45 protein-coding genes, 2 tRNA genes and 2 pseudogenes (1 of these 49 running past the window's edge) are annotated in these 57671 nt (G+C 38.4%); 27 read left to right on the plus strand and 22 right to left on the minus strand.

The genetic code is table 11. The features are described from left to right. The 3 genes from dnaA (at position 1) to E4O01_RS00015 (ending at position 4492) form a co-directional block, all read left to right on the plus strand. Complete coding sequence (dnaA, locus tag E4O01_RS00005; protein ID WP_253693033.1) at positions 1-1407, plus strand: chromosomal replication initiator protein DnaA; 1407 nt, start codon at positions 1-3, stop codon at positions 1405-1407. Positions 1408-1572: 165 nt separating this feature from the next. Beyond that, positions 1573-1944, plus strand: coding sequence for a hypothetical protein (locus E4O01_RS00010; protein ID WP_253693034.1), 372 nt, complete (start codon positions 1573-1575; stop codon positions 1942-1944). A 406-nt stretch (positions 1945-2350) separates the two neighbouring features. Beyond that, positions 2351-4492: a right-handed parallel beta-helix repeat-containing protein gene (locus E4O01_RS00015; protein ID WP_253693035.1), complete on the plus strand. Its 2142-nt coding sequence runs from the start codon at positions 2351-2353 to the stop codon at positions 4490-4492. Here E4O01_RS00015 and E4O01_RS00020 read toward each other — a convergent pair. After that, a complete protein-coding gene (locus E4O01_RS00020; protein WP_253693036.1) occupies positions 4489-5760 on the minus strand; it encodes a Fic family protein in 1272 nt (423 codons plus the stop codon). The two genes, E4O01_RS00015 and E4O01_RS00020, sit on opposite strands and share 4 nt — an antisense overlap. A 170-nt stretch (positions 5761-5930) precedes the next feature. On the opposite strand from E4O01_RS00020, the gene dnaE reads away from it, so the two are divergent. Continuing rightward, positions 5931-9380: a DNA polymerase III subunit alpha gene (gene dnaE, locus E4O01_RS00025; protein ID WP_253693037.1), complete on the plus strand. Its 3450-nt coding sequence runs from the start codon at positions 5931-5933 to the stop codon at positions 9378-9380. Positions 9381-9418: 38 nt separating this feature from the next. Continuing rightward, on the plus strand, positions 9419-10000 hold the full coding sequence (locus tag E4O01_RS00030) for a YggT family protein (protein WP_253693038.1): 582 nt from the start codon (positions 9419-9421) through the stop codon (positions 9998-10000). Position 10001: 1 nt separating this feature from the next. On the opposite strand, the gene E4O01_RS00035 is transcribed toward E4O01_RS00030, so the two are convergent. The 3 genes from E4O01_RS00035 to E4O01_RS00045 form a co-directional block, all read right to left on the minus strand. Next, a complete protein-coding gene (locus tag E4O01_RS00035) occupies positions 10002-11711 on the minus strand; it encodes a DUF5312 domain-containing protein (protein ID WP_253693039.1) in 1710 nt (569 codons plus the stop codon). A gap of 91 nt (positions 11712-11802) precedes the next feature. Then, positions 11803-11874, minus strand: a tRNA-Glu gene (locus tag E4O01_RS00040). Between the two features lie 15 nt (positions 11875-11889). Beyond that, a tRNA-Gln gene (locus E4O01_RS00045) sits at positions 11890-11960 on the minus strand. Between the two features lie 133 nt (positions 11961-12093). On the opposite strand from E4O01_RS00045, the gene E4O01_RS00050 reads away from it, so the two are divergent. The 6 genes from E4O01_RS00050 to E4O01_RS00075 all read left to right on the plus strand — a co-directional run bounded on the left by E4O01_RS00050 (position 12094) and on the right by E4O01_RS00075 (position 17686). After that, positions 12094-13884, plus strand: a complete 1791-nt coding sequence (locus E4O01_RS00050) for an ABC transporter ATP-binding protein (RefSeq protein ID WP_253693040.1) — start codon at positions 12094-12096, stop codon at positions 13882-13884. Positions 13885-13969: 85 nt separating this feature from the next. Beyond that, positions 13970-14182 carry a DUF2281 domain-containing protein gene (locus E4O01_RS00055; protein ID WP_253693041.1) on the plus strand — a complete coding sequence of 71 codons (213 nt, stop codon included), beginning with the start codon at positions 13970-13972 and terminating at the stop codon, positions 14180-14182. Continuing rightward, positions 14182-14571 (plus strand): type II toxin-antitoxin system VapC family toxin, encoded by a 390-nt coding sequence (locus E4O01_RS00060; RefSeq protein WP_253695227.1) that lies wholly within the window; start codon positions 14182-14184, stop codon positions 14569-14571. Before E4O01_RS00055 ends, E4O01_RS00060 begins: the two co-directional genes overlap by 1 nt. A gap of 23 nt (positions 14572-14594) precedes the next feature. Further along, positions 14595-16424 (plus strand): ABC transporter ATP-binding protein, encoded by a 1830-nt coding sequence (locus tag E4O01_RS00065; RefSeq protein ID WP_253693042.1) that lies wholly within the window; start codon positions 14595-14597, stop codon positions 16422-16424. A 67-nt stretch (positions 16425-16491) separates the two neighbouring features. After that, positions 16492-17436, plus strand: a complete 945-nt coding sequence (locus tag E4O01_RS00070) for a hypothetical protein (RefSeq protein WP_253693043.1) — start codon at positions 16492-16494, stop codon at positions 17434-17436. A 19-nt stretch (positions 17437-17455) separates the two neighbouring features. Further along, positions 17456-17686 (plus strand): PspC domain-containing protein, encoded by a 231-nt coding sequence (locus E4O01_RS00075; protein WP_253693044.1) that lies wholly within the window; start codon positions 17456-17458, stop codon positions 17684-17686. A 57-nt stretch (positions 17687-17743) separates the two neighbouring features. On the opposite strand, the gene E4O01_RS00080 is transcribed toward E4O01_RS00075, so the two are convergent. From E4O01_RS00080 to E4O01_RS00095, 4 genes are all read right to left on the minus strand, one after another. Then, positions 17744-18751: an alpha/beta hydrolase family protein gene (locus E4O01_RS00080; protein WP_253693045.1), complete on the minus strand. Its 1008-nt coding sequence runs from the start codon at positions 18749-18751 to the stop codon at positions 17744-17746. Positions 18752-18760: 9 nt separating this feature from the next. Further along, positions 18761-19702 (minus strand): prolyl aminopeptidase, encoded by a 942-nt coding sequence (pip, locus tag E4O01_RS00085; protein ID WP_253693046.1) that lies wholly within the window; start codon positions 19700-19702, stop codon positions 18761-18763. A gap of 70 nt (positions 19703-19772) precedes the next feature. Beyond that, complete coding sequence (locus E4O01_RS00090) at positions 19773-20198, minus strand: PIN domain-containing protein (protein WP_253693047.1); 426 nt, start codon at positions 20196-20198, stop codon at positions 19773-19775. Beyond that, a complete protein-coding gene (locus tag E4O01_RS00095) occupies positions 20191-20415 on the minus strand; it encodes a DUF6364 family protein (RefSeq protein ID WP_253693048.1) in 225 nt (74 codons plus the stop codon). Before E4O01_RS00095 ends, E4O01_RS00090 begins: the two co-directional genes overlap by 8 nt. 144 nt (positions 20416-20559) lie before the next feature. Between E4O01_RS00095 and E4O01_RS00100 the strand changes: the two genes are divergently transcribed. Then, entirely contained in the window at positions 20560-21189 is a 630-nt protein-coding gene (locus tag E4O01_RS00100) for a TetR/AcrR family transcriptional regulator (protein WP_253693049.1), read from the plus strand. A gap of 4 nt (positions 21190-21193) precedes the next feature. On the opposite strand, the gene E4O01_RS00105 is transcribed toward E4O01_RS00100, so the two are convergent. Beyond that, a complete protein-coding gene (locus tag E4O01_RS00105) occupies positions 21194-22006 on the minus strand; it encodes a DUF4300 family protein (protein WP_253693050.1) in 813 nt (270 codons plus the stop codon). Between the two features lie 260 nt (positions 22007-22266). Between E4O01_RS00105 and E4O01_RS00110 the strand changes: the two genes are divergently transcribed. The 7 genes from E4O01_RS00110 to E4O01_RS00140 all read left to right on the plus strand — a co-directional run bounded on the left by E4O01_RS00110 (position 22267) and on the right by E4O01_RS00140 (position 29861). Further along, positions 22267-23001 carry a DUF5058 family protein gene (locus tag E4O01_RS00110; protein ID WP_253693051.1) on the plus strand — a complete coding sequence of 245 codons (735 nt, stop codon included), beginning with the start codon at positions 22267-22269 and terminating at the stop codon, positions 22999-23001. A gap of 11 nt (positions 23002-23012) precedes the next feature. Continuing rightward, positions 23013-23684 (plus strand): hypothetical protein, encoded by a 672-nt coding sequence (locus tag E4O01_RS00115; protein ID WP_253693052.1) that lies wholly within the window; start codon positions 23013-23015, stop codon positions 23682-23684. Positions 23685-23704: 20 nt separating this feature from the next. Continuing rightward, entirely contained in the window at positions 23705-24877 is a 1173-nt protein-coding gene (locus E4O01_RS00120; RefSeq protein WP_253693053.1) for a M20 metallopeptidase family protein, read from the plus strand. Between the two features lie 128 nt (positions 24878-25005). Next, a complete protein-coding gene (locus tag E4O01_RS00125) occupies positions 25006-25704 on the plus strand; it encodes a response regulator transcription factor (protein ID WP_253693054.1) in 699 nt (232 codons plus the stop codon). After that, the gene (locus E4O01_RS00130; RefSeq protein ID WP_253693055.1) at positions 25682-26755 is read left to right on the plus strand and encodes a sensor histidine kinase; all 1074 of its coding nucleotides are present in this window, start codon (positions 25682-25684) and stop codon (positions 26753-26755) included. The genes E4O01_RS00125 and E4O01_RS00130 overlap by 23 nt, the downstream gene beginning before the upstream one ends. A 280-nt stretch (positions 26756-27035) precedes the next feature. Further along, positions 27036-27797, plus strand: coding sequence for an ABC transporter ATP-binding protein (locus E4O01_RS00135; RefSeq protein WP_253693056.1), 762 nt, complete (start codon positions 27036-27038; stop codon positions 27795-27797). Positions 27798-27815: 18 nt separating this feature from the next. Beyond that, complete coding sequence (locus tag E4O01_RS00140; protein ID WP_253693057.1) at positions 27816-29861, plus strand: FtsX-like permease family protein; 2046 nt, start codon at positions 27816-27818, stop codon at positions 29859-29861. A gap of 121 nt (positions 29862-29982) precedes the next feature. On the opposite strand, the gene E4O01_RS00145 is transcribed toward E4O01_RS00140, so the two are convergent. From E4O01_RS00145 to E4O01_RS00165, 6 genes and pseudogenes are all read right to left on the minus strand, one after another. Continuing rightward, positions 29983-30231 (minus strand): DUF2442 domain-containing protein, encoded by a 249-nt coding sequence (locus tag E4O01_RS00145; protein WP_253693058.1) that lies wholly within the window; start codon positions 30229-30231, stop codon positions 29983-29985. Between the two features lie 29 nt (positions 30232-30260). Then, positions 30261-30404, minus strand: coding sequence for a hypothetical protein (locus E4O01_RS14735; protein ID WP_371819596.1), 144 nt, complete (start codon positions 30402-30404; stop codon positions 30261-30263). Positions 30405-30797: 393 nt separating this feature from the next. After that, positions 30798-32231 carry a leucine-rich repeat domain-containing protein gene (locus E4O01_RS00150; protein ID WP_253693059.1) on the minus strand — a complete coding sequence of 478 codons (1434 nt, stop codon included), beginning with the start codon at positions 32229-32231 and terminating at the stop codon, positions 30798-30800. A gap of 172 nt (positions 32232-32403) precedes the next feature. Next, positions 32404-32829 carry a type II toxin-antitoxin system death-on-curing family toxin gene (locus tag E4O01_RS00155; protein ID WP_253693060.1) on the minus strand — a complete coding sequence of 142 codons (426 nt, stop codon included), beginning with the start codon at positions 32827-32829 and terminating at the stop codon, positions 32404-32406. Next, entirely contained in the window at positions 32826-33029 is a 204-nt protein-coding gene (locus tag E4O01_RS00160; RefSeq protein ID WP_253693061.1) for a hypothetical protein, read from the minus strand. The genes E4O01_RS00155 and E4O01_RS00160 overlap by 4 nt, the downstream gene beginning before the upstream one ends. A 62-nt stretch (positions 33030-33091) precedes the next feature. Then, positions 33092-33565: pseudogene (locus E4O01_RS00165) on the minus strand (ClbS/DfsB family four-helix bundle protein); the annotation flags it as partial. A gap of 423 nt (positions 33566-33988) precedes the next feature. Between E4O01_RS00165 and E4O01_RS00170 the strand changes: the two are divergent. Next, positions 33989-34531: a hypothetical protein gene (locus tag E4O01_RS00170; RefSeq protein WP_253693063.1), complete on the plus strand. Its 543-nt coding sequence runs from the start codon at positions 33989-33991 to the stop codon at positions 34529-34531. Positions 34532-34598: 67 nt separating this feature from the next. Here E4O01_RS00170 and E4O01_RS00175 read toward each other — a convergent pair whose 3' ends face one another. Genes E4O01_RS00175 through E4O01_RS00185 form a run of 3 tightly spaced genes read right to left on the minus strand, consistent with a single transcriptional unit; the run spans position 34599 to position 36118 of the window. Continuing rightward, entirely contained in the window at positions 34599-35525 is a 927-nt protein-coding gene (locus tag E4O01_RS00175; protein ID WP_256484170.1) for a helix-turn-helix transcriptional regulator, read from the minus strand. 15 nt (positions 35526-35540) lie between these two features. After that, complete coding sequence (locus E4O01_RS00180; RefSeq protein ID WP_253677419.1) at positions 35541-35918, minus strand: type II toxin-antitoxin system death-on-curing family toxin; 378 nt, start codon at positions 35916-35918, stop codon at positions 35541-35543. Continuing rightward, a complete protein-coding gene (locus E4O01_RS00185; protein WP_253677418.1) occupies positions 35915-36118 on the minus strand; it encodes a hypothetical protein in 204 nt (67 codons plus the stop codon). Before E4O01_RS00185 ends, E4O01_RS00180 begins: the two co-directional genes overlap by 4 nt. Before the next feature lie 404 nt (positions 36119-36522). Here E4O01_RS00185 and E4O01_RS00190 point away from each other — a divergent pair, with 404 nt between their 5' ends. Beyond that, positions 36523-37791, plus strand: a complete 1269-nt coding sequence (locus E4O01_RS00190) for an OmpA family protein (protein ID WP_253693065.1) — start codon at positions 36523-36525, stop codon at positions 37789-37791. Positions 37792-37859: 68 nt separating this feature from the next. Here the strand turns inward: E4O01_RS00190 and nifJ are convergent, their stop codons facing one another. Then, entirely contained in the window at positions 37860-41420 is a 3561-nt protein-coding gene (gene nifJ, locus E4O01_RS00195) for a pyruvate:ferredoxin (flavodoxin) oxidoreductase (RefSeq protein ID WP_253693066.1), read from the minus strand. Positions 41421-41647: 227 nt separating this feature from the next. On the opposite strand from nifJ, the gene E4O01_RS00200 reads away from it, so the two are divergent. From E4O01_RS00200 to E4O01_RS00210, 3 genes are all read left to right on the plus strand, one after another. Continuing rightward, entirely contained in the window at positions 41648-42586 is a 939-nt protein-coding gene (locus E4O01_RS00200) for a tetratricopeptide repeat protein (RefSeq protein WP_253693067.1), read from the plus strand. An 18-nt stretch (positions 42587-42604) separates the two neighbouring features. After that, positions 42605-45310 carry a transcription elongation factor GreA gene (gene greA / locus E4O01_RS00205; RefSeq protein WP_253693068.1) on the plus strand — a complete coding sequence of 902 codons (2706 nt, stop codon included), beginning with the start codon at positions 42605-42607 and terminating at the stop codon, positions 45308-45310. A 78-nt stretch (positions 45311-45388) separates the two neighbouring features. Continuing rightward, the gene (locus E4O01_RS00210) at positions 45389-47431 is read left to right on the plus strand and encodes a vWA domain-containing protein (RefSeq protein WP_253693069.1); all 2043 of its coding nucleotides are present in this window, start codon (positions 45389-45391) and stop codon (positions 47429-47431) included. A 57-nt stretch (positions 47432-47488) separates the two neighbouring features. On the opposite strand, the gene E4O01_RS00215 is transcribed toward E4O01_RS00210, so the two are convergent. From E4O01_RS00215 to E4O01_RS00225, 3 genes and pseudogenes are all read right to left on the minus strand, one after another. Continuing rightward, the gene (locus E4O01_RS00215; protein WP_253693070.1) at positions 47489-50293 is read right to left on the minus strand and encodes an ankyrin repeat domain-containing protein; all 2805 of its coding nucleotides are present in this window, start codon (positions 50291-50293) and stop codon (positions 47489-47491) included. 77 nt (positions 50294-50370) lie between these two features. Next, positions 50371-51973: pseudogene (locus E4O01_RS00220) on the minus strand (CTP synthase). Between the two features lie 108 nt (positions 51974-52081). Next, positions 52082-54490, minus strand: a complete 2409-nt coding sequence (locus E4O01_RS00225; protein WP_253693072.1) for a hypothetical protein — start codon at positions 54488-54490, stop codon at positions 52082-52084. A gap of 202 nt (positions 54491-54692) precedes the next feature. Here E4O01_RS00225 and E4O01_RS00230 point away from each other — a divergent pair, with 202 nt between their 5' ends. The 3 genes in view from E4O01_RS00230 to E4O01_RS00240 are tightly spaced (at most 43 nt apart) and all read left to right on the plus strand, a layout consistent with a single transcriptional unit that may run on beyond the window. Then, positions 54693-55751: a pyridoxal phosphate-dependent aminotransferase gene (locus E4O01_RS00230; RefSeq protein ID WP_253693073.1), complete on the plus strand. Its 1059-nt coding sequence runs from the start codon at positions 54693-54695 to the stop codon at positions 55749-55751. 43 nt (positions 55752-55794) lie between these two features. Then, positions 55795-57162: a flagellar biosynthesis GTPase FlhF gene (gene flhF, locus E4O01_RS00235; protein ID WP_371819598.1), complete on the plus strand. Its 1368-nt coding sequence runs from the start codon at positions 55795-55797 to the stop codon at positions 57160-57162. A gap of 1 nt (position 57163) precedes the next feature. Beyond that, positions 57164-57671, plus strand: the 5' portion of a protein-coding gene (locus tag E4O01_RS00240; RefSeq protein ID WP_253693075.1) for a MinD/ParA family protein. 389 nt of this gene lie beyond the right edge of the window; the window shows 508 of its 897 coding nt (coding positions 1-508); it begins with the start codon at positions 57164-57166; the stop codon falls past the right edge of the window.

Raw genomic sequence — 57671 nt, forward strand, 5'->3', positions numbered from 1 at the left:
ATGAGCGAATGGGATTATAAAATTTTTTGGGATGAGGCTGTTAATCAATTTAAAGAAGAGCTCTCCTTGCCTGTATTTTCGATGTGGTTTGTACCTGCAAAATATGAAAAATCGACAGAAAATTCCGTCTTTTTGACTGTGCCGTCTCAATTTTTTAGGGATCAGTTGATTACGAAGCATAAAAAAGCTATAGAAAAAAAATTGTTTGAGCTTTCAGGTAAAAAACTGTCAATAGAATTCACCGTAAATAAGGATACTTCTACAGATTCTGAGGAAACTGAAGCTGAGGAAGCCGTATCTAAGCCGGTATCAGCCGATAAAGATACAAAAAAAAGGCAAAAATCGGTTAAAAGTGTAGATAATGCGCGAGGCCAGCATCCTGATTTAAAAAGTGAATATAATTTTGATGACTTTGTGGTAGGGCCTAACAGTTCTTTTGCCGTAAATGCGGCTCTTGCCGTCTCAACGAATCCGGGAACGGCTTATAATCCTATGCTGATCTATGGAGGAGTCGGATTGGGGAAAACTCACCTCATGCAGGCTATAGGCAATAAAATATGGAATACAACAGACTTAAAGGTTATTTATGTAACAGCGGAAAATTTTACAAACGAATTTGTTGAATGTATTCAAAAAAGAAAAATGCCGGCATTTAAAAGCAAATATAGGAATGCCGACGTTCTTCTCATAGACGATATTCACTTTTTTCAAGGGAAGGAAGAAACTCAGGAAGAATTTTTTCATACCTTTAACGAGCTGTATGAAAAAGATAAGCAGATTGTCTTTACCTGCGACCGTCCGCCCGCAGAACTTAAAAGGCTGGAGCCTCGTTTAAAATCAAGGTTTGAGAGAGGTTTAAATGTTGATCTCCAAACTCCGTCTTACGAAGTCCGATATGCTATTCTTTTAAAGAAAATGGAAAAGCACAATATAAATATTCCTAATGAAGTCATTGATATGGTTGCAAAAAATATTTCTTCAAATGTCCGTGATTTGGAAGCAGCCTTAACAAAACTCATCGCCTATACCGAGCTTACAAAGAAAACTATGGACGAGGCTACGGCAAAGAATCTTTTAAGGGATATTTTCGGTTCAACCCGTCAAAGAAATGTTACCATAGACCTCATTCAAAAAACCGTAGCAGACTATTTCAGCATTTCGATTTCTGATATTAAAAGCAAAAAACGCACGAAGAGCTTTTCATTCCCGCGTCAAATTGCGATGTTCCTTTGTAGGGAAATGACCGAGTGTTCTACAACCGAACTAGGCAACGAATTCGGAGGCCGGGATCATACAACCATCTTGCACGGCTGTAACAAGATTGAAGAACAAATTGCAGCCGATCCGAGCTTAGAAAAAATCATCCATGATCTTAGAAACACGATAAAAGAAAATACGAATAAATAGCCGGAAACCCAAAATAATTATATTTTTTTGTATTTATACCATGTTTTTTATATACTTTTGCAGTATTATGCTTTATAATTATAGTAGAGTATCATATTTAATTGGGATCCGGCGATAGGGCATAAAAATTTGACATTCGGTTTCTGAAAATGGAGAGGTAACAAAATGCGGAAAAAGTTATTTTTACTTGTAGGAATTTTATTTGTTATATTGGCCGGCTGTGATCAGTTTTTGAGAGATATTGAAAAAGATTTTGAATATTGGGCATCTACAATTATCGTTACGGATACGGCAATCCCCTATGCGGGAATAGATAGCGAAGGCTATCCCTGCCTTTCGAGCGAAAACGATAAACTCATAACAATAAAAATAGTAAATGCGTTAAAATATGAATTTAAAATGCCTACGGATCCGGGAGCTCCTGCCGACATAATAACTTTTGGAAGCGGAGTAATCGGCTCAGGTGCCGGTACCCCCCCCCCCCCCCTAGTACAACACGGATTATACCCTTATTCAAAATGGTGCCGGCCAACTTAATCTGACATTAAAAAAAGCTTTTTTACAAAAAAACGAATGGGGTAAGGCAGACCTAAACCCTTCAATTACCATTTACAGCAAAGAAGGCAGAAAATTTTTAACTCACAGCTTTAAGCTGAGGGTAAACACTCCTCCTCCCAATCTCGAGAAAATAGACTTAGTAAAAACAACCGGAAGTCCGTCATACTATGTTTTATGCTTTAAGGCTGAAGGCATTGGTACAAAAGTAAACGGCTTATTTTTACACGGCGACGGTTATGAAGGTTCCAACAATAAATTAAAACTATTAATACGCAAAGGGAATGAGTCCGAGCAACCGCATGAGCTCGCCTTAACTTCTTCGGGCGTTGGTACTAATAGTACTTTTATAGGGAACGGTGGTTTATCAACGCTGGACGGCAATGCTATGCCTTCTGACGTATCCAACCTTTGGACAATCCGGTATAAAACCGATGTTGTAGTAGATACAGGTGCCGCAGTAAACTATACAATCCGATTAAAGGATAAAAAAGGTCTTGAATCCAATACGGTAACATCAGGGACACAGCTGCCCCATCCTATAATTAAGTTTACCTATGTACATGATCCTGACAAATATATAACCTCAGGTATTTACTCGACCGGAAACGATATAATTGCAAAGATAAATGAGACAAATTCCACCATGTCAAACCCGATAAAAATTTATACTGCATACGAAGATAAGGTAACATTGGAGGCTTTCGGCGCTTATGGCCCCGGAGTTGTAATAAGGGCCGAGCTGGACGGCATTCCGGTGCAATATGCTTCGAAAATAGAGCTTTCTGCAAATGAGTCCGGAGCGGATTATGAACTTAAACTTTGGGTAGAAGGCGGCGGCTTTACCCCAAGTAAAAAAATAACCTACTATTACAAGGTTTTTAATACAATAAAAGCAACACATTCCGATATACCTGTATGGGGAATTCTTAAAAAAGCTGTAAACAAACGGAATTTAATAACCATCGATGGTACAATAAAGGCTTCAGATAGTCCCGATAATAACAAGGGAGAAATTATCATACAGTTTGGATCTGCATCTAGAACGGTAAGCATAAAAGGCATAAATAATGCAGCTATTGATGCAGACAATAAAAACCGCATTTTTCATATGTCAAGCAAGCAGCTGACTCTTAACCTAAAAGATATAACACTTACAAACGGAAAAGCTGACAGAGGAGGAGCTATAAACTGCGGCCAAGGTCCTATAAATTTTAAAGGAGGATGTATAATCAGCAATAATACGGCCAACGAAGAAGGCGGTGCTATATATGGCAGCTCTAGTATCATAAATTTTGAAGGAGGATGTAAGATAAGCAATAATACATCACCTAAAGGCAAAGACATATATTTATACGGCAACAGTAAATTGTACATAAAAGACAGAATGACAGTTGATTCCGGTAATCAAATATATATAAATCCGAGTTCTGTCGATTCCTATTCAAAGTTTTATATAACCGGAGAACAGGATATCACTAATCCTATAAACATAAAAATAGATGCTGCTGATATAGACGATGTTAAAAATAAGCCGATTATTGTAGGCGGTGGCTATACCCTTACAGAGAATGATATAGGAAAATTCAAGCTTGATAGCAGCCATTCCGGTTTTATCATCAACCTTGACCATGAGGCTGATGCTGCCTTGTTGAGTGAGATACATAATCCAGGATCAATTACTAATTGGGGTCAGCTTCAAAGCGCTATCACGAGTGCTCCGTCAGGTGCTGTAATTAAATTAGGCCCCGGCACTATAACAGCCGGATCAGATAGTAGTGAACTGACTGTTTCTGGTCCTAATAAAACCCTAACAATAATCGGCAGCAGCAGCGGTACTACTATAGACGCCGATAATAAGCATCGTGTTTTCCTAATGAAATACCCCCATATTAAGCTCAAATTGAAAAACTTAACCGTCAAAAATGGTATAGTTACGAATAAGACTGGAGCAGGTATAAAAGTTGACAGTTATGCTACAGGCAGCTTGACATTGGTAGATACAAAAGTAGAATATAACACAGTTAAAGCTACTTCCGGGCCTGTACAACACACTGGAGCCGGTATTATGATAGAAAATGCATCTGTAAAGGTTTTTATAATCGGAGGCTCAATAAGCAATAATAAAATAGATTGCAGCACAACAACATACACATCCGGGACTGAGCCTCAGGGCTGCGGTTTATGGCTTGGCAATAGCTCGACTACGGTTATAAAAGGAAATACTACGATTCAATCTAACTCTTATACAAAAAGAAATACCGGGTCTGTAACTTGCTACGGTGCAGGTATATATCTTAACGGCAGCTCAAAACTCACCATAGGGGAAAGCGGTGCAGACGATAGCGTTAGTCCTATAATATCGGGGCATAGTCGAGTTTCCGGTACTACCTGTCATGGAACGGCCATAGCTATTGCCGGTGGACGAGTAGACTGGCTAAGCGGCCGAATAATAAATAACGGCGGAAGTGCTCAAGCAGTGTACAACAGTGGAGGTATATTTAATGCTAACAGTCACACAGCATATTAGTTTGGGAATTCGATCCGCAGATTTGATTTTACATAGGCTCTTTTGACCTTATTGAGATGTATTTCGGATAGAAATTCGAGCCTTACCAGGCCTTCCAAATCGCTTCGGGCTGTAAAATTGGATACTGCAAAGCGGCTTTCGATTTCGCGGACAGTCAGCATAATATCGGGGTTTTCTTGCACGATTTGAATAATTTGACTCTGCCTTTCATTGATTCCCTTGATATGGCTGAGCAAAAAAGCTGTTTTATTTTCTTCTATTTTGCGGGTTATGTAGAGCTTCATATCCTCAAAAGCCTTTTTTATCGTGATCAGATTATACATAATAAAATAAGTGAGGTCATTTTCGTCATATTCGGTATAGAGAAAAGCTTTTTCATACATTCTTTTTGTTTTGTAAATAATGCGTGAAATCGGCATATATTCAATAAGCTGATACCCGTTTTTTATCATGTACCAGTAAAATAAAGAGCGGGCGGTACGTCCGTTTCCGTCGGAAAAAGGATGTATATAGGACAACATAAAATGAATGATAACCGCCCTTATGATGGGATGGATAAATGTTTTGTCTTTTCCATTAAAAAATTTTTCCAAATCTGAAATCAGATTTTTTAATTCTTGATAATCGGGAGGATAATGAGCTGTCTCTCCTGTAAGTCCATCCATTATGATGATGTTGTTATGTTTACGAAAATGACCGGAATCGTTTTCGTTATCTAAAGTGTTTTTTGTCATCGAGTAATGAATATCTTTTAAAATTTTGATCGAAAAATTTTCTTGTACATTTTCTTTTATATAATTTATTGTTTGATAGTTATTTACAATCATCTGTTGGTCTTTATTTTTAGGTTTTTCTTTTTTGCGCAGCATATTTTTTGCAACTTTTCTTGTGGTTGCCGCTCCTTCCATTTGGCTTGAAGCAATAGCCTCTTCCATTATGGAGGATGTTAAAAAGGCATTTTTGTTTTCATAAGGAAGAATGCCGGCTGCTTGAGGACCGCCTCCGATGTTCATATCAAAATAGTGAAGTAATTCCATTATTTCGTCATTTACCGTAAAACCGAATTTGTATTTACCGAATTTTAAAAAAGTACGATTGATACGGCGCAGGTTCTTAATGGCAAACCACGCTTCTTCGGGATTTGTATCGGTCAGCCTGAAATACTTTACCTTATCCCAATAAGGATATCCTCTATTCAGCTTTTCTATTTCCGGATTAAAAGCTATTTGTGAGACTTTTTTTGTGCTTACGGGAGGCCGTTCTAACATAACTATATAATAGCACTATTTTAAAATAATTTCAATATTCTTCTTGATTTTTAAAGAATCAAGAAGTTTAAAGAAGTTTTAAATTCTCCGATTTTGATTGACAGCTTGGCCTGTTTTTCTTTTCTCCAAGCCTTGCAAAAAAGAGCCTTTTGTGGTAGTCTTAAAGCCTTATGGCTGTCGATTTTGTTCATCTTCATGTTCATTCCGATTTTTCTCTTTTGGACGGAGCCGCTTCGGTTAAAGGGCTTGCGGCAAAGGCCGAGCAGCTGGGGCAGACTGCCCTTGCTTTGACCGATCACGGCAATATGTTCGGCGTTATAAATTTTTATAATGCCTGTAAAGAAAAAAATATAAAGCCCATAATCGGCTGCGAGTTCTATGTTGCTCCCGAAAGCCGATTTGAAAAAAAAGAAACTCCGGGCGGAAAAAAATACTATCACCTGATTCTATTGGCAAAGAACGAAACAGGATACCGCAACTTAATGGTGCTTTGTTCTAAGGGATATACTGAGGGGATTTATTATAAGCCCCGCATAGACGATGAACTTTTAGTACAGCACTCCGAAGGGCTTATATGCTTGTCGGCCTGTCTTGCAGGAGAGCTTCCTGTTCTCTTATTAAACGGCGAAAAAGAAAAGGCCGAGGCTCATGTACGCAAATACCGTGAAATTTTCGGTGCCGAAAACTATTTTATAGAACTTCAAGATCACGGAATAGCTGAAGAAAAACGAGTATCCAAGCTCTTAATCGAAATGGCCCGCAAGGTCGGTGTTCCCTTAGTTCTTACAAACGACATTCACTATGTAGAACAAAAAGATTATATAGCTCAAGATATCTTGATGTGTATCGGAATGAAAAAACTCAGAACCGATACCAACCGCATGCAGTTTGAGGGAAGCGAATTTTATTTTAAGTCGGGAGAAGAAATGGCTAAACTCTTCCCCGAATATCCTGAAGCTGTTTTGAACACTGTCCGCATTGCCGAAATGTGCAATCTGGAAATTCCCCAGCCCGGTCCCATTCTTCCGATATACAAAATCCCTGAAGACTTCAGCTCAAAAGAAGACTATATCCGGCACTTGGCTGAAGAAGGCTTAAAAAAGCGTTATCCGGTTATTACCGATGAAATCAAGGAAAGGCTTAACTACGAGCTCGATATAGTTATAAAGATGGACTTTGTCGGCTATTTTTTAATTGTTTGGGATTTTATAAATTGGGCAAAAAATAACGGCGTCCCTGTAGGTCCGGGGCGCGGCTCCGGAGCGGGCTCAATCCTTGCATACTCTTTGAGGATTACAGATATAGATCCCCTAAAGTACAATCTACTTTTTGAGCGCTTTTTAAATCCCGAAAGAGTTTCGATGCCCGACTTCGACGTAGACTTTTGCTTCGAAAGACGGCAGGAGGTAATAGAGTATGTGCGCCAAAAATACGGAGATGAAAACGTAGGTCAAATCATTACCTTCGGAACCTTAAAGCCTAAGGCTGTAGTAAAAGATGTGGGGCGGGTTTTAAATATTCCGCTTGCCGATGTAAACGCCATTACAAAGCTCATACCGCCCAAGCCCCTAACTGACGGCGTAAAAGAAGTTACCTTAAAATACGCCGTTGATGTAGTTCCCGAATTAAAAGAAATGGCCGAAGACCCGCAATACAAGGAGCTGTTTGAAATAAGTATAGCTCTTGAAGGTAGAAACCGCAACTCAAGCCTTCATGCTGCGGGTATAGTTATAGGTAAGACGGTCTTAACCGACTATGTTCCTCTTTACAAAGATTCAAAAACCGGAAAGATTGCCACTCAGTTTACTATGGATTTAATCGAAAACTGTGGGCTTGTAAAGATGGACTTTTTGGGTTTAAAGACTCTAACTTTAATCAAGCACACTGAAGACCTCATTCATAAACGAGGCGGAGACTGGACAAAATTTTCGATAGCCGATATAGATTATTCCGACGCAAAAACTTTTAAAATGTTGAGTGAAGGAAAGGCCGGTGCCGTATTTCAGTTTGAAAGCCAGGGTATGCAAAATATTTTAAAGCGGGCAAAGCCCTCAAAAATGGAAGACCTAATAGCCTTAAACGCCTTGTACCGTCCGGGACCGATGGATTATATCAATCAATTTATCGAATCGAAATTCGATAATTCAAAAATAAAATATCCCGACCCCTGCCTTGAAGATATCTTGTCAGAAACATACGGTGTCATTGTTTACCAAGAACAGGTTATGCAGGTTGCCCAAAGGATAGCCGGTTACTCCCTCGGTCAAGCCGATATTCTCCGCCGTGCCATGGGAAAGAAAAAAATCGAGGTTATGAAAACCGAAAAAGAAAAATTTATAAAAGGTGCACAAGTTAAAGGCTTCAGCAGGGAAGATGCCGATAGAATTTTTGAAATCCTTATTCCTTTTGCAGGATACGGTTTTAACAAGAGTCATGCAGCAGCCTATTCGGTTTTAGCATTTCAGACTGCTTATTTAAAGGCTCACTTCCCGGCAGAATTTATGGCTGCTAACCTAACCAACGAAATTACCTCGACCGATAAACTTCCCGAATACATTACCGAAGCCGAAAAAATGGGGCTTAAAATTCTTCCGCCCGATGTAAATTTATCGGATCCTTATTTCAGTGTTTCCCCTGATGGAAACATTATTTTCGGCCTTTTGGGTATAAAGGGAGTCGGAATGCAGGCTGCCCATGAACTTGCAGAAGAACGCGAAAAAAACGGCAAGTATAAATCTTTTATGGATTTTTTGGAACGCAACGATCTTCATACTCAAAACAAGCGGAACCTTGAAGTTATGATTAAGACCGGCTGTTTTGACAGCTTGGGACAGGAGCGTTCTACCTTGATGGTTAATTTGGATGGAGCGGTTGCTTATGCTTCTCAAAAAAGAGAAAATGAAAGCACGGGGCAGGGAAGTTTGTTTGAAGGTTCGGGAATAAAAGAGTTTTCGGATTTTGTTTTTGAAAAAATCGAAGAGTTCCCCAAAAAGGAAAAACTCCGGCTCGAAAAAGAATTGATGGGCTTTTATATTTCAGGGCACCCCTTGGATGAGTACCGCAAGGTGATAGATAATTCGGCTACTTTGGATATTTCGCATCTTGCCCGCGCTACTTCAAAAAAAAGCTATGTTCTTGTCGGTATGCTTACCGGAGTCAGACAGCATCAAACAAAAAAAGGCGCAATGATGGGCTTCGGGACTTTTGAAGACTTAAACGGAACATTGGATTTGGTATTTTTCCCGAAAACATGGGAAAAACATAGGGCTGCTCTTTTGCCTGAAACCGTCTGCGGTTTTGTCGGTTCGATAGATAGCAGCGACGGAGAATCCCATTCCTTCTTGGTAGATGATGTTTTGGAAATAGGCAAGTTACAGCAAAAAGCTCTAAGTGAAGTTCATATCGAGCTTGATCAAAATATAACTTCTGCAAAAGAATTGAGCGGCTTAAAAGACTTTTTATATGAGCGCTCAGGGAACTGCGATGTTTATATTCATGCAAAGGATGAAGACAAGGCTTATATAATTAAGGCATCTCCCCAAATTCGTATTCCTTCAACTCCCGAATTTATTGAAGAGCTGAGAATGCAGTTTGGGGTTGAGCAAATTTGGCTTGAATAAAAATTAATTAAATTTAAAATATAGGTAGAGAGGTTTATATGATATCATCACTTTTTAACACATTAGGTTTTGCAGTAAAGTTGTATTCTTATCTTTGTATTATTTATATTTTTCTTTCATGGATTGGTTCGCGCTCACGCGGCGGTTTTCTCTATGAAATTTGTAATCCTTATCTAGGTTGGTTTAGGAGATTTAAATTTACCCAAGTCGGAATGGTGGATTTTTCTCCCATTTTGGCTATTGGAGTTTTATCTCTTTTTTCCAATATTCTTTTTCAAATTGCGGATACAAGAACTTTTTCAGTCTTAGGTATTGTGTTAAACCTTATAGCTATAATTTGGTCCTTCTTTTCGTTTTTACTCAATTTTTTTATTATCATATTGATAATCAGGCTGGTTCTTGATTTTTCCGAAAACTACCGAAGAGGTAATTTTGCTGATATGCTCGACAGATTTTTATCTCCTGTTTTTGTGAGAGTTCACAAACTTTCGGGCGGAAAATTTATGAGCCTTCGAAAACAGATAATTGTATGCTTGATAGTATTGATTCTTATGCGCTTTTTATTGGGTGCACTTATAGGATCGCTGGGAGTCATGTTTAAGTATTTCAGGCTTGTGTAAATTATCTGGCTTCTGCTTCAAGTTTTTCTGCCAACGATAGGAGGTTTATACCGGTATGTATTTGCTCCTTTACGGAGGCGACTTCTTCGCGGAAAATCCCGTTGTTGGCTCCGGCTATAACCGCCCAGTTGGTGATGGTTGCGTAGAGACTGGTTTTTCCGCCGCCTAAGATTCCCGTCAAGATTTGTTCAACAGATTTAAGCGCATCTATACTGGAATTTATAAGCTGTTTTGCTTCGGATTCTATTGTGTGCATGAGACCTTCAATTTGATTTTTATTTTTTAAAGTGGCCGTTTTTTCTGCACGTATCTTTGCAAAGGCCGTTCCTATATCTCCGGTAGGGGATAAGCGGTTTTCGAATTTTTCAAACTCGCCTTTACGGTGCTCAAGAACATTATATGAAGTTGTGTACTCGTTTAAGTTTTCATGCCTGTAGAAATTGCCTTCTACCAAAATGGTTTTTAAAGTGTCCGACTGTTTTTCGTTATAAAAGGAATAGAAGAACGTTTTTAAAAACAAAAACGGGAGCTCTTTTTTGAATTTGCATTCCACCCATAAGTTCCGCCATGGGCAAAATTTCATGGATTCTAAATCTCCAACCTTTAAAAGGTTAATCATTTGAACTTTAATATTAAATTTCTTTTGTTCGTATGACCATGTAGACCATTTTTGATTAAATCTTTCATACCAAGCTTGTTTAAAATAGATAAACCAATCTTCTCCGCCTGTGAGTCTGTAAGGCATCCAGTTTATGTCTTTTTTTATGTAGCGGGTAATATCAAGCAAGGGTACTTGTTTTAAAAATATCCTGATTGTTCCCAGAGCCTCAATAGCTTCTTTGATAAATTCATCAGCCTCTCTAACCATTCTTTTGTCATCATCAATTATGGTTTCCTGAGCATGCATTAAAAATAGAGCTTGTAGGAGATTATGCGGAATATTTTTTTTGGAATAGAGTATTGACGAGAGAACTTCCATTTCAGGTTGTATTGTAAGAGCTTGACATGTGGCATTTGAGTCGGAAATTACGTTAAACCTTAACAGGGTCTTGTCCAAGGCTAGAGAGCAAAAGGACTTCATCCATTCTATGGCCTGCGCACATTGGTACATTTCACTTTTTTCTTCATCGGTTAAATTTGAAAAAACCGAATCTATTTTTCTTAAAAAGCCTGTTCTTATGTTTGAGGAAACCTCCGAACCGATTTTAATTGAAAAAGGATTTGTTTCTTTCATAAGTCTTTCATAGGTTGCCGGTGCAACGAATGAGCTTACCAACATGTAAAAGGAACCTTTTCCGGAGTCATATGCAGAAAGAAGAGATGTGAAAAATAGCTGGGTTTTGCGTAAATTTTTTAATTCCGTGTAAAAAATTCCTGAATATACGTTCTGATTTATGTTTATATAGGGACCGGCTGTTCTTTTAAGGCTTTTAGCCATTCTCTTTAAAAGTTCTTCGTTATATATTACTTTTAAAGGTATTGACCGCAAAAAGGACTTTATAGAAAGCCATAGCCGGATTAGAAAAGGTTCGCTCGATATGCCTATGCTCTGATGTTCCCTTATTCTTTCCGAAAGGGTCTCCTTTTCTTCTTGTTGAGCTTCGGTTGAAAATTCTTCCATACCGCGCTGAATACTTTCCAGTAAACTTTGCGTTTCTTCTGTGGATAATGATTTTACCAATTGGTCAAATGTTGAAAGACTTCTTTCCATATCTTTATATATTATCGTAAATTATGAAAAAGTCTATAGGGGTATTAAACAAACTTGCAATATATTTTTAAATATTGGAGATTTATAAAACCGGTCCCTACGGGAATCGAACCCGTCTTTTAAGATTGAGAATCTCATGTCCTAACCGATAGACGAAGGGACCAACTAATATAAAAAATTCCCCAGGGAGGATTCGAACCCCCACAAGCAGAACCAGAATCTGCGGTGCTACCATTACACAACCGGGGAATAACAAGACGAAAATATATCATCAAATCAAAAAAATGTCAATAAGGCATTTTAATCCGATATTATCTAAATTTTAAATTTATATAGCATAAATCTTTTTTTTGTGTTAAAATAAGCGGTTAGGAATTAGAGTATGCAAAATTTAAAAAGACTTCTATCATATGCAAAAGGACAAAGCCGGCTTTATGTGCTTGCCCTCATTTTTACGCTTTTTTCGCAAGTAATTGTTGCCATGCAGCCCCAGTTAATCCGAATTACAATAGATTCGGTAATAGGCGGTGCTCCTCTGCCCGCAGGCTTAATATCCGGACTGGTTGCCTTGTTTAAAGACTACTTAAACGGAACAAGCGGTTTATTTGTGATGGCTTCGTTAGTTGTCGGCTTTTCTCTTATCAGGGGGCTCTTTACATTCGGCAGAATAAACACAGCCAGTGTTGCGACGGAGCGTTCGATAAAGACTCTTAGAAACAGATTGTACAATCACATTCAGCTTCTTCCCTATTCTTATCATGCAAAGGCCGAAACAGGAGATTTAATTCAGCGATGTACCTCCGATGTCGAAACCATCCGTTTGGCTCTTTATTCCCAGATAATGGACACTATAAGTGCCGTGTTTTTGATAATTTATACTATTTACCTGATGGCTCAGCTGAACACCAAACTTATGCTCATCTCATTTTTTATAATGCCTTTAACCTTTTTTTCCTCTGCAATCTTTTTTAAAAGGATACAAAGGCAGTTTAAAAAAGCCACGGAGTATGAAGCGGCAATGACAACTGCAATTCAAGAAAATTTAACGGGCATCCGTGTTGTAAAGGCTTTTACCCGCCATCAATACGAAATAGAAAAATTCATTAAGCGTAGTGAAAGATACCGAAATCAAAATTTAAAGATAAACAACAGCTTTGCCGCCTTTTGGGCCTTTTCCGATTTTCTTTCGATTGCCCAAGTTTTCGGAATAATCATTTATGGAAGTATGCTTGCCTACCGTAATGAGATAACGGCCGGCGATCTAGTCGCATTCATCTCTTATACGGGAATGTTAATCTGGCCTGTCCGTCGCTTAGGCCGAATCATAAGCAATATAGGAAAATCCTTTGTTTCGGCAAACCGTATTGAAACTATTTTAAATGAAAAGGCTGAAGAAATTTTCCCCACAGGTGAAAAACCCGAAATTAAGGGAAACATTGTTTTCGATTCCGTTTCGTTTTCATACCCTGAAACACAAAACCAAAAGATACTCGACAATGTTTCGTTTAATATCAAAAGCGGACAGACCCTTGCAATCCTTGGGCCTACAGGCTCGGGGAAAAGCTCCCTTGTGCACTTGCTTGCCCGGCTTTATGAGTATGATTCCGGTTCCATCAAAATGGACGGAAGAGAATTAAACACCATCGACAAGGGCTGGATAAGGTCGCAGGTAGGGCTCATCTTACAGGAGCCTTTTTTATACGGCAGAACTATTATGGAAAACCTCAAATTGGCAGTGCCCGATATTTCCGATTCTTCGGCCCGCCACTATTCGCAGGTTGCTTCACTGGATGAAGAAATAAACCGATTTGAAAAGGGTTATGAAACCTTGGTCGGCGAGCGGGGCGTTTCCTTGTCGGGCGGTCAAAAACAAAGGCTTGCAATAGCCAGAACCCTCATTAAAGATTCTCCCGTGCTCATCTTTGATGATTCTCTTTCGGCTGTAGATACCCAAACGGACATAAGCATCCGTTCCGCATTAAAAGAAGAAAAGGGAAATAAAACTATGATTATAATTTCGCATAGAATTTCAACTATTTGCGACGCAGACAATATAATAGTTTTAGAAGACGGAAAGATAAGCCAAGAGGGAACTCATGAACAGCTGATAGCCCAAGAAGGTTTATACAAGAGAATTTACGATATTCAAAGCTCTGTTCAAGCCGGAGCGTAATTTAAGGTAGTAAAACTTATGGAAGATTTTGACGTAGAAAATTTTATGAATTTATTATATAATAGAATTGCATCGGAGGGCATATATGACTAATACGGTTTTAGAAAAAGAAATAGCAACGCTTCCTCATGCTGCAATAAGTGAGGTTGTTGATTTTATCCGTTTGATAAAATTGAAATTTCCTGAAGATAATGCAGTTTCTGAAAAAAAATCTCTTTTTGGCGTTTGGAAAAATGAACCTTTTTATATGTCTCCGGATTTTGATGATCCTCTCGAAGATTTTTCGGAGTATATGTGATGAAGTATTTACTCGATACCCATACAATTCTTTGGTATTTATTCGGGGATCCCCGATTGCCGAAAAGTGCTAAAGATATAATTGAATCTAATGTTTGTTTTTACAGTTATGTCTCATTCTGGGAGATTTCGATAAAACAAAGTAAAAAGAAATTGGAATTTACCCGTACTGTATATGAAATAGATGACATGTGTAGACGGGCAGGGTTTATAAAACTTCCGATTACGCTTGATGATTTCAACAGAATTCGAAATCTGCCTTTTCAAGAAAATGTAAGGCATAATGATCCGTTTGATAGAATTTTAATCGCACAAGCAATTGAAAATGATTTAACAATAGTAACTGCTGACGGAAATATTCCGTTATATGATGTAAAAACTGTTTGGTAAAAGATGGAAGGTAAGTAGTATTTATGGAAGATTTTGATATAGATAAAAATAACGAAAAATTTAAAAGCGGAGTTTGGAAAAAGGTTGTAAAAGAATTCGGCTATTTTAAGGAGTTGCTTGTTCCGGGTGTTCTTTTGGGCGGTTTGACAGGAGCCTTGGATGTTGTGCAGCCTAAGATGACTAAATATGTAATAGACACCTTTGTAAAGGGGCGGGATTTAAGTAATTTTAATGCCGTAATTGCTTTTACGGGAGTATTCTTGCTGATTTCTGCTGCGGCCACCTTTTTATTTATAAAATTTGTAGGCCATTTGGAAATAAAAATGTGCCACCGCCTTAGAACAAAGTGTTTTACAAAATTGCAGTCTCTTTCCCTCTCATTTTACGATAAAAATGCCGTCGGCTGGCTTATGTCGAGGATGTCCTCCGATATAAACAAATTGTCAGGCATTGTCGCATGGGGAGTAACCGACCTCTTTTGGGGCTTTTGTATGATGATGACTGTAATAGTTGCGATGTTTGGCGACAGCCCTCGGCTTGCCCTCATAGGCTTAATGACCCTTCCCATAATCGTCATTTTCAGTATTTATCTGCGGGGAAAAATTTTAAAAGCCCAAAGGCGTGTGCGTAAGATAAATTCTCAGTTGACTGCCTCCTACAATGAAGACATTCAAGGTGCTAAAACAACTAAGACCTTGGTGAGAGAAGAATTAAATGCAAAGGAGTTTGTGTCCAAAACCGAGGAGATGAAAACAGCTTCTATCAAGGGTATTTTAATTTCGTCTGTTCTTATGCCGACCGTTCAACTAATCGGAGCTGTAGGCACAGCCCTCATGGTCATTTATGGAGGAATGTCTGTTGTTTCCGGTGCCATCACAATAGGCTTGCTTGTTGCATTTTTTTCTTATGTTACACAGTTTAATGCTCCCTTGGCGGAAGCAGCCGACCTCTTTGCAGAATTTATTTCGGCTCAGGCTGCGGCCGAGCGTATCTTCGGCCTTCTTGAAGAGGAGTCCGAGATTAAGGACAAGGAAGAAGTTATCAAAAAATACGGCACCACACTTTGTCCCACAGATGAAAAAAGACCATCTATTAACGGCGGCGTAAAATTTGAGGATGTTTCTTTTTGGTACAAAGAAGGAGAGCCGGTATTGAGCGGTTTTGACCTTGAAGTTGAAGCCGGGCAGACCATAGCCTTGGTCGGAGCTACGGGAGCCGGAAAATCCACCATCGTCAATCTTTTTTGCCGGTTTTATGAACCTAAGAGCGGCCGTATCCTTGTGGACGGCATAGATTACACCGATATGGGTGAAAGCTGGATTCACGAAAACCTAGGCTATGTGCTTCAGTCTCCCCATCTTTTTTCGGGAACGATTGCAGAAAATATCAGGTACGGAAAATTGGATGCAAGCGATGAAGAAATTATAGAAGCTGCAAAACTTGTCGATGCCCATGATTTTATAGTAAAAATGGAAAAGGGTTATGATACTGAAGTAGGCGAGGGCGGAAGTCTTCTTTCCACGGGCCAAAAGCAGCTTATTTCTTTTGCTCGCACCTTGGTAAGAAATCCCCGCCTTTTTGTTCTGGATGAAGCAACCTCTTCTATCGATACCGAAACCGAGCAAAAAATTCAAAAAGCCATAACTACAGTTTTATCGGGACGCACCTCCTTTGTTGTTGCTCATAGATTGTCGACAATAAGAAATGCAGATAAGATAATCGTTGTTGAAGGCGGAAAGATGATTGAGTGCGGTAATCATGAAGAACTGATGAAGAAAAAGGGGCATTATTACGAGCTTTACACCAATCAATTTATCAGTGAAGAGCAAAGATCTCTCAATATAAAGAGTTAAAATATTCTTATCTTGTAGTTGTCTTTTTACAATTATAAGTGTATAATGGAGAGAGGAGGAATTGAAAATGCAAAGACTTTACTCGAAGATATTTATCGCAATTTTATGCACGGCTTTTGTTTTAGGCTGTAAATCGACTCCGAAACAGGCTTCCGATGTTTCATCAGGACCCGGAAAGATATCTATTAATTCGGTTACATGGATGATAGAAAGATTGGATACTTCAATATGGAATGGAACACTTAAAGGAAACGGAGAGATGTTTGTAAGCTTTTTTATCAAATACGACGGTTCCTTTGATACAAATGATGTCCGAAAACTATTGGTTGAATCTCCTGTAGACATGTGGATATTAAATGCCGCCCAGCTTGAAAAGATAACCGAAATAGACGATAAAGCTAAGATAGCATCCGTAAAGCGGCTCCAATGCGGACTGGGAGCGGGTTCTGTAGCTCTAGGAAAATGGAAATTCACTCTTACCGATGTTAATGGTAATAAATATGAGCAAATTCTTGATATTACCGGCTTCGAAAAAAAAGCTCAAGATAAGACTATCGAAGCCAAGGCAGAAGAAGGCAGCCTAGCTGACGTTGAAGCGCCGAAAGAGGAGATAAAAATGATTGTTCCTCAGGTCTCGGCAAAAAATGAAATAGCAGCTCTTTCGGTTCCTGTAATAAAATCCGTTTCTAAAGATTCCGATTCAATAGAAATTTTCTTTTCGGTAAATGATGAACGCGTAAAAAACGGTTATTTTTGGTTCGATGTGCCGGGAGAAAAATACTATAAAGATTCGGGCTCAATGGTAGATGCTTCGGGTAAACCTGTAAACGGATGCAGAGTTTTTTCAAAAGACGGAAAGGACTGCCGATATATCTTGCGTAAAGATGACTCCAACTCGGAGTGGTTTAACAAGATAACGGCCTGTTTCTTTGTGGTATCCGATACAAATCGGGTGTCCTCTCCTTGGGAAGAAAGAAACAGAGCCGTAAGTGCCAAGGCTGAAGTCAAATAAATTATTTTAAGAGGAAAAGATGAAAAAGAGATTATATAAGTCATCGAGCAACAAGAAAATTTTAGGTGTTTGTGCAGGACTCGCCGAGTATCTGGGAGTTGATCCTGTTCTAATCAGATTATTGTGGATTATATTTGCCTTGTTTGTAGGTTCAGGTGTAATTGTCTACATAATAGCAGCTATCATCATGCCTTATGATACAGAAATCAAAGATGATGATGAAACTTATGAGTATGCTCCGCGTGACTGATTGATTTTAATGCCGACTTAAAAGCTAAAAAAGCCGTTCGTTGAGAACGGCTTTTTTTTATTCCAAATTACGCGAGTCATAGTTCGGATAGGCTTCATGCTTTCTGCGGGCTTCGGTGTAAAGCAAAGCTTCAATGCTTTTAAAAAGAACTTCCCCCTTTTTAAAAAAGCCTAATCTTTTTTTGTTAGTTTTTAAAAAAGCATCGAACCATGCAGCGGTTAATTCGGCATAAAGATTGAATGCTTTTTCGTCATATCCTCCTGAAAGAGGTGTTTTGTAAATATCCAGGGCTCCGTTATGTTTTATATCTTTAAAGGATAAAAAGCAGGCCGGAATTTCTTCATTTAGGTTTTTAAAGAAACGGTAACTCTTTTCGGGGTAAGCCGTCTTATCAACCTCGGATGTCAAAAATAAAGCGGCGCCTTTAATTTGCTGAAATGTGTCGCCCAATTCTTCATTGGCGCTTCCTACTGCTTCCACAATAAAAGACGATCCGTTATAAGGATGAATTGCGGCGAGGGCTTTGATTTGCGGTGTAAAATTTGCGTAATAAAGTGAAGCTGCTCCTCCCATCGAATGGGCCAATATGCCTGCATTTTCCGTATCGATTAGCCCGTATAGATCGTGTTCGGGGTCTTCCGTTTTTTTCTTTATTAGTTCGTAGGCCGCAGAAAAGGCCGGAAGCCAGTCTTTAGGAAGTTCTTTTTTCTTTGAGGTAAAAACCGCAACTGCATAGCCTTCTGAAGCGAGACGGCGCCCCATCGATAAAAATGCATATTTAGAATTATTCCAGCCATGAGTGATTAGGATTAGAGGATACTTTCCTTCTTTTTTTGGAAGGTAGACGGTAATTTGCCCTTTTAAATTTTTCTTGTCGGAAAGGCTTTTGTCAATCCGGTTGTCTTGTACCAATTCAGTATAGACGTGATTAAAACCTGCACGTTTTTCATCATTATAAGCTCTTATCTCATAAACCTCTTCGGCGCTCTGTTGTTCGTTATCTGCGTAGAAAGGTAAAGAAAAGAGACTCAATAATAATACAAAAATAATACTTCGAGCTTTCATAAAAATTGATTAAAAGAATTTTTTATGATCTTCTGCTGCCCTTACAAGGCCGTCTACCAGCCCCGGTTCCATACTGGAGTGTCCGCCGAATACTACTATGTTCAAATTAGATTTAGGTAATTTTTTATGTAGTTTATAAGCGGAAAATGGAGGGCAGTCCATATCGTATCTTCCTTGAACTATGGTAGAGGGAATATCCTTAATTTTATCGCAGTTGTTTAAGATGTAGTTATCGTCTTTAAAAAAGCACTTGTGCAAAAAGTAATGACATTCTGCCTTGGCCATAGCTAAGGCTTCTTCATCGCTCATATTGTAGACACCGGGGAAAAGGCACACGAGGGCAGATTCCCAACGGCTCCACCTATGGGCGGCTTCAAGGGAAAGTTTTTTATCTTCTCCGAAGAGGCGTTTTGAATAAGCCCTTACCATAGAGCTTTTTTCTTCTTGCGGTATAAAATTTTGGTAGGCTTCAAAATCTTCAGGGAAGAATTTGGATGCTCCTCCTTCTTCATATATCCAATCTATTTCTTGTTGAGTTCCTAAAAAGATTCCTCTTAAAATTAAGGAGACGACCTTATCGGGATGGGCTATTGCATAGATTAGGGCAAGGGTGCTTCCCCAGCTTCCGCCGAAGACCATCCATTTGTCTATACCCAAGTGTCCGCGAAGTTTTTCTATATCTTCCACAAGATTTTCCGAGGTGTTTTCTTTCATCTCGCAAGGCGGTAAACTTTTTCCTGCTCCGCGCTGGTCAAACAAGACTATTCGGTAAAATTCTGGATCAAAGTACTGGCTTGCAACGGGAATACAGCCTCCTCCCGGTCCTCCGTGCAAAAAGACTACGGGTCTTCCCTTGGGGTTGCCGTATTGTGCATAATAGATACTGTGTATGTCCGAGACCTTTAAAAAGCCTTCATCAAAAAGCGGTGTTTTTTCGTATAAGATTTTCATAGATTACCTCATTGCATTTATAATAGACCTTTTGCTGCATAAATTCAAGATGATGTTTGTTTATAGATTTTTATACTTGTATTTCCTGTTGAAATGGGTTTATGAGGGTAATACCTTGATATTTTTGTCCGGAATTTAAATCTTCGGATATAATTAATTTACAATTAGTTTTTTCTGCAGCAGCAATAATTAATGAATCCCAAAAAGATAACTGTGATTCTATACTTATGTTTATAGCATTTTCTATTAATTGTAAATCACTTGCTATAATTTCCATATTCTTAAAATTATGAACTATATTTTTTATAAGATTTTTGTCTATGTTTAATTTTTTGGTTGCAGCAACATAGAATTCATTTATTACCTGCGTAGATATTACCGGCGTATTTTCATAAATTACCTTTCGTAATATATTGCGTGCTTTATTCATTTTAACATTGTCTCGATTGTCAAGTGCGTAAACAAGTATATTTGTATCAATAAATATTTTATTCACAGTATAACTCATCCCTTGTCCATTGTTTTTTTTCTGTAGAAATATAAACTTTATCCATTAAAGAAAATGTATCATCCAGCCATTCGTTTTTTTGATGGTGAATTGTTTGCTCAAGTAATTTACGAATTAGGCTATTAAAAGAAATATTTTGATTTTTAGCATATTCTTGTCCGGCTGTGAATATATCTTCATCAAGACTTAATGTTATATTTTTCATTTCAACCCTCCTGTGATTAATTATATATGATTTTTCTGAAAAAAACAAGATTTTCTCCTGATTTATCGTTATCATGAGGCTGTGCTAATTAATTTTTTTTCTCTGCCTTGAATAATTTTTGCTTTTATATTACACTGACCGGCAATGCCGAAAAAAACTTTTTTAAATTTACCTCAAGAAAAGCAGCGAAGAATCCTCGAAACATGTAAAAAGGAATTTGAAGAAAAGCCTCTTTTTCAGGCAAGTGTTTCGGATATCGTAAATACTCTGGGGATAGCCCGGGGGAGTTTTTATCAGTATTTTGAAAATTTGGAAGAATGTTTTTTTACGATTTTGAGCTCAGAAAACATGGATGTCCATGCTCTTTTTCAAGGTGCCTTGAGAGAAAACGATAACGATTTTTTTAATGCCCTTCTAAGATACGGCGAGATTCTTTCAAAGGAGCTTTATAAACCGTCAAAGCGGAATTTATACAGAAACCGCTTTCTTTATTGGACTCCCGACTTGGATAAGGCTTGGCTTGAATACAGGAAGAAAAACCTCCAAACTGAAAAGGTTGCCGAGATGGAAAAGATATATTTTTCAAACCTAAAAAAAAGTTCTCTTTCCCTTTCGACCCATGAAGATATAAAGGAACTTATCGAATACACCAAGGCCATTATTCATAACCTTATATCCCGCTCCTTTATCGAAAATTGGGAACCGGAAGAATTTGTTGAGCACTTTCGAAAACAAATAATGTGGATGAAAAACGGGCTTAAGGGCGGGGAGTGATTTTTTATTCCTTATACAGCTCCAACTCCACAAGTTCATCATTTTCCATGATAAACGGTTTTGCCGTAGTTTCGTCATGGTAGTGCTTATATTTTAAAAACAAATAATTATAGCAATCTTCTTTTTGGGCAAATTTTACTGCTTGATAAGGTTCTGAAAAAGAAAGTTTTTCTATAAATAAAAGTGCTCCCTTGTTTTCGAGCAATACACCGGCATGTCCTATAAAAAGATAGTCGCCGTCCAAGTTATCATGGAGGACAACCGAAAGCATTTTTGCATTTTTATCGAAGCTTATGTTTTTAAAATGTTCTTTCATCTTTTGGGCATGAGTACTGATATCCTTAGTGTTTTCGGTTTTTACCCTCGAAAATAATTGTTTAAACCTTTCGGTGTCATCGTCATTAAATATGTGTCCTAAAGCTATAGCGTCCTTATCCAAAAATAAAAGAGAATCGTCGATTGAAGATTTTTTAATTTCGATATTATCCTTTAAGAGCATAAAGGTATTGATTCGGCAATTTGTTCCTATAAAATCACCTTTTTTGGATGACCACAACTCTTCGATTTTTTGCTCATCATACTCAGGCTGCTTTTCTTCAAAACCCTTTGTCAAGCCGGTTCTTTCTATCGTTTCATTGTAATCGATAACTCCTTTGATAAAAGTTTCTGCATTTTTACTGTCCAGATTTGCATTTAAAGCAGTTTTTACTTCTTCTAAACTTTCATCGCCGCTCATGTTTGAAAATAAAGGTTTATTTTTCTGACATGATACAAATACAATAAAAATGGCCAAAATCAATGCTAATATTTTTTTCATTATTGCCTCCCAGTTTAGTAAAACCTAATTATACTATGTAAGTATATAATATTTTTATTTTTTAGTATATTGCCTTAATATTTTTTTAATAAATTTCAAAAATCTCCATAAACCGGAGAAGGAGCCTCTACCCACGGTATAAAAACTGTTGTCCAAAATTATTTTGTTTTTTTTGCAGTTATAGGTTGGACAAATACAAATTTCCATGATAGACTATTTGTTATAGAGTATCTCACGAAAGTAAATTTAGGAGGAAATCTATGGACAATTATTTGAACATTGCGAACTCTTGGGTTTTATGGCTTGCAGGTTTTCCGTTATTGATTACGGTATTGTTCCAGGCTATAATTTTTAGCAAAAAAGCAAAAGACGCTGCTAAAATTGTCGGCTTAAGTGATGCCGATGTACGGAAATCTTTCCGTATCGGTATGACCTCTTCTATCGGCCCGGTTTTGGGCGTTTTTATTGTAATGCTGGGCTTAATGTCGGTAATAGGCGGCCCCCTTGCATGGATGCGTCTTTCTATTATAGGGGCAGCTTCAACGGAACTTGCAGCGGCACAAATGGCGGCTCAAGCCCAAGGTATTGATTTATCAAGTCCCGATTACGGCTTAATAAATTTTGCAAATGCTACATGGGTTATGGCTTTAAATGGAAGTGCGTGGCTTTTTGTAACGGGCTTATTCTCCGATAAAATGAATATCCTGTCAAACAAAATATCACGGGGTGATCCTGCCAAATTAGCTATTTTAATGGTTACTGCAATGAGCGGAGCTTTCGGCTTTTTATTCAGTAACGAAATAACAAAGTCGCTTCGATCCTTAAAAGGAAAAAATTATCCGGCTATTGCAGCTGCCGTATCCGCAGCTCTTCTCATGGTTGTATTTGAAAAACTCGGAAACAAATATCCTAAATTAAAAGAATACAGCTTGGGAATCGTTATGCTCCTTGCAATGGTAATTGCAATGATATTTAAAGACGTAATTTTAAAATAAGGAGAAGATAAATGAGTGACGAATTATATGAAAAAACTTTTACAAGGCCTATAATAAGATATGGAAGATTTACAAATCTGTTATCCTTGGCTCTTTGCTTTATACCTTCTATTCTTGTTTGGAGTGTTTATGGGGTAAAACCGTCAACACACGATATATTGACCGGCTGGGGTTTAGTAGCTTCAGTATATGCAATTTATGCTATTGTTGAACCTATAAGCTATTTCCCCATACTCGGCTTACCCGGAACATACATGGCTTTTCTTTCAGGCAACATCGGAAACGTCCGTTTACCGACTTCCGCAGTTACACAAGAAGCTGTCGGTGTCGAACCCGGAACAAAAAAAGCCGAAATAGTTTCTACCCTCGGCATTGCAGGCTCGATAGTTACCAACCTTATAATCGTAACTATTGCCGCGGTGGGAGGCTCTGCATTAATGAGCATCTTCCCCAAAAAAGTATTGGAAGCCTTTGCTTATGTTTCACCTGCAATCTTCGGAGCCATATTCGGAATGTTTGCCGTTAAAAATATTAAATACGGAATCTTTGCTTTTGTTTTGGCTATGGCCTTATTAAACATTGTAAAAATACCTGTATATGTAATGATACCGGCCTGTGTATTCGGAACAGTCGCTTTCGGTTTTTTAACTTATAAAAAACCTAAGACTGAAGAACAAGTTTGATTTTAATTAAGGAGGAAAAAGTGGATATATTAAAAAAGGTAAAAGAAATAGAAAAAGATATAATTTCATGGCGCCGCCATTTACATCAAAATCCTGAAGTCGGTTTCGAGCTTTCAAATACAATAGATTTTGTATGCAAAAAACTGGATGAGTTTGGAATTGAGTATGACAGAAATGCGGCAAGGAGTGCCGTTATAGGTTATATTCACGGTGCGGAAAAAGGAGATGTCATCGCTTTGCGTGCAGATATGGATGCCCTTCCTGTTTGCGAAGCTACGGGGCTTGAGTTTTCTTCTAAAAATTCTTTTATGCATGCCTGCGGTCATGATGCTCATACTTCAATATTGCTCGGAACCGCGAAAGTATTAAGTGAAGCACGGAATGAATTTAAAGGAACCGTTAAGCTTATCTTCCAGCCTGCAGAAGAATTGGGAACAGGTTCGGTAGACATCTGCGAAAAGGGAATTCTTGATGATGTAAAAGAAATTCTAGGTCTTCATGTCGGCTGCATAAGCGATGAGGTAAAACCGGGCGAATTTCTTTTTGCAAAAGGACCGATGATGGCATGTATGGATAAATTTTCGATTAAGGTTAAGGGAATAGGTGCTCACGGAGCTTATCCGTCGCTCTCGGTAGACCCTGTTGTAATAGGCTCTCACATAGTCGTTGCAATACAGGAAATATTGGGGCGAGAGATACATCCCACGGAACCGGCTGTAATAACGGTTGGACAATTCCATTCAGGTTCGGCGTTCAACATAATTCCGCCTGAAGCCTATCTTGAAGGTACTGTACGGGCAGTAACAAATGAAACAAGGGAATTGATAGCGAAACGGATTGAAGAAGTCGCTTCCGGTATTGCAAAAACTTTTAGGGGTTCAATAGAATATCAATTCTTTAGACAGCCGCCTCCTCTTATAAACGATTCTAAGGTTACCGATAAGGCTATGGAAGCCGCCAAAGAACTTTTTCCGAATGACGTTAAGCTTATGCAGCGTCCCGTTATGGGCGGAGAAGATTTTGCTTGGTACTTGGAAAAAGTTCCGGGTTCATTTATCTTCTTGGCAACGCCTTCACCTATTGAAGGAAAAGTTTGGCCTCACCACAATCCCAAATTCGCCCTAGATGAATCGCAGTTTTATCGAGGAACAGCTCTCTTTGTAGCTTATGTACTGAAGGAACTGGGTAAATAATTTTTTGCTTATTTGCTGTTCATAAACTTAGCAAAAACTAAAATCCTAAAGCCGTTTTAAACTTAAATATTTAAGACGGCTTTTTTTATTTTAATTAAAATGTTATAATTATTTTTATCAGGCAGCACATGAAACAGCTTATAAAAATTTTAATTGTAGAAGACGACTCAACAATAGCTTTAGGTTTAAAAAAGAATTTGGAGCAATGGAGCTTTGATGTGCGTTGTGCAAAAAATTTCAATAATATTTTGGAAGAGTTTGAAGACTATGCTCCCTCCCTCGTCATAATGGATATAGGGCTTCCCGCCTTTAACGGTTATCACTGGTGTTCCGAAATCAGAAACAAGTCGCAGGTTCCCATTATCTTTTTATCTTCCCGCAACGATAAAATGGACATTGTGATGGCTATGCAAATGGGCGGCGATGATTATATCGAAAAGCCTTTTGACATAGATGTAACCGTTGCAAAGATTCAAGCCGTTATCAGGCGGACATATCAATTTACCGCTTCGATGAATGAAGTAAACTTTGCAGGAACCGTTTTAAATTTGAGCACCCTCACTCTTGCATACAACAACAAAACCGTTTTATTGACTGCAAACGAAATTAAAATTTTAAAATGCCTTTACTTGGCGCAAGGCGAATTTGTTTCACGCGAAAAAATCATGGATGTACTTTGGCAAAACAATCAATTTGTGGACGATAATACCCTCTCGGTAAATATTACCCGCTTGCGCAAAAAACTGGAGAGTGCGGGACTTTTTAATTTTATCGAAAACAAAAAAGGTTTGGGGTATAAACTAAATGAAAATCACGGAAGCCGGTAAGCTAAAAATAAACATAATTATAAAAAGTTTTTTTAAAGACAATTTCCTCTTTATATTTACCCCCTCTCTTTTAATCCTTGTGCAAGTGTTCATCCTATATTTAAGCAATGCCGAAAAAGGGCTCGCATCTTATATAAGCTCATTAAGTATTTCTATTTTAATTATTTTTATAATATTAAAATTTATTTTTTATTACCGTAAAAATACGGATTATTTTGATCTTTTGGAAAACTGCGAAATAAACTCGGGAGAAATATCTTTAAATGATGACAGGCTCGATTCAATGCATGGTTTATCCTTATCTCAAATCATTGCACTAATCAAAATAAAAAAAATACTTTTAGAAAAAGAAGATTCGATTTACGAAAACCGGAAAATGCTCATCGATCAAAACGATTATTTTTCCCTTTGGATTCATCAAATAAAAACGCCTATTACTTCTATAAATATTTTATTGCAAAATATGAACTCTTCGAAAGATGAAATCTTTGAAATAAAAAAAGCTCTTTTAAACATAGACAATTATACTCAGATGGCACTGCATTATTTAAAACTTCAAAGGCCTGACAGAGATTTGGATTTTTCCGATTTTAATTTAAATGATATTTTACAAAACATCTTCCGCAAATACAGAAGCATTTTTATTTATAAAAATATAGAGCTTAATTACAAAGCGTGCAATCTGAATATTATAAGCGATCCTGTTCTTTTTGAACTTATGGTTGAGCAAATAGTTTCCAACAGCTTAAAGTACTGCGGAATAGAAGGCAAAAAAGGAATTTTAAGCATCTATATTGAAAATCAAAATCCTTCGGTTCTTGTAATCGAAGACAACGGAATCGGAATAAGTCCTTCCGACCTCCCTAAAATTTTCGATAAGGGCTATTCGGGTTTAAACGGGCGTTTATCGGAAAAGGCTACAGGTATCGGGCTTTACCTTGCGCGGGAAATAGCCGGAAGACTAAACTGTGAGCTTAGTATAGATTCTGTTCAAGGTGAATGGACTAAGGCAAAAATTAAACTTGGAGGAGAAGTTTTAGAGCATCTCTAAAAATCCAACAAGATTTTTAAATATGCCTTTCATCCTTACAAAAATGTAAGTCAAAAAAACAAAATGTAAGACTCCGTCAATGCAGCCATTTTCTTTTTTTTATATAATACTCATACTTAAATTTGTTTGGAGGTTTATTTTAAGCGGTAGAGATACTACCGCTTAAAAACACGCGCTTTATTGTATGCCGTTTTTCGTTTTACTGCGAAACGGCAGCAATTCATCAATCCTCAATTGTTGATACAATCTGCGGTTGATAAATTTATATGGAGGTGTTTTTATGGAAACATTGCTTGACGTTAAAAATATTCAAAAAATTTATAAGTCCCGATTTTCAAAACAGGGAACGGTTGCCTTGCGCGATGTAAGTTTTTCGGTAAATAAAAATGAATTTACGGCTATTATGGGCGAATCGGGTTCAGGAAAAACAACCTTACTCAATTTGCTTGCCGCCTTGGATAAGCCTTCTTCCGGGGAAATATTTTTGCAAGGGGAACCCGTATCCAAAATAAAGGGGAAAGATATTTCGGCTTTTAGGCGGAATAAATTAGGCTTTGTATTTCAAGATTATAATCTTTTGGATCAATTTTCAGTAAAGGATAATATCTTACTTCCTCTTGTACTTTCAAATTATCCGATTGATGAAATGAATAAAAGGCTCCTTCCCCTCGCAGAAAAATTGAGGATTTCGGACATTCTCGAAAAGTACCCTTATGAGATTTCGGGCGGCCAGTGCCAAAGAGCGGCAGCTGCAAGGGCCTTTATTACACGGCCTGAGCTCATCTTGGCAGATGAACCTACAGGCGCCCTCGATTCAAAGTCTTCCGATATGCTTTTGGAAACTTTTACGCATATGAATGAAGAAGGACAGACCATCATAATGGTAACCCACAGTGCACGGGCTGCAAGCTATGCAAAGCGCGTTTTATTTTTGCGTGACGGAAATATCTATTACGAAATATACAAAGGCGATATGGGGCAGGCTGTCTTTAGGGAAAGGATCAATGAAGGTCTTTTTATGATGAACCGCAGCAGTATTTAGTAACAGTGAGGAACATGTATGAAACTTAATTTTTATTTTCAACTTGCTAAAAAAAATATTTCGACAGGCGCAAAAACTTATATTCCATATATTTTTGCCTGCTCTCTTTCGATAATGATGTTCTCGATTATGTATACTCTTTCAAAAGATGCCTTTACTCAAAAATTAGGCGGACTTAAAGCTTTGATGGAATTCGGTGTTATAATAGTCGGCTTTTTTTCGATGATTTTTATCTTTTACGGGAATAAGTTTTTAATTAAAAACAGGGTAAAGGAAATAGGGCTTTATACTATTTTGGGACTTGAAAAAAAACACATTGCAGGCGTCCTGTTTTTTGAATTTCTTGCCTGCTATTTTTTAAGTATGCTTTTCGGAGCAATAGGCTCCATGCTTTTCGGAAAATTATGCTTTTTAATTTTATTTAAGTTAAGCGGGATTCCTTCAAAAATAAACTACAGTCTTTCGCTTACATTTTTAAAACCGGCAAGCATTGTATTCTTTTGTTTTTTTATAATAAATTATCTTTATAATTTAAAAAAGATAAGCCTTTTAAATCCTATTCAGTTTTTAACCGAATCAAAAAGCGGAGAAAAAAGATCAAAATATTTACGCTTAAAAACTTTTCTCGCACTTTTTTTTGCCGGTGCGGGTTATGTTCTTTCAATTTTAAGTTTTAATCCTATAACCGCCTTAAAAAATTTTTTACCTGCCGTTATTCTTGTAATTGCAGGAACCTTTTTTCTCTTTGAAAGTATTACCGTTTTTATTTTAAATAAAATGAAAAAGCGCAAGTCCTATTACAAACCTGCAAAATTTATTTCCGTTTCGGGAATGATTTACAGAATGGGACAGCATGCAAAGGGTTTGGCGAGTATCTGTATTTTGCTTACAATGATTTTACTTTCATTGGCTTCGGTAAGCAGTATTTATATGGCAAGCCGAAAAATAGTATCCAAGTCTTTTGTCCGCAATCATTTATTGGATAGAGTTTTTAACAAAACGGATGCGGAGCTTCAAAATAAAGAAAAGGTAATTGCAGATATAAAAGAAATAGGAGCTGAACATAAAATAGAAACAAATGATTTTTTATATGTAAGATATTTTCACGGAATTGTAAATATGAGCGCGAATATTTTTTATGAAAATGCCGATTCATATTTTTCGCGCACCGGTGTTCAGCTTGTGCTGTGCAGTTTTGATGATATTAAAAATATCTTTCCTAAGGACTTATATAAAAAACTGACGGAAATCGGTACACGGATGGGCGATGATGAGGTTTTTATTTTTTGTAATGATAATCAAATTGATTATACGCGTCCCTTACAAATCGGCAAAAGAAGTGTTAAGCCCAAAAAACTTGAAGCCGAATTTGTTTCCGTAATAAAAAACTATCCGTATGTTCCGTATTCTCCGTTGCCGCATATAAACATTATAGTTAAGGATGCGGCAAAGCTCGACCTTATTAAAAATGAATTAAACATAGTAAAAGAAAATGCAAGGGGCGGATTTAAAAATAAAAAAACGCTTGCACTTGCGGAATCCTTTTTTTGGAATACTTCTGCCGATAATCTGAGCATTCCTGCAAGCTACAGTAAAGCCCTTCAAGAACTGGCGAAGTCTTTGGATGCAGGGCTTGTGTACAGCGATAAATTTCTGGCTTATAAGGAAAGAAGAGAATTTGACGGAACTTTTTTATTTTTAGGCGCTTTTTTAAGTTTGATGTTTTTAATATGGCTCATTCTCATCATGTACTTTAAACAAATTTCCGAAGGATTGGAAGACAGAAGACGCTGGCAAATAATGCTCAAAATAGGAATGGATTCTTCTTTAATTAAAAAAACGTCACACGCCCAGCTTGTTTGGCTCTTTGTGCTTCCCGTTTTGGTTTCGCTGGTTCATTGCTTTTTTGCTTCTCCCCTGTTTACCCAGCTCTTATTTGCCTTCGGTCTTTTTAACAAGATAGTTTTTTTTGCCGCCCTGTTTTTAAGCGGGGGCTTTACCCTGATTTTATATTTGGTTTTTTATAAGATTACTTCGAGTAAGTATAATAAAATTATCGGATAGCATAAAGGCTGTTCCGTTTTGGAACAGCCTTTGGCTATAATGAGAATCATGAGGGCATATCTAAAAACCTTGTTGGATTTTTAGAAGTTCCATTTGTATCATGGCTATTTATCCAAAACAGCTACATTATTTTTCCATATTTATAGATTAAATCACTTGCCAAATCAATTCTGTCATTCCAATATACACACGTGCGGCTTTCATCTAAAGCAAATTGCTTCCATAGTCCTTGAATAGTTTTCAAATCTTTAAAATCAGGGATTTGTGCTATATCTTCCGAAACATCATATAAAACGGTTTTCCCATCATCAAAGAGAACTTCTAATTTATAATCATTTTTATCTTTAATTGATTTTATTCTTGGTATCATTTATTACTCCAATGGCGGTAGTTTTGAAATTATTTGAGTATCCCACATTTCTTGAAGTTTTTATCATTCAATTGCAGCAATTCCTTTACTAAAGCTGCGGCTTTTAACGGTAGATCTCCATATGTCATTTCATGAGTTTTTAAATCGAAAATCCCAACATATTCACCATACAATGCATGAATATGAGGGGGGGGGCATGTTCTTTTGGTTTGAAAAACATCTTAATTATAATTCCATAAAACCTGGAAATCTCCGGCATTTTAAACCTCTATTTTTTATTTCCGGCCCGGCGGGCTCTGCACATACCACATATTAGGTATATAATAATCAGCAAAAGAAGTACCTTTTTTATCCGGTAGAGTTCGTATTTGCTCAATTAACATATCATAGGACATAAGCCAGCCTCCTTATTTTAATCATATCATGAAAACCGCCGGATTTCAATCTAACCTGTACAACACAAATCCGAAAAACTGCCGCTTTGGAGCAGTCTTTATTCGTGCGGGTGGTTTAATACCTGCCGTTTCTCTGCCCGTTTCTCGGCTACGCTCTGTGTCGGGGTATGTTTATTGTATTTCAACACTCCTGAGGCTTGAATTTGTGTAGCTCGGTAGCCAGTTTTTATCTTTTATTACTTTAAGTTCTTCAGCAGTAAAGTTCCTATAGTTGCCCTCGGTTATGACTATTATTTCAGTGTAAAGAATACATTTTCCTGTATTCTTCCCGCTTCTGTCCGATAAGTCTTTAAATAGCTTTGTAAAAGCCTCTTTATTAAGCTGATTGTCCCCGCAATCTAGCTCGTGCAAAGAGGTTAAGCCCTGTACATTAAGCTCCGTAAGCTGATTGTCCCTGCAATCTAGCTTTTGCAAAGAGGTACAGCCCTGTACATTAAGCTCGGTAAGCTGATTGCCGCGGCACGACAGCCATTGCAAAGGCAAACCCTGTACATTAAGCTCCGTAAGCTGATTGCTGCCGCACGACAGCACTTGCAAAGGCAAACCCTGTACATTAAGCTCCGTAAGCTGATTGCCGCGGCACGACAGCCATTGCAAAGGCAAACCCTGTACATTAAGCTCCGTAAGCTGATTGCCGTCGCAATCTAGCTTTTGCAAAGGCAAACCCTGTACATTAAGCTCCGTAAGCTGATTGAAGCCGCAATCTAGATCTTGCAAAGAGGTACAGCCCTGTATATTAAGCTCCGTAAGCTGATTGCCGCTGCACCACAGCCTTTGCAAAGGCAAACCCTGTATATTAAGCTCCGTAAGCTGATTGCCGCTGCACCACAGCCTTTGCAAAGGCAAATCCTGTACATTAAGCTCCGTAAGCTGATTGCTGCCGCACGACAGCCCTTGCAAAGAGGTTAAACCCTGTACATTAAGCTCCGTAAGCTGATTGCCGTCGCACTCCAGCGTTTGCAAAGGCAAACCCTGTACATTAAGCTCCGTAAGCTGATTGCCGCCGCACCACAGCCATCGCAAAGGCAAACCCTGTACATTTAGCTCGGTAAGCTGATTGTCGTCGCACGACAGCCCTTGCAAAGGCAAATCCTGTACATTAAGCTTGGTAAGCTGATTATACTTGCACGACAGCCATTGCAAAGGCAAACCCTGTACATTAAGCTCCGTAAGCTGATTGTCGTCGCAATCTAGCTTTTGCAAAGGCAAACCCTGTACATTAAGCTCGGTAAGATTATTACCGCTACAGTCCAGTTTTATGATTTTTCCTTTTAAAACAACTTTTTCACCTCTTGCATGCAGGACGGTTTTATTGTCCCTGCCTCTGTCCCAGTCCCGGCTGCTTGCAAGAGCGGTTTCCGTACAGCCTTCCACAGTTATTGCGGAGCCGTCTTCGGTTTCCGCCATTATTGTAATTTCCCTGTTATCGGAAAGGATAAGAACCGCAGTGTTTTTTGCCGCATTTTCACAGATTGCCGGCATACAGGCAAGCATTGCCGATACCAAGACGGTAAAAACCGCAGTTATAAATTTACGTTTTTTCATCTTTAACCTCCAAGTTATTCGTGCGGAGGGTTTAATACCCGCCGTTTCTCGGCCCGTTTCTCGACTACGCTCTGTGTCGTAACAAAGGGTATTAAAGCCGGCTGCAACCGCCTCGTCAAAAATGTACATCCTTGTACATTTTTGACTTACGAGTTTTGCAACGCAAAACTCGCTACTGCATGGAACCAGCGGCATCCGTGCCGGATCGCATATACAATGCGAAACATTGAGCATTGTACCCCCGATGCTTAGCGTCGGGGTTGTTGATTTTGCCCGAAGCTATTCCAAATCCAAAATCGATAAGTTCTTCTTGAGTATAGTGTAAATCAATTCCGTTTATTTTAAGAAAAACCAACGATAGATGAATACCGATTCTCTTATTTCCATCTAAAAAAGGATGATTTTTTATGATCGAATAGCAAAGTTGAACCGCTTTATCTAAAATCTCAGGATATAGTTCCCTCCCATCAAAAGTTTGAAATACTGATTTTAAACTTGAATCTAAAAGATTGAATTCTCGAATGCCGTCTATTCCCCCTGTCTTTGCAATTAAAGATGAATGAATTTTTAAAACTTGTGCTTCAGAGAAGAAATTCATTTTGCCAATTCCTGATAGGCTTTCATATTTTTGGTAATTATTGAATCGGAAATTTCAAATAACTGCTTGTCAGAAATGGTGTTACAACAATTCTCTTCATCTAAAACGGTAATTATTACCCTCCGCCCATTATATTGTTCAAGTTCACTATCTTGTACATAGACCGTGTTACCTTTAACTATTCCTGTTGTTGCAAACATAAATCACCTCAATGTTTTACTATAGCACGTTTTTCAATTATTTTCCACCGATAAAACAGGCGTTACTTTCCCCTGCACTTCTTTAGAGCTTTTTTTATGTCCTTGATTGCCCAATTGTAATGGCTTGAAGTTGCGGACACGCAATAGCTTCCGAGGGTTGCCGTTCCCGTCCAATCAAAATATTTTTTTGAAAAAAGCTCGTCACTGGAAAAAGTTTCGATGAGTTTCATAACTTCTTTGTGCGTTTTTTTAAGCATTTTTTCGGCATCGGCGTACGGCGTGCTTTGATGTTTTTTCCAAAACTCAACATTCATTTCAGGATAAGTTCTCCGGTTATACGGTGCGGGTAAAAAGGCAGACGGCTTACCTTTCGTATTGGATTTTATCCAATTTGATAAAAGGCAGTGCCATTCATAAAGATGAACCAACACATCTCGTACATTTTTATCGCGCTCGTTCGGATTTATATCGGCTGCTCTTTCTTCTTGACTCATACCGTCAATTAAGCTCCAAAGTTTTTCAAACTGCTCATTTGAAGGTTTATTTTAAGCGGCACAAACAGTACCGCTTAAAAACACGGCGAGTTTGTTTCACAAACATCGTTTTATTATATGCCGTTTCTCACAAGGGCTACGAAACGGCAGCAATACATCAATCCTCGATTGTTGATACAATCTGCGGTTGATGAATTTATAGGAAGCAAAAATCAAATCTTCTTTTGTCGTAGGTCTCGGCATAGTTTCTCCTATCTTGTATAAATATGTAAAACTATTATAGCTCATCAACCTGTCAGAATGTGTCAGGTTTGAAAAAATTATTTAATTCTTTTTATGCTTTTTCATAATTTTTTCTGCAAGTTGGGTAATCTATGTTGATATTCTGCCGTACATTAAGTGGTATTGTAAAAAACGATGAAACATGTTACATTAACAGACATAAAATCGACAAGGAGTATTTACATGAAGAAAATAGTTTTTATATTCATTTTTATCGGATCGATTTTTATGCAGTCTGTTTATGCAGGTAATCAAAAGGGCACTACTAAAATAGGTGCATATATTGGATATCCGTTCGGTATATCCTTTTCGCATAATTTTACGCAAAAAGGCCAACTTGATATTCAGATTTCCGGCATTGTAGGCTTCCCAATAAAGGGAAACAACGCTTATTTCTATTACGGAGGAGAATTTTATGTCGGTTATCTGCGTTCAGTAGCAGAACCTATTATTAATGGTGCTGTGTGTCCTTTTGAAATCGGAGGCGGTATAGGCTTGGCGCCGGTCATGGAACACACCTACCCTAATTCATCACAAAACCTGGCTATCTATATCGGAGGTTTTTTCGATCTTCGGTGGGAAGTTTTTTTTGTGAATTTACCTCATTTTAATTTATTTTTGGATATAAGTCCCGGAGTTTATTTTAATCCGACTGCATTCAAGTATGATAGACATTTGGCAATTATTACAGGAAGAATCGGCTTGGGATTAAGATACATTTTTTAAGCTGCCTATAATAAATCCGGTTATTATAAGAAATTGCGGTGATTTGTACCGATGTAACATTGTTTTTTTAAAAATGCTTTTTCATAATTTCTGCTGCAAGGCGGGCGATTTCTTCTTTTAACCTTTTCGGCTCGAGGATTTCTACTTCGGTACCAAGTGACAGGATAAAACCGCAGACCCATGAATCAAAGGGGAGAGCTGCATTCAGGGTATACGAGCCGTCGGAATCCTTTGTAATAAGCTCCGGAGGAAATTCATCGTAGAGTCTGTAGACTGTTTTAGCGGTACATTTTAATTTAATGTTTGTAAGCGAAACCGGTGCAGCCTCTTTATGGTCAGGCATTTTATTCAGTAAGTCAGTACGGTTAAATGCCGTTAAAGTCTTTGTAATAGAAAGAATACGGGTTAATCTGAAAAGCCTGTAATCGTTTTTTTCGGTACAATAGCACTCGGCATACCACGCCTTTGATTTATACAAAAATCGCAAGGGATAAACCATGCGCTCGCTTTTTTCTCCATAAGAGCTGATGTATTCCAGCTTGACGGCGCGGCATTCCAAAACCGCCTGCTTCAATGTTTCAAAAATGCCGTTACCGTTTTCACTTCCCCAAATTGAATAGTCGATTTTAACCCAGTCCGTATTTTTTTGAAAGATTGCAGATAAACGGTTCAAAATGGATTCGGTGTGTATCTCATCGATTGGTGAAAGGCATTGCAGTGCAAGCAGAATTTTTTCCTGCTCTTCTTTTGTTAAAATCGATTTATTGATTGTGTAGCTTTCATCGATAAAAATACCGCCGCCTGTTCCCTGCATTGTATATACGGGGATTCCTGCGGTACTTAAAATATCCATATCGCGGTAAATAGTACGTACCGATACTCCGAATTTTTTTGCAAGCTCCTGTGCAGTTGTCTGCTTCCGGTTGAGAAGAATGAATACGATTTCAAAAAGTCTTTCAGCGCGCATGGTTAAATCTAAAACAGTCCGGAGCAGGTTGTTATGTGTTTTCTATATTTTGTGCTCCACGAACCAGTCTTTTATTTTTTCTTGTTTTATCTTGCCTGAAGCTATTTCAAATCCAAAATTAATTAGTTCCTCTTGAGTATAATTCAAATCAATTCCATTTATTTTAAGAAAAATCAATGATAAATGGATACCTATTCTTTTATTTCCATCTAAAAAAGGATGATTTTCAATTAGTGAATAACAAAGTTGAGCTGCCTTATTTAAAGTCGATGGATATAATTCTTTTCCATCAAAAGTTTGAAATATTGATTTTAGGCTTGAGTCCAAAAGATTTAATTCCCGAACTCCATGTACTCCTCCGGTTTTTGTAATTAAAGATGAATGAATTTTTAAAACCTGTTCTTCCGAGAAGAAATTCATTTTGCCAATTCCTGATAGGCTTTCATATTTTTGGTAATTATTGAATCGGAAATTTCAGATAGTTGCTGGTTAGGAATAGTATCATAACAATTATCTTCATCTAAAATGGTAATTATCACTTTTCTCCCGTTATATTGGTCAAGTACACAATCTTTTATATAAACAGTATTATCTTGAATTATTCCTGTCGTTGCAAACATAAGACACCTCCTGTATTACTATAGCATATTTTTCAATTATCTTCCAGCAATAAATAATATTTTATTTACTGAATTAACAATTACATTTATTATATTTGAGTATAGTATTAACATAATATTAAATTAAATCGTAATGCAAGCTGCATTTAGATTCTGTAAGCTGTCAAGAAAATAAAAAACCCGACAGGCAAAAGGAGGAGAAAAACCTGTCGGGAAACTGCAAAGGAGGTATATTGAATTGTTTGTTGTCGTTCAACATACACTAAACAAAACTATTTATAGGGTTTTAGTTACATGAAATTTTGAAATTTAAGAAGAATTTTTATATTTTTTTATAAAAATACTCTTTTTTTCTTGTAAAAACTTTTTTTAAAGGTTTAGGCTTAAAATACCGATAAGAAAATGTGAAATACCGTATTTTTAAGAATAACATTTTAAAAAAACTTATTTTTTTTGTATTTATATCGGCTTTTTCTCTTCTTTTTGCCCAATCGAATGAAAAAAATGACGAATTTCTTTTTAAATTTAAATTTATTGATGGTGATGCCTATAAAGTTCACTCTGTTGTAGATGAAAAAGTCTATGTAAACGGAAAATTTCATCATCAAGCTAATATTATAAATAGAATTGAGGTAGAAGTCTCGGATATACAGGCAGGAGAGGGGGTGAAACCTGCCTCAGCTCTTTTTTCATGCATGTTTATGACCAGCGAGCAAAATTCCAATAAAACCTTTGACTGGTCCCGCAATTATCCAAGCATTTTTAGGCGTGATGAGGCCGGTTTTTACTCTATCGGCGATGAATATTTTATGCCTGTGGTGCGGAATGTTCCGGCCTTTCCGAATCATCCCGTTAAACCCGGCGATACTTGGTCGGGTGAGGGTTTTGAAGCTCACGATTTTAGGGATGCTTTCGGAATCGAAAAGCCCTTTACCTTTCCGTTTAAGGTTGATTATCAATATATAGGTCTTGCAGAAATAGACGGGCAAACCTACCGCCATATAACGGCAAGCTATGACTTAAATCATATTGTTCCACGAGAGGTTCTTAAAAATTACAAGGGCGAAATAGATGTTCCTATTAAAATTTTAGGTAAATCGAGGCAAAACCTCTACTGGGATGAAGAAAGAGGAAATCTTTTTTGTTATAATGAAGAATTCAACATTAAAATGTTCCTTTATTCGGGCTACACTTACGATTTTATCGGAAATGCAAAAGCCGAGGTCATTGAAGTAAAAAAAATAGATAAAGGCACCGAAGAAGAAATAAAAAAGAGCGTTGAAGACCTAAATCTTGAAAATACCACTGTTGAAAAGACAGACGAAGGCTTAACAATCAGTATTGAAAATATTCAATTTTTGCCCGATTCGGCCGTTTTAAGAGATAGTGAAAAAGAAAAATTAAAAAAAATAGGCGAAATCCTCTCAAAATTCTCCGATAGGGAATTCTTGATCTCAGGTCATACGGCCTTAGCCGGCACCGAAAAAGAAAGGCAAAAGCTTTCCGAAGAGAGGGCTGCCGCCGTAGCCAATTATCTTATAGATTTGGGCGTCCAAGACCGGGAACATGTTTATACCCGAGGTTTCGGAGCCCGCCGCCCTGTTGCAGCCAACAATTCGCCCGAAAACATGGCAAAAAATAGGCGCGTAGAAATCACCATCTTGGACAAGTAAGATTAAAAAAAAGCCCCCTTATCTTCAATAGAAGTTAAGGGGGCTTTTTTTATACGGTAATTCGGCTTTTAGAAGGGTCTATCAGCCAAATACTTGTATTCCTGCCACTGCCTCTTAGCCTTAGCAACAGCCTTATCCAAGAGCATCTGAGCTCTTGCAGGATCGGCGTTCTTTAAGGTCTTGAAGCGGACTTCTTTGTACATAAAGTCGGCAAGATTAAAGTCGGGTTCCTTGCTGTCAAGCTGGAAGGGGTTTTTGTCTTGCTCGACAAGTCTCGGATCGTATCTGTAAAGGGGCCATAAACCGCAAGAAACAGCCTCTTTTTGGTTTGTCATACCCTTGGTCATGTTGATACCATGGTTGATACAGTGACTGTAAGCAATGATAATCGAAGGTCCGTCATAGCTTTCGGCTTCGCGGAAGGCCTTGATTACCTGGCTCATGTTTGCACCCATCGAAATGTGGGCAACATAAACATAGCCGTAGCTAATAGCCATCATACCCAAGTCTTTTTTGCTTATATCCTTACCGGAAGCTGCAAATTTTGCAACGGCACCGATAGGTGTTGCCTTTGACATCTGTCCGCCGGTATTCGAGTAAACTTCAGTGTCCATTACAAGAACATTGATGTTTTTGCCTGAGGCAAGAACATGGTCTAAACCGCCGTAACCGATATCGTAGGCCCATCCGTCTCCTCCGAGAATCCAAACGGAGCGTTTGATAAAGTGGTCGGTTAAAGAGTCCAATTCCTTGGCCAATTCGTCTTTTGAACCGGCTAATTCTTTTTTGAGTTCGGCAACGAAACTTCTCTGATCTTCGATAGCGGCATCATCTTCTTGACTGTTGTTTAGAATCTTGTCGATTACTCCGGCTGCAATTCCCTTTTCTTTTACCTTAACGGCAACTTCACGGGCATAAACAGCGAGCTTATCGCTTGTTAATCTCATACCGTAGCCGAATTCTGCGGCATCTTCAAATAGTGAGTTAGACCAAGCAGGTCCTCTTCCGTCGCATCGTTTTGCATAGGGTGTGGTTGGCAAGTTTCCGCCGTAGATTGAAGAACAGCCTGTTGCGTTTGCAATAACGGCCCTGTCTCCGAAAAGCTGTGAAAGAAGCTTTACATAAGGTGTTTCACCGCAGCCTGCACAAGCTCCCGAGAACTCGAAGAGCGGGCGCTTCATACCGATGCCCTTGGGGACGCTCAAGTTAAGTTTTTTTACATCCGGATCCGGAATATCTTTAAAGAAGAAGTCCCAGTTTGCAACTTCCTGCTTTCTATTTTCAACAAAGTTCTCCATGTTGATGGCTTTAATTTCGGGATTTTCCTTGGACTTTGCAGGACACTGTTGAACGCAAAGGCCGCATCCTGTACAGTCTTCAACCGAAACTTGAATTGTGAACTTGGCGCCTTCAAATTCCTTGCCCTTATAGTCGCAAGACTTAAAGCCTTGGGGTGCCTTTGCCAAAAGTGAGCCGTCATAGGCCTTCATTCGGATACAGGCATGAGGACAAACAACAGTACACTGACCGCACTGAATACAGATATCGCTCTTCCAAATCGGAACATGCTCTGCGATAGCTCTCTTTTCATATTGAGTTGTGGCAGTCGGGAAGGTTCCGTCTTCAGGCATTTCGCTCACTCTTATGTCATCACCCTTTTGGATAGCAACCTTGCCCAAAACATTCTTTACAAAGTCGGGTGCATCTCCTGTGATTGCAGGATGCATCTTGAGCTTGCTTGTTGCTGTCTTGGGATAGTCAACTTTTTCAACTCCCTCAAGAGCCATGTCTATAGTCGTAATATTCTTTTGAACAATTTCGGGGCCTTTCTTTCCGTAGGATTTTTCGATGAATTTTTTGATTAGGTCTACGGCTTCGGCTTCAGGCAAGATTCCGAAGATTTTGAAGAAGGCTGTCTGCATAACAACGTTGATTCTGTTGCCCATTCCGGCTTTTTCTGCAATCTTGATAGCATCGATTACGTAGAATTTTGCTTCTTTTTCGATAATCTGCTTTTGAACCTCGATGGGCATATTGTCCCAAATCTCGTCTTTTCCGTAAGGAGCATTCAAGAGGAAGGTTCCGCCTTTTTTAAGGCTGTGGAGCATATCGTAGGTTTCAAGATAGCTGAACTTATGGCAGGCAACGAAGTCTGCGTTTGTAATTAAGTAGGGCTTTCGGATTGCATGCTTTCCGAATCTCAAGTGAGAAATCGTAAAACCGCCCGATTTTTTACTGTCATAGGAGAAGTAGGCTTGAGCCTTGTTATCTGTAGCTTCACCGATGATCTTAATTGAGTTCTTGTTGGCACCTACAGTACCGTCTGAACCCAAACCGAAGAACATGGCCTGATGCATGTCTTTATCTTCAAGCTTGAAGTTGGGATCGTACTTGATGCTTGTGTGTGTAACATCATCTTCGATACCTACCGAGAAGTTGGACTTCTTTTCGCCTTCGAGGTTGTCGAATACGCCCTTAACCATGGCCGGTGTAAACTCTTTTGAACCGAGACCGTAGCGTCCGCCGATGATGACGGGATATTGTGTAAAGGGGCATTTTTTTGCAGCCTGCATTTCGCCGATGGCTGTTCTTACATCTTCGTAGAGGGGTTCACCCAGAGAACCGGGCTCTTTACATCTGTCAAGAACTGCGATACCCTTTAATGTTGCAGGTAGAGCCTTTACAAAGTGTTCGGCGCTGAAGGGCCTGTAAAGTCTTACCTTGAGAACGCCGTACTTTCCGCCCTTGGAATTAAGTTCGTCTACAGTTTCTTCAACTGTGTCTGCACCTGAACCCATGAGGATTATAACCTGTTCGGCATCCTTTGCTCCGTAGTAGTCGTAAAGGTGATATTGTCTTCCCGTAAGGCTTGCATACTTATCCATTTGCTTTTGAACAATTTCGGGAGTAGCAAGATAGTATTTGTTTACGGCTTCTCGTCCCTGGAAGTAAATATCCGGGTTTTGTGCAGTTCCGCGAAGCTCAGGGCTCTCAGGAGTTAAACCGCGTTTTCGGTGAGCTCTGACAAGTTCATCGCTTACCATCTGGCGCATAATGTCGTAAGAAACTTCTTCTATCTTTTGAATTTCGTGAGAAGTTCTAAATCCGTCAAAGAAGTGGAGGAAGGGAACTCTTGATTCCAATGTGGCCGCATGAGAAATAATGGCAAGGTCCATAACTTCCTGTACGGAGTTGGATGCGAGCATTGCCCAACCTGTCTGGCGGCAAGCCATTACGTCTTGGTGATCTCCGAAGATTGAAAGAGCACTGCAAGCTACGGCGCGGGCAGCAATGTGGAATACTGTGCTTGTCAACTCACCGGCTATTTTGTACATATTCGGAATCATTAAGAGCAAGCCCTGAGATGCAGTAAATGTTGAAGAGAGAGCACCTGTGGTTAAGGCTCCGTGTACGGCACCTGCGGCGCCTCCTTCGGATTGAAGCTCAACAACATCGGGAACTGTGCCCCAAATATTTTCTCTTCCGCGGGCTGAATATTCATCAGCAACCTCACCCATCGGGCTTGACGGTGTGATCGGGTAGATGGCAATTACCTCGCTTAAAGCGTGGGCAACGTGACCGGCAGCAGTATTACCGTCGATCATTACAAGTTTTTTTTCTTGGCTCATAAAAACCGTCCTTATAAAAGTATTAGGGATTATTCAAGTCTATTATATAAGGGGAAGAATATGATTTAAAAGCATACTGCATATAACGGAAATAAACAGTCCCAGTCGACTATACTACCATAAATTTTATATTTTTTCAAGGGAGTAATCCATATTATGAAAAATGTGCCGACACGCTCAATTGACTAAAATCGCTTTTTTATGTACAATAGTAAATTGAGGATATTATGACTGAAAGATCCGTACAGAGTAAACTGAATAATGCATTAAACATCCTCAAGCAGGGGGATCTAAGGGGATCCTATGCCGAGCTTGAAAGATTGTTAAAGGATGACTTGGAAAATGCAGAAATCGATTATACTCTAAAGGGCGTGCGCTTTTGGGAAGATAGGCTGGAGAAGGCAAAAAAGGCTTCTACTCCTCAGGAAAGGGCCGAGATAATGATCTCTCAGTGGAAGCCCTTTTTGGCTTATATCCGCCGCCAAGGGGAAGAAAAAGAATCGGTTATATATTCCTTAAAGTGTGCCGTTTTTACGATTGCATTGGAGTTCTATGCAGATCTTTTTAATGAAGACTCTGAGCTTCCCGATGCCGAACCCTACCGTAAAATCGGTCTTTGTTATAAGGTTCTCGGAAATTATGAAAGAGCCCTTGATTTTTTAAGATACGCCGCCGAGATCGACAAGAACTCGGGAGCGGTTTTGGCCGATTTGGCCGATTGTTATGCCTTATATGGTGAAATTAAGTTTGCAAAAGCTTTTTTTAGAGAGGCATTTTTTATCGATCCTGCCGGGATTGAATTACAATTTCTTGAGTCTGAAATTATTCACAGGCTCATCCAAAGAGTGCTCAATCTTGGCTACAAAGTTGAAGAAATTGCCGATTGGATGCCGGTTTATGGTGTTATTGACGGGGTTTTCAACGTAAAACGGGAGCTGAGAGCTTTTGAAGTAGGGCAGTTGAAGCAAAATATCTTTTTAATGGAAGGAGAGGTTCAAAATGCCTCTCAAGAACAAAGACACAAGCTTGTTCCGCGTTTGATAAACCATTATTTTTGGCTGATTGATCATTATGTAAGTGTAAATGAAAACAAGTCAAAAATAGATGACCTGCTTTTGCGGATAAAGGTATTAGATCAAAATATATATAATTGCTATATGAGATAGCAGAGTTTCGGAGGATTTATGTCTGATATACAAAAACAATTGATAGAGATGCTCAATGAAGAAAAATGGACCAGAGCAGCTATAGGAAACTACACAACAAAGAATTTTGAAGATCTATATAAATTAGTATCTACGGCAAAAAAAGAAAATGTTGTGGATGAAATAAAAGAAATATGTGATGAACATTTAACACACACAAAAAACAGTATAATAGCCCTTTACATTTCGAGTATAATTTCTCTTTCAAATCAACTTTTGGATGATTCAAACGTTGTGAGCTTAATCGGGATATTTACCGATAACCACAGAACGCAAATAGTTGAATATCTTTGTAAAAAAGTTCTCGAATACGGAGAGTCTAAATTTGCACTCCGCACCTTGGCTGAATGTTATAAGGCTGCCGGAAGTGATGAACTTTACGATATCTGGGAACGCTTGGTTAAGGTTGACTATGATGAAGCCGAAATTGCCAAACTTTTAGCCGAAAAATACGAAAAAGACGGAAACGCCGAAAAATCAACCGAGTACTACAAAAAGGCCCTGTACCGTTTTATTAACCGTAAACAGATAAACGGAGTAAAAGAAATCTGGTCAAAACTCGTAACCCTAATACCCGATGAAATAGACTTTTTCTTCCGAATACAGGCTAAAATTGCATCCGTCATGGACAACAGCCGCAATTCCATCTTGATGCAGGATATTTATCAATATTACAGACAAAACGAAAACTGGAATATCTGTATAGATATCTTAAAGCTGATTCTTTCTTATGATGAAAAAGACAGCTGGGCAAGAGAAGAAATTACCGAGTGTTTTAAAAATAAATACAAGGATCACAGTCAGCTTGCGGAATGCGTTAAGGTTTCCGATTTAAGTCAGCCTTGGCGCCCCGTTTTTGATGCAATCGCAGATTTCGAAAAGCATATTTCATTTGATATGGGCTCCTTTGTATTCCACCGCACATGGGGTGTAGGACGCATTGCTTCGATAAAAGATGACGATTTGGTTATAGATTTTGCAAAAAAACGCGGCCACAGTATGAGCCTTAAAATGGGTATTACTGCTCTTCAAACCTTGGACAGAGAACACATTTGGGTATTAAAATCCACAATAAACAAAGAAACTCTTGCCAAGAAGATCAAGGGAGACCCCGAATGGGCTTTGAAGATTATAATAAAGAGTTTTGACAATAACTGCGATATGAAAAGAGTCAAGCAGGAAATTGTTCCGTCGCTTTTAACTGCCGGAGAATGGACGAGCTGGAATACGAAGGCCCGCAAAGTCTTAAAAGAAAATCCCATGTTCGGCATAAATCCCGATAATATCGATTTTTACACCGTACGCGAACGCCCGATTGCCACTGAAGAAAAATTATCAAACGAATTTAAGGCTCAAAAGAACTTTTTTGCCAGAATTGAACTTCTCAATGCTTATGACACCTCTGAAGTTTGCGATGATGAATCCGATACCTTCCGCGAGATGCTTGATTATTTTGAGGGCTTCCTAAAAGCCTTTAGTCAGGTAAACGAGCAGGTTGTCTGCGCCTACATTCTTGTTAAAGAATTTATTTCGGATAAACAGCTTATTTCGGCCGTAAAGCAATATAACTTTGCAGAACTTTACAGCCGCATCGAAGATCCGATGGAAGTATATTCTCAAATCAAGGATAAGGTTTCGATCAAAGGTCAAACCCTTCGCCAAAAGTTCTTAAAGTACATCAAAAACCTTATTCCGAATTGGGAAAAAGAATATATCAGACTTTTCCCGACTGTTTTATCTTCCGAAATACTGGAAGCTCTTATCGAAGCAGACTCTACCGATGATGTAAAGAATTTGGTAAAGGATTGTTTTGAGAACTACCGTATCTATAGAAATGCGGTTATCTGGTTCTTTAAAAATATTCAGGGAGAAGAATGGTTTAAAGAACTGGGCATAAGTTTGGAACAGCAGCTCATAGTACTTATCCATATTTTGGATATCACATACCGTGAAATTGCATCAAGAAGAAATACAACCGAAAACCGAAAAATCAATCATCAGGTACACACAATTCTATTCGGTAAGGATGAACTTTTACAAAACTTCATTATAGAAAGCGATGTAGATACCATAACAAGGCTTTATACCTTGATAGGAGATATTAAAGACCTCGATCCGATGACTAAGATGAATATTAGGGCTAAGATTGTTGAAAAACATAAGGACTTTAAATTCTTTGATATTGAAGAAAAAAGCGTTACGGCTCACGGCTTGATTGTTACGGCGAAAATGCTTGATCTTAAAAATAAAGAGCTTATCGAAATCAGGGATGTTAAAATTCCGCAAAATGCAAAGGATATCGGTTTTGCTATTTCTCTCGGAGACTTGCGTGAAAATGCCGAATACAAGGCTGCAAAAGAAGAACAAACCCGCCTAAGCAATGCTCTTACCCGCTTGCAGGATGAACTTGACAGGGCTCAAATATTTGATCCCACAACCGCTACTGCAAAGAAAGTTTACTTTGGAAGCCGTGTAAAAATTTTAAACAATTTGACAAATCACGAAGAAGAGTATACAATTTTAGGACCATGGGAATCTGATCCTGCTAACGGTATTATTTCTTATATGTCACCTTTAGGAAACGGATTATTTAACCGCAAAAAAGGAGAAGAGGTTGAATTTGAAGTTAACGATGAAAAAAGGAGTTATAAGATTATAGATATCGCCATTGCGGATTTAAAATAATTGATTCGAAGGGAGGCTTGCTGTTTTTAACTTAAGACCTGCAAGCCTCTTAACAGTATTCCGAAAGGAGGAAAAAAAATGTTTAAAAGAATTTTATTGTGTTTGTTTTTGTTTGTTCTTTTTACACCTGGCTTTACCCAAAACAGCCCGCAGACAAATGCCGAGATTGTGATACTGGTGGATACATCAGGCACTATTCTTCCCTACTACGAAGACATTAATAATCGTGTTTTGGCGGAAATTAACGACAAGTTTGTAAGGAAGGGCGATAACGTTCATGTTTTATCATTTAACGCTGATGCCCGTTACGAAATGTCGCAAAAAATCAACAGCGAAAAAGATATGTCGCGGCTTGTTTCCAGATTTTTGCTTTTGTACCAGCTTGGTAAAAGTTCGGACTTTTTGACAGGCCTTCAGTATGCCCGCCAATACGGCTCGAATTTACCGGAAACAAAAGAGAAAATACTGATTATAATTTCGGACGGTATTTTTAATCCTCCTGCATCAAGCCCGTATAAAAATTATTCGGATGATCAAATAAAAAATGAAATAGGTCTTCTCGCCGGAGGCATCAGAAAAAAGGGGTGGAAGGTCTATTATGTTAAACTTCCTTATCCTGCTGATGCCGTGATACGGAATTTAGACGGAGAAGAATTTTATAATCCCGGCAGCGGATATGCAGGAACCGGAGCCGCCGGCGGTTCGGGTATGCAGGGTTCAGGCGGTTCAGCAGGCGGAAGTTCATCCTCAGGAACTTCAGGTTCTGCTTCAGGCGGAGGAGGATATTCCGGAGGAAGCTCGGGTACTTCAGGTACAGCTCAGGGCGGTTCAGGCAATGCCGGAACAGGACAGGGAAGTTTAACCGATGTTTCGCAGGCATTTAAAGATGCTTCCGGGGCTTCAAACAGTGAGCTTTCTAAAGATAAAAACGATGCATTTACAATTAACGAAAATTCGGAAAATCTGCCCTTAATAGATTTCCCTGATGACGGCCTTGAAGCTCATGGTAATAAACTTGCTTTTTCGTTTGGTGTAACTAATAACGCTGAAGAAGATGTAGAACTTCATTTGACCCATATAGTCATGGACAACGGGACCGATATAAGCAAAATACCGGTCGATTCGCAAAATACGAAGATAAAATCAGGCGAAAAAAATGTGTTGATAAAGGTTTCGGCTGTTCTTCCTGAAGAATATAAAGAAGGCAATTATAATTTGATTATGCGTCTTGAATTTGCTGAAGGAAAGAGAGTTTTGCCTCAGGTTATGGAAACGTCATTATCGGTCTTCCCTACAGGTTTTGGAAGGCTCAAAGATTCCAATGCGCTTTGGTTTATTCTTCTTGCCGTTTTACTGCTTTTGCTTATCATATTCTTGATTGTGTTCTTTGCAAGGAGACGGAGCTCAAGTTCTTATTCCAACCAAGTCCGCTATGCCGGGGCAGGAAGTCAGCCCAATTATCAGGAAGAGGATAAAAGATATCCCCATAAACTTTCGGAAGAAGATGACCATGCGAGCCGTTTAAATGCCTTTAATTCTGCATCAAATACTTCAATCTATTCCGAAAATAAAAACTTTGCAGGAGACGGAAGTTCAATATATTCGTCCGATAGTTTGAATCGGCTTGCGGCTCAAAAGCAAGATGATGAAGCTCTTCGCAGACGCGTTTTAGCGGCTTCATTTGCTGCTAAACAGCCTCGCGGCACATACATGTCGCCGGCAAACTTTTTTGAAACAATCGAAATAAAGCGTAATCAATCGGGCATGACCGAAATTTATGTTTTAAACCAAAACCGAAATATCGGAAGACGGAACATTCATATCATGAAGCCCGGTACCAGTTTAACGCTGGGCGGCGGAAAGATGGATGACTTTTTAATCTTCTTGGTTCCTTTCCCCGCTCATTTGGCTCAAGTCCGTTATGACGGACAGGATTATCATTTGGCTATTCTTAAACCCAAGTATTTCCCCTATGAAACATCAAATATAGTTAATAACTGTATCGGTAAAACTATTACTATTGTTTCTGATAAGGGCTATCATGTTTACTTTACCTTTAGAGAATATGAAAACCCGACAGAAAAGCTAAACGGTATTTTAACATCAATCAAATATGATTAAGATAAAATAGAGCTTATTAAAAAAGCCCGCAACCTTTTAGGATGCGGGCTTTTTTCTTTATTCCGTTTTTAATAGTGCGGCTATTTCGGGTCTGTTCCATCTGACGGCAACCTGGTAAGGCGTTTCCCCTGCCGTATTTTTTACGTTGAGGTTTATGCCGGGAAGAGCCAACAGGTCTTTTACGGTTTTTTCATCCGCATATTTGGCTGCATAGTGCAGCATTCCGTCGCCGAGTGTATCGGTCTGTTTTATGGAGAATTCCGCTGCTATCGGGATAAAGTCGGAGCGGTTCGTAAAAATTTCCGTTATGGCCGAAGCCCCCTTATTGTTTACGATAAAAGGATCAGCGCCTGCAGTTAAAAGAGTCCTTGCGTTTTCTTTTTGGTTATTTTGAATTGCAAGTAAAACGGCCGTTTCACCGTTTTTGTTTCTCTTGTTTATAGGATAGCCTTTTTTTATAATTCTCTGAAAAATATCAAGGTTTACGGTTTCCTTTACGGCTATGTGTAATGGAGTATCGCCGTCGGTATCGGTTAAAAGGCTGTTATTACCGAGCACGAGGTCAACGGTTTTTATATTTTTATCCAGAGCCAGAATAAATGGCGTTTTTCCGTAAGCGTCTCTGGCCAAGGGATTTCCTCCGGCGCTCCGCACAAGCATTATACTTTCATGCGAAATTTCTACGGCTTCGTGGAGGGGGGTTCTTCCGTACATATCCTGTTGAACCGGAGATGCTCCATTTCTCAACAATAAGTCGATAGCTTCGGTCTGGTTTGCAAGAACAGCTTCGGAGAGCGGAGCTCTTCCCGTTTCATCGGCGGCGTTTACATCAACTCCGGCTCTTAAAAATATGTTGATAAATTTCATTTCGCCCTGTTTGGCGGCCTCGTGTAAAACGGTTTTTCCTGCAAGATTTTTTGCATTTAAAAGTTTTACATATTCTTCAGTATTCTTGTTTAAAATAAAATCGGCCGCTTTATATGCCGACCACCTTACTGCGGCATGAAGGATAGTGTTTCCTAAAAAATCTCTTGCATCTATGTCGGCTTTTTTAGCTCCGCCTTCTTCGAGCAAGGCTTTTATGGTGCCGGGATTATCTGCCTTTACAGCATTAAAAAGGGGCGTCTCGTTATTTGCATTTCTTGCATTTATATCTGCTCCCTTATCAACCAAGTAGTGTATCATTGAAGAAATCTGCCATTCAGAAACAAGATGGAGCGGCGTATTCCCGGCTCCATCCTTAGCTCCTATTGTGTGGGAGTTTATCATCCAATCTTCTCTTCCGTCTCTCAAGGTCATTGCAAATTTTAGCGGACTATCGCCGTTTAGGTTTGCATAGAATATATCGGCGTTATTTGCTATCAATATTTCGCCGGCTTCGCGATAGTTTTTTTCGGCGGCTATATGGAGCGGAGTGTTACCCAGCTTGTTGCGTGTATTTATTAAGCTCTTTTTTTCTACAAGATAATAGATAATGTCGCTGCTTGCCCTTCGGCTTACCGCTAAATGGAGAGGTGTGGATCCGGTTGAATCTCTTTCCATGCTGTTTTTTTCGGTTACTACATGCGAGACCATGGGCAATCCCATGCTTACGGCGTGAACAAAGGCTGATTCTCCCGATTTGTCTTCAGCGTGAATATCAGCTCCATGATTTATCAAAAAATCCACTTGCTGTACTTGGTTCCTTTCGATGGCTAAAATGAGAGGCGTTTGACCTTTTTTATTTCTTTCATTTATGTCGGCTCCGGCTTTTAGAAGCTGATCTAGGATGTCGTCATTCATACCGATTCTTGCAGCAACATGGAGAGGTGTTTCCCCATAGTTATCTTTAAGATTGGGGTTGGCTCCTGCGGTAATCAGCCTTGTAAATAATTTTGAACGGGAAGCTTCAGGCATAACCAAATGCAAAGCTGTGTTTCCTGAGGAGTTTCGGCTGTTGGGATCGGCTCCGGCTTGTAAGAGCAGCATGGCAGCTTCGATATTTCCGTTGTAAACGGCTTCTTGAAGGGCTGTTGAACTTGAGAGGTCTTTTACGTCGATTGGAACCTTATTTTTAACCAAGAATTTTAAAAATCCGGTATACCCTTTTCTTGCAAAAATATGCAGCAGGGTTTCGCCGTCTCCAAAGCGCATTGAGTAGTTTCGGGCGAGGGAGGCTGTTTCAAATTCGGCAAAATCTTTACCCATTGGCTGTATGCCGGCAAGTAAAAGCATGGAGGCTATTTCTGCCGATTCTTCCAAATCGTAGTTTTTATAGGCGATACCGAGAGGGCTCAAACCCTCTTTATTATGCTTGGTTTCAGGTTTTTCGACTTCTAAAATTTGCTCTGTAAGTTTTGTATCTATTGCTTTTACGGCCAAGTGTAAGGCCGTGTCCTGATTTTCATCCTTTTGTTTTAAGGTTTGAGCCGTAAAAATCAAGTTGGGAACATTGTTTTTACATGCTATATAAAAAGGTTTTTCTTTGTTATTATCTTGAGCAAATATATTCGCATTGTATTCAACTAAAACCTTGACCGCATCATAGGCCCCGTTATTTAAAGCCGCTCCGAGAGGAGTCATGCCCTCGGCATTTTGTGCTTCAATATCGGCGTCCATGTTTATTAAAAAGCGCACGATTATAGGATTGTTTTGAATTGCAGCAATATGTAAGAGGCTGTTGCCGTCCGTATCTTTCATATTTGCTGCAGAACTGTTCAGTCTTTCCTGCAGTTCTTCGGCCTTTCCTGCTTTTATAAGATCGATGAGCGATTCTTCTTTTTCTACCGGAGCCGTTTTACACGACATAAAATTTGCGGCAATTAAAATTAAAAAAAGCGCAGGTACAAATATCTTTTGTGTTTTGAGAATAATATTTTTCATTAGTTTGTAGCCTCCCCGAGTTAGTATCGGTTTTAAAATATTATCACTTTAGAATCGGGGAAGGCCTTTGGGGCATCTTATTTTGTCTCGACAGCGGCTTTGATAAAATCTCTGAATAAGGGATGCGGTTTATTGGGCCGGGATGCGAACTCGGGATGAAATTGAACTGCCGCGAACCACGGATGATTTTTTTAACTCGACAATTTCAACCAAATTCCGTTCGGGATTAAAGCCGGAAAAAATCATATCCGAATTGTTGAATTTTTCTCTGTAAAGATTGTTAAACTCGTATCGGTGTCTGTGTCTTTCTTGTATTTCATGGGATTTATAGGCTTTTTCTGCAAGAGTTCCTTCGGTTATCATACATCTGTAAAGACCTAAACGGAGGGTTCCTCCGATTTTTACATCTTTTTGATCGGGCATGAGATCGATAACGGGATTTTTTGCGTTTTTATCGAATTCGGAAGAATTGGCTTCTTCAATGTGAAGCACGTTTAAGGCGTATTCTATGGCGGCAATCTGCATACCGAGGCAGATTCCGAAGTACGGAATTTTGTTTTCGCGGGCAAATTGAGCCGTTAAAAGCATTCCGTTAATGCCTCTGTCTCCGAAGCCTCCCGGGACGATAATTCCGTCTGCATCTTTTAAAAAGTGTGCAGCGTCTTCTTTGGTTTCTATCTTTTTGGAGTCAACCCAAAGAAGTTTAATCGATGTTTTGTGGTAAATGCCGGCTGCCGTTAAAGCCTCTGCAACGCTTAAGTAAGCATCGGGGAGCTCCACATATTTTCCTACAAGGGCGATGGTTACTTCTTTTTCAGGCTTGTAATAGGTTTGAACCATTTTTTTCCATTCTTCAAGGTTCGGTTCTTTGTTTTCAATATTGAAAAGTTTGCAAAGAACCTTGCCCAAGCCGGCTTCTTCCAACATCAGGGGAACTTCGTAAATGGACTTTGCGGTGAGGTTTTCGATTATTGCATCCTGAGGGATATTCGAAAAAAGGCTTAGTTTTTCGCGTACCGATTTTGAAAGGCGTTTTTCGCTTCGGCAAATTAAAATGTCCGGCTGAATACCGAAGCCTAAAAGCTCTTTTACGCTGTGCTGCATGGGTTTTGTTTTGATTTCGCCGCATTCTTTTAAGTATGGTAAAAGTCCTAAGTGAACGAACATGCAGTTTTCTTTTCCTACAGTGTAGCGGATTTGGCGGATGGCTTCGATAAAGGGGAGTGCTTCAATATCGCCCACGGTTCCGCCTATCTCCGAAATAATAAAGTCTGCTCCCGTCTGTTCGGCTGTTCCTATAATGCGGGACTGGATTTCGTCGGTAACGTGGGGAACTACTTGAACGGTTCCTCCGTTGTAGCCTCCGGCTCTTTCCCTGTCCAAGATGGCAAGGTAAACCTTTCCGGCGGAGGTGCTGTTAAATTTGTGCAGGGGAACATCGGTAAATCTTTCGTAGTGGCCGAGGTCTAGGTCGGTTTCGCCGCCGTCTTCGGTAACAAAGACTTCGCCGTGCTGGTAGGGGTTCATGGTTCCGGGATCTACGTTTAAGTAAGGATCAAATTTTTGATTAACTACGGAATATCCGCGACTTTTTAAGAGCATTCCTATTGAGGCCGCCGTTAAACCTTTTCCTAAAGATGAAACAACTCCGCCCGTAACAAAGATAAATTTGGATTTCATAACTTCCCCCTGCCAAAAAAAAACGGTTGAGCTATTTTTTTAGCCTCTCAACCGTGCTTTAGTATAGCCTATTTTTGACTTATTCGCAAGAGGGGTGTGATTTTCCGTTTATTGTTTTCTATTTTCACCGTCATATTTTTGGAATGACAGCGATAGATATATAATATACAATTCTATAGGCAGCTTATATATCTCGAAAAAATCTGCATCATATAAAACCTCATCATTGTGTCTGGAATCATAATAAAGACTTCGTATATTCCATACTATCTCAAAAAATTCTTGAAGGTAAGTGTACATATCATACCCAAAATCTAAAGCAGAAAAATTATCATTAAATGCAGAAACAAGTTCTTTGGGGCAGCCAAATTCTCCGTTATCATTAAAAATATATTCCCACTCTTTATTTTGCGGAATAGATTTAAAATACTTACGAACGATAATTTTAAATAAGATATCACATTCTTTATTTAGATATTTAATTTGTAAAATTTGATATAGTGTGTTTTCTTTTTCGGTCATATCTGCAAGCTGCTTTTTTATATCGAATAGTGCAGATAGTATAAATTTTTTATCAAAGCTGTCATCACCAAGCAGATTGTTTATGGCTGTACAAGATGAATAATGAGTTTCACTATTGCGGTCATTGTATAAATACCGATTCCAAAAATGATTTTTGTAATTTGACCTGAAACGTCTATCTTTGTCAATGCGTAGGGTACAATTTTTTCCGGAGCTGTTAAAGATATAAATATCGGAATCAGTTTCCGGCAAGAATTTGCAAATACAATTACGTCTTAATGAAATAGAGTGTTGCTTAAATGGATAAAATGACTGCTCAAATTCGTCCAGATGAAAACCTACATCGTATTCTTTTAAGAACTGTAAATTTTTTTCACAATCTTTTTTTACTTCAGCTCTTTCAGCTTCGCTTTTAAATTTCTTTCTAGTATTTGGAAGAACATTGAGAGAGAATTCATATTGTTTTCGTATAAAATTCAATTCATTGATTATATATGTACTTGCTTCACCATGAGACAAGTTATATATAAGTATAGGTACCGTTTCAAAAATTGAAATTTTACCTCCGGAAAGTTCTGAAAAATTAAGTCCATCAAAGGGATTTTTTTTATTGAATTTAAAAAAATCTGCAAACAAATTTAGAATGTGCTGCAAAGTTTTAGGATTTCTCCATGTACCGTCAAGGAATGGTTCATAAAAATTGGCCATGAGATTTTCTTTGTCGTTAGTCCATGTACTAAAACGGTTTTTTTTTGTTTTAGTAGAAAAACTATTATATTCTCTTTCTTTAAAGAGAATATGCGGTTCCTTGCCATTGATTGGATAACTTCTATAATTTTCCCATCTAAATTTATATGCAGAGCATATGTCCCATACCATAAAGTAAAATAAGACTTGTAAAAATTGAGAAAGAAATGATTCATCAATGTTTGTATTTTTTTGAAGTTTCTCTTTAGAAGGTGTAAAGATATCCTTGAAGTCATACAAGGAGATTTTTTGTATACCCAGATACATAAGCAAAACTATTCCGGGATTTTCAAGTAAGTCCTGATTCATAGAGGTAAAAAGGGACTTATATATTTCTTTCATTCTTAAACTTGTATTATGAGGAAATTCTTTACCAAACATCCATCTTACAAGTTGTTCAATATGCGGATCCGTTTTTTTAAAGATTACATCATAGTGAATCCATTTGCAAAGAATTTCCGTATCACAGAACTCTACATCCAACATACCCATAAGGCATTTATTTTTTTCGGTCTGCATCTGATGTGCAAATTGCGGTTCAAATTGGTAAAAGTCAGGTTTTTTCCCATCCATTGATGTATACCAATAATAGTAGTTGATTATAAAATTATTAACTATCTGACGGTAATAGCGGGAATTGCCGGAACAAGCAATCCATGCACAAATGTTTAAAAGATATGCCTTATAGTCTTGTGTAAGACGAGTCGCGTCAGGCAATATTTCATCTTCATAATCGATAATAAACATATTCAAAACACCTGCAAAATATTTGCCGGAACACTCCGCTGTTTCAATAAAATTATCATATTCTTTTAATGTCTTCTTATAGTATCTTGACTTTTTGAAAGGAAACCGCCAAGAAAAATTATAATCAGGATGCGGATGAAATTTGCTCCAATAGCCTTTACTTTTTAGGCCGGAACCGATAAAGGACTTTACACATAACTTTAAGTGGGATTGTAAATCTGCAAGCTCACGAGCATAGACACCCTTTTTTTTCATGTTGTAGACATAATACAAGGCCCAAGCGAGACAAGATTCTGCAAAATACAATTTTAATTCATCTTGGTTGGAAAAATCAATAGAAATTTCTTTTAAATCGGCATAAGTGCAAGCTAAACAATCAACATATTTAGGAGCTATTTCAGTATCCGCTGAACTGTGATTAAGGTATAACACCAATTCATATAAGTTGTATGTATTACCATTGTGAAATAAAAAAGAAATATCTTTACCTGATTTTGTCATAAAAACCTCCGTTCATTTACTAAAACACACTTCAATCAACAGAAGGTTATAAAGTAATTATAGTAAAAACCAATAATTTGTCAAGGGGCCGCATTGCCTCAAGTTAGCCCTCAACTTACCTGCGGTTAATTTCTCTACATCTTCCCTTTGCCATTATCTTAAAAATCTGTTATAATCTTTAGCGTTAAAAAGGTGGGCAACTTTGGAACACGGCGGGGTTTTGTCTTATAAAAAAAGGGACAAGGTTTTAATCGATTTTAGCAGCAATATCAATCCTCTCATGGCACCTAAGAGCTTAAAAAAGGCTTTAAGTGCGTCTTTTGACAATCTCTTGGTTTATCCGGATATTCGGTACCGTTCCTTAAAAAAGATCACGGCTAAGTACTTAAAATGCGGGTGTGAAAATATTGTTTTGGGGAACGGGGCTGTAGAAATAATCGATAACTTTTGTTTTCTTTTTAAGAGGGTTATCGTTTTTACCCCTTCCTTTTCGGAATACGGATTGAGAGCTCTTGTTCATAAAAAGCCGTTAATTGAAATTCCTTTTCTTTCAGATTTTTCTATCGATATTGCATGGCTTGAAAAAAACTTGAAGACCGGCGATCTTCTCATCTTGGGAAACCCGAATAATCCTACCGGTTTGCGCATTGAAAAGACCGAGCTTTTGCAAATTTATAATCTTGTAAAAAAGGCAGATGCATTTTTACTTTTGGATGAGGCCTTTTACGAGTTTTGTTCGCCCGATTACGACAGCATAAGTCTTTTTAAAAAAGACGGCTATAAGAATGTCTGTATAATCCGGGCTGCAACCAAATTTTTTGCGCTTCCGGGAATCCGGCTGGGCTATGCCTGTACCGCGCCTGAGACGGTTTCGGCTCTTTCTAAGATTGAAATAGCCTGGCACATAAACGCCTTTGCCGAGGCTGCCGCCCCTGCAATCTTTTTTGATAAGGATTTTATAAAAAAGAGCAAGGTCTATATTCAAAAAGAAAGAGCTTTTTTGCTCGAAAATATCGAAAAATACGGCACAAGCGGTAAGATAAAATTACAAGCCTATAAAAGTCAATGCAACTTTGTTCTTCTTAAAGTTTTAAATGCAAAAGATGAAGATGCTTTGAAGTTTTTTGAAAAAAAAGGCATTTTGATAAGAACTTGCAGAAGTTTTAAAAGCCTTGGGTGTAATCATATCAGGATTGCAGTCCGCTCCCATAAAGATAATTGTAAATTTATTAAGGCAATTAGCTCTAAAAAGTCAAAATAAACATACCGTATCTGTATTGTAAAATTTGTAAAAATGTTTTATAATGGGTACGGGTGGTATAAAGTTTATTATGGAAACATTTGTCGAAGAAGCTCCAACATACGAAAAATGCATTCAAAAAATTCAAGAAAAGTACGGGCCGAACATAATGATTACTCGGCGTGAAGTAAAAAGAAATGAAGGCTTCTTTAGTTTTTTTAACAAGGAAACGATAAGGTTAAGTTTTAATATTCAAAACGAAGCCTTTGTTCCGAAATTCTCAGGTAATGAAGAAGAAAGTAAATCTCAACCGCTTGTTTCACCCCTCAAAAGCCGTTCCCGCATAAACCTCGAAGAAGAACGCTTAAAGATAATAAAACTTGCGGCATCTCAATCCGAAGAAATGGCCGAAAAAATGATGCCCTATATCGAAAAGCTTGAAAATCAAACTTCTTCGCCCTCAAAAAGCAATATCGAATCTAAAGAACTTAAAAACCTTGCAGAAACCGTCGAAAGGCTTGTCGAAGAAATAAAACAAAAAACATCTCCTTCGCAAGAACATGAAAACATAGCAAAAATATCGGCTCTTTTGGAAGAAAATGATTTTACCGCTAAATATATACGAACCATAAAAGAAAAAATATCCAAAAATTTGAGCTTATCCGAATTGGACGATTTTGAAATCGTACAAAAAAAAGTGCTCGAATGGATAGCTGCTTCCATACAGATAAAACCTGAAGTTTCAAATAAAGAAAATTCGAATAAAGAACAAAATTTGATAGCCTTGGTCGGGCCGACAGGCATAGGTAAAACAACCACCCTGGCAAAACTTGCCGCCTACTATATTTTGGCCGTTTCAAAACTTGAAGGACGGCCTCTTGATGTAAGGGTTATAACTATTGACCAATATAGAATCGGCGCTGCCTTTCAAATTAAAAAATATTGTGAGCACATGGGCATTCCCCTCATCATAGCGAATGACCCGGTCGATTTACATAAATATCTAGACCTGTATAAGGATTCTGCCGATATTATATGTATAGATACGACGGGGCGCAGTCCGACCGATCCTGAAAAGATACATGAGATGCAAAAATATTTTGATGAGATTGAGCCGGGAAGGATTGAAACCCATCTTGTAGTAAGTGCGGTAACTAAGGCTGCCGACATACACGAAATAATAAAACAATATTCCGTTTTTAATTTTTCGAGCCTTATAGTTACAAAACTTGATGAAACGGCTCATGTGGGCAGTATTATCAGTATTTTGGATGAATACAAGATTCCTGTCGCCTATATAACAGAAGGCCAAACAGTACCCAAAGATATAGCTAAGGCTTCTAAGATTATTTTTTTACGAAAGCTGAAAGGGTTCTCTTTGGATTATATCAATGATAATTTCGATGACGAAATTTCTATAGTATGGAGCTAAGATGACGGATCAGGCAGAAGATTTAAGGAAATTAATGAGGAGTAAGAACAATTCAAGCAGTGATAAAGGATTTTCTGAACTGCCTCCTAAAAGGAAGACGAGGATAATTGCCGTAACCAGCGGAAAAGGCGGTGTAGGAAAAACAAATATCTCTACAAATATGGGTATTGCCTATGCCAAGATGGGAAAAAATGTTATCGTAATTGATGCAGATCTCGGCCTTGCAAACGTAAATGTTATGATGAATATAATTCCGAAATTCAATCTTTACCATGTTCTAAAAAAACAAAAGAAGATGTCGGATATCATAATTGATACGGAATACGGAATAAAATTTATTGCAGGAGCTTCCGGTTTTTCAAAAATTGCAAACATGGAGGAAGCTGAGAGATCCGACTTTATTAAAGAATTATACTCTCTTGCAGAAGCGGACATAATAATAATAGATACAAGCGCAGGTGTTTCAAAAAACGTACTCAGTTTTGTTGCTGCTGCCGATGAAGTTGTAA

Source organism: Treponema sp. OMZ 790, from assembly GCF_024181285.1.
Lineage (GTDB): Bacteria > Spirochaetota > Spirochaetia > Treponematales > Treponemataceae > Treponema_B.

Bases quoted from the DNA above. Each gene is read 5' to 3' on its own strand.
- E4O01_RS00140 (WP_253693057.1), top strand. From the start codon at position 27,816: ATGAAACTTAATTTTTATTTTCAACTTGCTAAAAAAAATATTTCGACA.
- E4O01_RS00115 (WP_253693052.1), top strand. From the start codon at position 23,013: ATGAGTGACGAATTATATGAAAAAACTTTTACAAGGCCTATAATAAGA.
- E4O01_RS00145 (WP_253693058.1), bottom strand. From the start codon at position 30,231: ATGATACCAAGAATAAAATCAATTAAAGATAAAAATGATTATAAATTA.
- E4O01_RS00065 (WP_253693042.1), top strand. From the start codon at position 14,595: ATGGAAGATTTTGATATAGATAAAAATAACGAAAAATTTAAAAGCGGA.
- greA (WP_253693068.1), top strand. From the start codon at position 42,605: ATGTCTGATATACAAAAACAATTGATAGAGATGCTCAATGAAGAAAAA.
- E4O01_RS00210 (WP_253693069.1), top strand. From the start codon at position 45,389: ATGTTTAAAAGAATTTTATTGTGTTTGTTTTTGTTTGTTCTTTTTACA.
- E4O01_RS00015 (WP_253693035.1), top strand. From the start codon at position 2,351: ATGCCTTCTGACGTATCCAACCTTTGGACAATCCGGTATAAAACCGAT.
- E4O01_RS00135 (WP_253693056.1), top strand. From the start codon at position 27,036: ATGGAAACATTGCTTGACGTTAAAAATATTCAAAAAATTTATAAGTCC.
- E4O01_RS00155 (WP_253693060.1), bottom strand. From the start codon at position 32,829: ATGAATTTCTTCTCTGAAGCACAAGTTTTAAAAATTCATTCATCTTTA.
- E4O01_RS00180 (WP_253677419.1), bottom strand. From the start codon at position 35,918: ATGAATTTCTTCTCGGAAGAACAGGTTTTAAAAATTCATTCATCTTTA.
- E4O01_RS00100 (WP_253693049.1), top strand. From the start codon at position 20,560: ATGCCGAAAAAAACTTTTTTAAATTTACCTCAAGAAAAGCAGCGAAGA.
- E4O01_RS00125 (WP_253693054.1), top strand. From the start codon at position 25,006: ATGAAACAGCTTATAAAAATTTTAATTGTAGAAGACGACTCAACAATA.
- E4O01_RS00060 (WP_253695227.1), top strand. From the start codon at position 14,182: ATGAAGTATTTACTCGATACCCATACAATTCTTTGGTATTTATTCGGG.
- E4O01_RS00185 (WP_253677418.1), bottom strand. From the start codon at position 36,118: ATGTTTGCAACGACAGGAATAATTCAAGATAATACTGTTTATATAAAA.
- E4O01_RS00020 (WP_253693036.1), bottom strand. From the start codon at position 5,760: ATGTTAGAACGGCCTCCCGTAAGCACAAAAAAAGTCTCACAAATAGCT.
- E4O01_RS00010 (WP_253693034.1), top strand. From the start codon at position 1,573: ATGCGGAAAAAGTTATTTTTACTTGTAGGAATTTTATTTGTTATATTG.
- E4O01_RS00225 (WP_253693072.1), bottom strand. From the start codon at position 54,490: ATGACAAAATCAGGTAAAGATATTTCTTTTTTATTTCACAATGGTAAT.
- pip (WP_253693046.1), bottom strand. From the start codon at position 19,702: ATGAAAATCTTATACGAAAAAACACCGCTTTTTGATGAAGGCTTTTTA.
- E4O01_RS00055 (WP_253693041.1), top strand. From the start codon at position 13,970: ATGACTAATACGGTTTTAGAAAAAGAAATAGCAACGCTTCCTCATGCT.
- E4O01_RS00160 (WP_253693061.1), bottom strand. From the start codon at position 33,029: ATGTTTGCAACAACAGGAATAGTTAAAGGTAACACGGTCTATGTACAA.
- E4O01_RS00200 (WP_253693067.1), top strand. From the start codon at position 41,648: ATGACTGAAAGATCCGTACAGAGTAAACTGAATAATGCATTAAACATC.
- E4O01_RS00170 (WP_253693063.1), top strand. From the start codon at position 33,989: ATGAAGAAAATAGTTTTTATATTCATTTTTATCGGATCGATTTTTATG.
- E4O01_RS00095 (WP_253693048.1), bottom strand. From the start codon at position 20,415: ATGAAAAATATAACATTAAGTCTTGATGAAGATATATTCACAGCCGGA.
- flhF (WP_371819598.1), top strand. From the start codon at position 55,795: ATGGGTACGGGTGGTATAAAGTTTATTATGGAAACATTTGTCGAAGAA.
- E4O01_RS00080 (WP_253693045.1), bottom strand. From the start codon at position 18,751: ATGAAAGCTCGAAGTATTATTTTTGTATTATTATTGAGTCTCTTTTCT.
- dnaA (WP_253693033.1), top strand. From the start codon at position 1: ATGAGCGAATGGGATTATAAAATTTTTTGGGATGAGGCTGTTAATCAA.
- E4O01_RS00105 (WP_253693050.1), bottom strand. From the start codon at position 22,006: ATGAAAAAAATATTAGCATTGATTTTGGCCATTTTTATTGTATTTGTA.
- dnaE (WP_253693037.1), top strand. From the start codon at position 5,931: ATGGCTGTCGATTTTGTTCATCTTCATGTTCATTCCGATTTTTCTCTT.
- E4O01_RS00030 (WP_253693038.1), top strand. From the start codon at position 9,419: ATGATATCATCACTTTTTAACACATTAGGTTTTGCAGTAAAGTTGTAT.
- E4O01_RS00110 (WP_253693051.1), top strand. From the start codon at position 22,267: ATGGACAATTATTTGAACATTGCGAACTCTTGGGTTTTATGGCTTGCA.
- E4O01_RS00130 (WP_253693055.1), top strand. From the start codon at position 25,682: ATGAAAATCACGGAAGCCGGTAAGCTAAAAATAAACATAATTATAAAA.
- E4O01_RS00050 (WP_253693040.1), top strand. From the start codon at position 12,094: ATGCAAAATTTAAAAAGACTTCTATCATATGCAAAAGGACAAAGCCGG.
- E4O01_RS00215 (WP_253693070.1), bottom strand. From the start codon at position 50,293: ATGAAAAATATTATTCTCAAAACACAAAAGATATTTGTACCTGCGCTT.
- E4O01_RS00075 (WP_253693044.1), top strand. From the start codon at position 17,456: ATGAAAAAGAGATTATATAAGTCATCGAGCAACAAGAAAATTTTAGGT.
- nifJ (WP_253693066.1), bottom strand. From the start codon at position 41,420: ATGAGCCAAGAAAAAAAACTTGTAATGATCGACGGTAATACTGCTGCC.
- E4O01_RS00150 (WP_253693059.1), bottom strand. From the start codon at position 32,231: ATGAAAAAACGTAAATTTATAACTGCGGTTTTTACCGTCTTGGTATCG.
- E4O01_RS00070 (WP_253693043.1), top strand. From the start codon at position 16,492: ATGCAAAGACTTTACTCGAAGATATTTATCGCAATTTTATGCACGGCT.
- E4O01_RS00035 (WP_253693039.1), bottom strand. From the start codon at position 11,711: ATGGAAAGAAGTCTTTCAACATTTGACCAATTGGTAAAATCATTATCC.